The sequence below is a fragment of the Nonomuraea coxensis DSM 45129 genome, from assembly GCF_019397265.1.
In the GTDB taxonomy this organism is placed as follows: domain Bacteria; phylum Actinomycetota; class Actinomycetes; order Streptosporangiales; family Streptosporangiaceae; genus Nonomuraea; species Nonomuraea coxensis.
This window is the reverse complement of sequence record NZ_CP068985.1, coordinates 6327029-6381502: the sequence shown is the minus strand read 5'-3', so window position 1 is coordinate 6381502 and position 54474 is coordinate 6327029. Positions and strand designations below refer to the sequence as shown.

At 73.2% G+C, this 54474-nt stretch carries 56 protein-coding genes and 1 riboswitch (2 of these 57 only partly in view); of the genes, 29 read left to right on the top strand and 27 right to left on the bottom strand.

The features are described 5' to 3' along the window. Positions 1-663, top strand: the 3' portion of a protein-coding gene (locus tag Nocox_RS29910; protein WP_020540757.1) for a maleylpyruvate isomerase family mycothiol-dependent enzyme. The gene continues 228 nt to the left of window position 1, outside the view; the window shows 663 of its 891 coding nt (coding positions 229-891); the start codon falls outside the window, past its left edge; the stop codon is at positions 661-663. A gap of 85 nt (positions 664-748) precedes the next feature. Further along, positions 749-1333, top strand: a complete 585-nt coding sequence (locus Nocox_RS29905) for an HD domain-containing protein (protein ID WP_020540756.1) — start codon at positions 749-751, stop codon at positions 1331-1333. 23 nt (positions 1334-1356) lie between these two features. Here the strand turns inward: Nocox_RS29905 and Nocox_RS29900 are convergent, their stop codons facing one another. Beyond that, positions 1357-2700: an ankyrin repeat domain-containing protein gene (locus tag Nocox_RS29900; protein ID WP_084685237.1), complete on the bottom strand. Its 1344-nt coding sequence runs from the start codon at positions 2698-2700 to the stop codon at positions 1357-1359. 157 nt (positions 2701-2857) lie between these two features. On the opposite strand from Nocox_RS29900, the gene Nocox_RS29895 reads away from it, so the two are divergent. Continuing rightward, on the top strand, positions 2858-3634 hold the full coding sequence (locus Nocox_RS29895; RefSeq protein WP_020540754.1) for a DUF1707 SHOCT-like domain-containing protein: 777 nt from the start codon (positions 2858-2860) through the stop codon (positions 3632-3634). A gap of 69 nt (positions 3635-3703) precedes the next feature. Here the strand turns inward: Nocox_RS29895 and Nocox_RS29890 are convergent, their stop codons facing one another. The 5 genes from Nocox_RS29890 to Nocox_RS44245 all read right to left on the bottom strand — a co-directional run bounded on the left by Nocox_RS29890 (position 3704) and on the right by Nocox_RS44245 (position 7197). After that, a complete protein-coding gene (locus Nocox_RS29890) occupies positions 3704-4402 on the bottom strand; it encodes a sirohydrochlorin chelatase (protein ID WP_020540753.1) in 699 nt (232 codons plus the stop codon). Positions 4403-4461: 59 nt separating this feature from the next. Next, positions 4462-5190: a phosphoadenylyl-sulfate reductase gene (locus tag Nocox_RS29885; RefSeq protein WP_020540752.1), complete on the bottom strand. Its 729-nt coding sequence runs from the start codon at positions 5188-5190 to the stop codon at positions 4462-4464. Beyond that, positions 5187-5330 carry a hypothetical protein gene (locus Nocox_RS29880; RefSeq protein WP_020540751.1) on the bottom strand — a complete coding sequence of 48 codons (144 nt, stop codon included), beginning with the start codon at positions 5328-5330 and terminating at the stop codon, positions 5187-5189. The genes Nocox_RS29885 and Nocox_RS29880 overlap by 4 nt, the downstream gene beginning before the upstream one ends. Further along, positions 5327-7015 (bottom strand): nitrite/sulfite reductase, encoded by a 1689-nt coding sequence (locus Nocox_RS29875; RefSeq protein WP_020540750.1) that lies wholly within the window; start codon positions 7013-7015, stop codon positions 5327-5329. Before Nocox_RS29875 ends, Nocox_RS29880 begins: the two co-directional genes overlap by 4 nt. Positions 7016-7128: 113 nt before the next feature. Then, positions 7129-7197, bottom strand: coding sequence for a putative leader peptide (locus tag Nocox_RS44245; RefSeq protein WP_425517805.1), 69 nt, complete (start codon positions 7195-7197; stop codon positions 7129-7131). A 295-nt stretch (positions 7198-7492) separates the two neighbouring features. Between Nocox_RS44245 and Nocox_RS29870 the strand changes: the two genes are divergently transcribed. The 5 genes from Nocox_RS29870 (at position 7493) to glyA (ending at position 12539) form a co-directional block, all read left to right on the top strand. Beyond that, entirely contained in the window at positions 7493-8257 is a 765-nt protein-coding gene (locus Nocox_RS29870; RefSeq protein WP_026213841.1) for a TIGR03084 family metal-binding protein, read from the top strand. A 73-nt stretch (positions 8258-8330) separates the two neighbouring features. Beyond that, on the top strand, positions 8331-8705 hold the full coding sequence (locus Nocox_RS29865) for a YccF domain-containing protein (RefSeq protein WP_026213840.1): 375 nt from the start codon (positions 8331-8333) through the stop codon (positions 8703-8705). Positions 8706-8761: 56 nt separating this feature from the next. Further along, positions 8762-9694, top strand: coding sequence for a YihY/virulence factor BrkB family protein (locus Nocox_RS29860; RefSeq protein ID WP_084685235.1), 933 nt, complete (start codon positions 8762-8764; stop codon positions 9692-9694). Between the two features lie 26 nt (positions 9695-9720). Beyond that, positions 9721-11115, top strand: coding sequence for a serine/threonine-protein kinase (locus tag Nocox_RS29855; protein WP_084685234.1), 1395 nt, complete (start codon positions 9721-9723; stop codon positions 11113-11115). A 66-nt stretch (positions 11116-11181) separates the two neighbouring features. Continuing rightward, positions 11182-11264: riboswitch (ZMP/ZTP riboswitch) on the top strand. Between the two features lie 24 nt (positions 11265-11288). Continuing rightward, positions 11289-12539, top strand: coding sequence for a serine hydroxymethyltransferase (gene glyA, locus Nocox_RS29850; RefSeq protein WP_020540746.1), 1251 nt, complete (start codon positions 11289-11291; stop codon positions 12537-12539). Between the two features lie 276 nt (positions 12540-12815). Here glyA and Nocox_RS29845 read toward each other — a convergent pair whose 3' ends face one another. Continuing rightward, a complete protein-coding gene (locus Nocox_RS29845) occupies positions 12816-13547 on the bottom strand; it encodes an anti-sigma factor family protein (protein WP_026213839.1) in 732 nt (243 codons plus the stop codon). After that, entirely contained in the window at positions 13544-14155 is a 612-nt protein-coding gene (locus Nocox_RS29840; protein WP_020540744.1) for a sigma-70 family RNA polymerase sigma factor, read from the bottom strand. The genes Nocox_RS29845 and Nocox_RS29840 overlap by 4 nt, the downstream gene beginning before the upstream one ends. A gap of 250 nt (positions 14156-14405) precedes the next feature. On the opposite strand from Nocox_RS29840, the gene rsgA reads away from it, so the two are divergent. Both rsgA and Nocox_RS29830 read left to right on the top strand, forming a co-directional pair. Beyond that, the gene (rsgA, locus tag Nocox_RS29835; protein WP_020540743.1) at positions 14406-15506 is read left to right on the top strand and encodes a ribosome small subunit-dependent GTPase A; all 1101 of its coding nucleotides are present in this window, start codon (positions 14406-14408) and stop codon (positions 15504-15506) included. Positions 15507-15586: 80 nt separating this feature from the next. Then, positions 15587-16213: a phosphoribosyltransferase gene (locus Nocox_RS29830; RefSeq protein ID WP_020540742.1), complete on the top strand. Its 627-nt coding sequence runs from the start codon at positions 15587-15589 to the stop codon at positions 16211-16213. Between the two features lie 25 nt (positions 16214-16238). Here Nocox_RS29830 and Nocox_RS29825 read toward each other — a convergent pair whose 3' ends face one another. Continuing rightward, a complete protein-coding gene (locus Nocox_RS29825) occupies positions 16239-16712 on the bottom strand; it encodes an ATP-binding protein (protein WP_020540741.1) in 474 nt (157 codons plus the stop codon). 129 nt (positions 16713-16841) lie between these two features. Here Nocox_RS29825 and Nocox_RS29820 point away from each other — a divergent pair, with 129 nt between their 5' ends. Continuing rightward, positions 16842-17720 (top strand): helix-turn-helix domain-containing protein, encoded by an 879-nt coding sequence (locus Nocox_RS29820; RefSeq protein WP_026213838.1) that lies wholly within the window; start codon positions 16842-16844, stop codon positions 17718-17720. A 142-nt stretch (positions 17721-17862) separates the two neighbouring features. Next, a complete protein-coding gene (locus Nocox_RS29815) occupies positions 17863-18096 on the top strand; it encodes a DUF397 domain-containing protein (protein ID WP_020540739.1) in 234 nt (77 codons plus the stop codon). Positions 18097-18130: 34 nt separating this feature from the next. Here Nocox_RS29815 and Nocox_RS29810 read toward each other — a convergent pair whose 3' ends face one another. The 5 genes from Nocox_RS29810 to Nocox_RS29790 all read right to left on the bottom strand — a co-directional run bounded on the left by Nocox_RS29810 (position 18131) and on the right by Nocox_RS29790 (position 22476). After that, the gene (locus Nocox_RS29810) at positions 18131-18772 is read right to left on the bottom strand and encodes a maleylpyruvate isomerase N-terminal domain-containing protein (RefSeq protein ID WP_026213837.1); all 642 of its coding nucleotides are present in this window, start codon (positions 18770-18772) and stop codon (positions 18131-18133) included. A gap of 272 nt (positions 18773-19044) precedes the next feature. Beyond that, positions 19045-19356, bottom strand: a complete 312-nt coding sequence (locus Nocox_RS29805; protein ID WP_080036407.1) for a WhiB family transcriptional regulator — start codon at positions 19354-19356, stop codon at positions 19045-19047. Positions 19357-19456: 100 nt separating this feature from the next. Then, positions 19457-20341 carry a sucrase ferredoxin gene (locus tag Nocox_RS29800; RefSeq protein ID WP_246649594.1) on the bottom strand — a complete coding sequence of 295 codons (885 nt, stop codon included), beginning with the start codon at positions 20339-20341 and terminating at the stop codon, positions 19457-19459. A 106-nt stretch (positions 20342-20447) separates the two neighbouring features. Then, the gene (locus tag Nocox_RS29795) at positions 20448-21974 is read right to left on the bottom strand and encodes a glycerol-3-phosphate dehydrogenase/oxidase (RefSeq protein WP_020540735.1); all 1527 of its coding nucleotides are present in this window, start codon (positions 21972-21974) and stop codon (positions 20448-20450) included. Continuing rightward, complete coding sequence (locus tag Nocox_RS29790; RefSeq protein WP_026213836.1) at positions 21937-22476, bottom strand: TetR/AcrR family transcriptional regulator; 540 nt, start codon at positions 22474-22476, stop codon at positions 21937-21939. The genes Nocox_RS29795 and Nocox_RS29790 overlap by 38 nt, the downstream gene beginning before the upstream one ends. A 31-nt stretch (positions 22477-22507) precedes the next feature. Here Nocox_RS29790 and Nocox_RS29785 point away from each other — a divergent pair, with 31 nt between their 5' ends. Beyond that, the gene (locus Nocox_RS29785; protein ID WP_020540733.1) at positions 22508-24076 is read left to right on the top strand and encodes an FAD-binding oxidoreductase; all 1569 of its coding nucleotides are present in this window, start codon (positions 22508-22510) and stop codon (positions 24074-24076) included. Here the strand turns inward: Nocox_RS29785 and Nocox_RS43795 are convergent. Continuing rightward, positions 24073-24486: a hypothetical protein gene (locus Nocox_RS43795; RefSeq protein WP_020540732.1), complete on the bottom strand. Its 414-nt coding sequence runs from the start codon at positions 24484-24486 to the stop codon at positions 24073-24075. The two genes, Nocox_RS29785 and Nocox_RS43795, sit on opposite strands and share 4 nt — an antisense overlap. A 210-nt stretch (positions 24487-24696) precedes the next feature. On the opposite strand from Nocox_RS43795, the gene Nocox_RS29775 reads away from it, so the two are divergent. Further along, complete coding sequence (locus Nocox_RS29775; RefSeq protein ID WP_246649591.1) at positions 24697-26103, top strand: metallophosphoesterase family protein; 1407 nt, start codon at positions 24697-24699, stop codon at positions 26101-26103. 21 nt (positions 26104-26124) lie between these two features. Continuing rightward, positions 26125-27693: a bifunctional 3'-5' exonuclease/DNA polymerase gene (locus tag Nocox_RS29770; protein WP_020540730.1), complete on the top strand. Its 1569-nt coding sequence runs from the start codon at positions 26125-26127 to the stop codon at positions 27691-27693. 10 nt (positions 27694-27703) lie between these two features. On the opposite strand, the gene Nocox_RS29765 is transcribed toward Nocox_RS29770, so the two are convergent. The 8 genes from Nocox_RS29765 to Nocox_RS29730 all read right to left on the bottom strand — a co-directional run bounded on the left by Nocox_RS29765 (position 27704) and on the right by Nocox_RS29730 (position 37574). Next, positions 27704-28891 carry an MFS transporter gene (locus Nocox_RS29765; protein WP_246649911.1) on the bottom strand — a complete coding sequence of 396 codons (1188 nt, stop codon included), beginning with the start codon at positions 28889-28891 and terminating at the stop codon, positions 27704-27706. 161 nt (positions 28892-29052) lie between these two features. After that, entirely contained in the window at positions 29053-29865 is an 813-nt protein-coding gene (locus Nocox_RS29760) for an MOSC domain-containing protein (RefSeq protein ID WP_020540728.1), read from the bottom strand. Then, the gene (locus Nocox_RS29755) at positions 29862-31064 is read right to left on the bottom strand and encodes a Cmx/CmrA family chloramphenicol efflux MFS transporter (protein ID WP_020540727.1); all 1203 of its coding nucleotides are present in this window, start codon (positions 31062-31064) and stop codon (positions 29862-29864) included. The genes Nocox_RS29760 and Nocox_RS29755 overlap by 4 nt, the downstream gene beginning before the upstream one ends. Before the next feature lie 52 nt (positions 31065-31116). Beyond that, on the bottom strand, positions 31117-31692 hold the full coding sequence (locus tag Nocox_RS29750) for a TetR/AcrR family transcriptional regulator (protein ID WP_026213834.1): 576 nt from the start codon (positions 31690-31692) through the stop codon (positions 31117-31119). A gap of 44 nt (positions 31693-31736) precedes the next feature. Then, a complete protein-coding gene (locus Nocox_RS29745) occupies positions 31737-33803 on the bottom strand; it encodes a serine/threonine-protein kinase (RefSeq protein WP_084685232.1) in 2067 nt (688 codons plus the stop codon). Positions 33804-33958: 155 nt separating this feature from the next. Further along, on the bottom strand, positions 33959-35347 hold the full coding sequence (locus Nocox_RS29740) for a YlbE family protein (protein ID WP_020540725.1): 1389 nt from the start codon (positions 35345-35347) through the stop codon (positions 33959-33961). Beyond that, positions 35344-36693: an AllF/FdrA family protein gene (locus Nocox_RS29735; protein ID WP_020540724.1), complete on the bottom strand. Its 1350-nt coding sequence runs from the start codon at positions 36691-36693 to the stop codon at positions 35344-35346. Before Nocox_RS29735 ends, Nocox_RS29740 begins: the two co-directional genes overlap by 4 nt. Further along, positions 36690-37574, bottom strand: coding sequence for an oxamate carbamoyltransferase subunit AllH family protein (locus tag Nocox_RS29730; RefSeq protein ID WP_020540723.1), 885 nt, complete (start codon positions 37572-37574; stop codon positions 36690-36692). The genes Nocox_RS29735 and Nocox_RS29730 overlap by 4 nt, the downstream gene beginning before the upstream one ends. A 131-nt stretch (positions 37575-37705) precedes the next feature. Here Nocox_RS29730 and Nocox_RS29725 point away from each other — a divergent pair, with 131 nt between their 5' ends. The 9 genes from Nocox_RS29725 (at position 37706) to Nocox_RS29685 (ending at position 46769) form a co-directional block, all read left to right on the top strand. Beyond that, positions 37706-39331: a PucR family transcriptional regulator gene (locus tag Nocox_RS29725; protein WP_020540722.1), complete on the top strand. Its 1626-nt coding sequence runs from the start codon at positions 37706-37708 to the stop codon at positions 39329-39331. Between the two features lie 10 nt (positions 39332-39341). Next, positions 39342-39551, top strand: coding sequence for an RNA-binding S4 domain-containing protein (locus Nocox_RS29720; protein WP_020540721.1), 210 nt, complete (start codon positions 39342-39344; stop codon positions 39549-39551). Between the two features lie 139 nt (positions 39552-39690). After that, positions 39691-41118: a uracil-xanthine permease family protein gene (locus Nocox_RS29715; protein WP_051112416.1), complete on the top strand. Its 1428-nt coding sequence runs from the start codon at positions 39691-39693 to the stop codon at positions 41116-41118. Beyond that, positions 41115-41954: an FAD binding domain-containing protein gene (locus Nocox_RS29710; RefSeq protein ID WP_020540719.1), complete on the top strand. Its 840-nt coding sequence runs from the start codon at positions 41115-41117 to the stop codon at positions 41952-41954. Before Nocox_RS29715 ends, Nocox_RS29710 begins: the two co-directional genes overlap by 4 nt. Beyond that, positions 41944-42420: a (2Fe-2S)-binding protein gene (locus tag Nocox_RS29705; protein WP_020540718.1), complete on the top strand. Its 477-nt coding sequence runs from the start codon at positions 41944-41946 to the stop codon at positions 42418-42420. Before Nocox_RS29710 ends, Nocox_RS29705 begins: the two co-directional genes overlap by 11 nt. After that, positions 42417-44768 (top strand): aerobic carbon-monoxide dehydrogenase large subunit, encoded by a 2352-nt coding sequence (gene cutA / locus Nocox_RS29700; RefSeq protein WP_020540717.1) that lies wholly within the window; start codon positions 42417-42419, stop codon positions 44766-44768. The genes Nocox_RS29705 and cutA overlap by 4 nt, the downstream gene beginning before the upstream one ends. Positions 44769-44790: 22 nt before the next feature. Next, positions 44791-45807 carry a leucine-rich repeat domain-containing protein gene (locus Nocox_RS29695; protein WP_020540716.1) on the top strand — a complete coding sequence of 339 codons (1017 nt, stop codon included), beginning with the start codon at positions 44791-44793 and terminating at the stop codon, positions 45805-45807. A gap of 57 nt (positions 45808-45864) precedes the next feature. Next, on the top strand, positions 45865-46293 hold the full coding sequence (locus tag Nocox_RS29690) for a hypothetical protein (RefSeq protein ID WP_020540715.1): 429 nt from the start codon (positions 45865-45867) through the stop codon (positions 46291-46293). Between the two features lie 53 nt (positions 46294-46346). Then, a complete protein-coding gene (locus tag Nocox_RS29685) occupies positions 46347-46769 on the top strand; it encodes a hypothetical protein (protein WP_020540714.1) in 423 nt (140 codons plus the stop codon). 6 nt (positions 46770-46775) lie between these two features. Here the strand turns inward: Nocox_RS29685 and cydB are convergent, their stop codons facing one another. The 3 genes from cydB to Nocox_RS29670 all read right to left on the bottom strand — a co-directional run bounded on the left by cydB (position 46776) and on the right by Nocox_RS29670 (position 50119). Next, the gene (gene cydB / locus Nocox_RS29680; protein WP_020540713.1) at positions 46776-47654 is read right to left on the bottom strand and encodes a cytochrome d ubiquinol oxidase subunit II; all 879 of its coding nucleotides are present in this window, start codon (positions 47652-47654) and stop codon (positions 46776-46778) included. Positions 47655-47671: 17 nt separating this feature from the next. After that, a complete protein-coding gene (locus tag Nocox_RS29675; protein WP_020540712.1) occupies positions 47672-49018 on the bottom strand; it encodes a cytochrome ubiquinol oxidase subunit I in 1347 nt (448 codons plus the stop codon). A 204-nt stretch (positions 49019-49222) separates the two neighbouring features. After that, entirely contained in the window at positions 49223-50119 is an 897-nt protein-coding gene (locus Nocox_RS29670; protein ID WP_246649590.1) for a polysaccharide deacetylase family protein, read from the bottom strand. 109 nt (positions 50120-50228) lie between these two features. Between Nocox_RS29670 and Nocox_RS29665 the strand changes: the two genes are divergently transcribed. From Nocox_RS29665 to Nocox_RS29655, 3 genes are all read left to right on the top strand, one after another. After that, a complete protein-coding gene (locus Nocox_RS29665) occupies positions 50229-50984 on the top strand; it encodes an SRPBCC family protein (RefSeq protein ID WP_026213832.1) in 756 nt (251 codons plus the stop codon). A gap of 67 nt (positions 50985-51051) precedes the next feature. Beyond that, positions 51052-51948: a hypothetical protein gene (locus Nocox_RS29660; RefSeq protein WP_020540709.1), complete on the top strand. Its 897-nt coding sequence runs from the start codon at positions 51052-51054 to the stop codon at positions 51946-51948. A 52-nt stretch (positions 51949-52000) separates the two neighbouring features. Beyond that, a complete protein-coding gene (locus Nocox_RS29655) occupies positions 52001-52672 on the top strand; it encodes a DsbA family oxidoreductase (RefSeq protein ID WP_026213831.1) in 672 nt (223 codons plus the stop codon). Here Nocox_RS29655 and Nocox_RS29650 read toward each other — a convergent pair. Continuing rightward, a complete protein-coding gene (locus Nocox_RS29650) occupies positions 52657-53427 on the bottom strand; it encodes a thymidine kinase (RefSeq protein ID WP_246649589.1) in 771 nt (256 codons plus the stop codon). The two genes, Nocox_RS29655 and Nocox_RS29650, sit on opposite strands and share 16 nt — an antisense overlap. A 75-nt stretch (positions 53428-53502) precedes the next feature. On the opposite strand from Nocox_RS29650, the gene Nocox_RS29645 reads away from it, so the two are divergent. Both Nocox_RS29645 and Nocox_RS29640 read left to right on the top strand, forming a co-directional pair. Further along, the gene (locus Nocox_RS29645) at positions 53503-53874 is read left to right on the top strand and encodes a hypothetical protein (RefSeq protein WP_020540706.1); all 372 of its coding nucleotides are present in this window, start codon (positions 53503-53505) and stop codon (positions 53872-53874) included. Positions 53875-53880: 6 nt separating this feature from the next. Next, a protein-coding gene (locus Nocox_RS29640; RefSeq protein WP_026213830.1) for a hydantoinase/oxoprolinase family protein crosses the window boundary here: on the top strand, positions 53881-54474 show its 5' portion. Its footprint extends 1425 nt past the window's final position; the window shows 594 of its 2019 coding nt (coding positions 1-594); its start codon is at positions 53881-53883; the stop codon falls past the right edge of the window.

Sequence of the window (54474 nt, the reverse complement as noted above, 5' to 3'; positions counted from 1 at the left end):
CTGCAGGAGCTCGTCGCGCACCTGGCCGCGAAGGACGGGCTGCTGGCCGCCTCCGTGGGCGCCCCCGTCCTCGGCCCGCCGCTGCGGGCGCTCGACTCGGCGGGACGCACCGGCGACGTGCAGGCGTACGAGCGGGCGCGCAGCCCCGAGCAGACGCGGCGCGACTGGCGGGCGCAGGCCGACGCCCTCTGCCGGCACCTCGCCGGGCTGTCAGGGACCGCCCCCGCCACCCTGGACGGGCTGGAGGTGCCCGTACGCGACCACGTGCTCGGGCGCGGCCTGGAGACCTGGATCCACGCCGACGACGCCGCCCGCGCGGCCGGCGTCCTGCTGCCCGACCCGATCCCCGAGCACATCCGGCCGACGGCCGACCTGTGCGCCCGGCTGCTGCCCTGGACGATGCTCCTCGCCGGGCTGGACGGCTCGGGCCGTACGCTGCGGCTGACGCTGACCGGGGCCGGCGGGGGCGAGTGGCTGCTGCCCCTGGGCGTCGAGGAGACCGTGCCGGGCGAGCCCGACGCGCACCTGACGGCGGACGTCCGCGCCTTCTGCTTCCTCCTGGGCGGCCGCGGCGACCCCGCCGCCTTCCCCGCGACGGTCACGGGCGACCACGCCCTCGCCGCCGACCTCCTCCGCACCGCTCCCACGCTCTCCGGTCCCTGACAGAGAGGGTGAGCCGCCGCCTTGCTGGGTACATCTGCACCCCGCGCGCGTTCGGGCTCGGGCGCATGACGAGAGGGGGCTCATCGTGGCGAGCGACGTGACAGGGCTGGCGGACCTGATGTACGAGTTCGGTCTGCTCAAGCGCTACAAGCGCACGGGATGGCTGGTCGCGGGGGTGCGCGACCCGGAGAGCGTGGCCGACCACTCCTTCCGCACGGCGGTCATCGCGGCCGTGATCGCCAGGCTGGAGGGCGGCGACCCGCAGCGGGCGGCGTTCATGGCGCTGTTCCACGACTCGCAGGAGACGCGCGTCACCGACATCCCCTACCTCGGCAAGCGCTACCTGAAGGCGGCCTCCAACGAGGAGGTCACCGCCGACCAGACGCGCGACGTCAGCGGCCCGGTGGCCGACATGGTCCGCGACGCGGTCGCCGAGTACGAGGAGAAGACCAGCGTCGAGGCCGTCTGCGCGCGCGACGCCGACAAGCTGGAATGCCTCCTCCAGGCCGTCGAGTACCGCGAGCAGGGCAACCACAACACCCAAGGGTGGATCGACAGCTCGCTGGCCGCGATCACGACCACCACCGGCAAACGGCTGGCGGAGGAGGCGCTGAGCACGGGCACCCTCGACTGGGTGGTGCGCGTGCTCAACGGCGACGGCGTCCCCTGATCGGCCCGGTCCGCGGCGACGAGTCAGGCCGTGGGCCGGGTGACGAGGTCGCGCGCGTACTCGTCGTCGCTCTCGGCCAGCACCCGCGCGGCCCCCTGGGCGGCCCGGTCGTCGCCGCGCGCCGCGAGCCCGCGCGTGGCCTCGGCCACCGTGCGCAGGTCGGAGTCGCCCAGCCGGGCGGCCAGCGCCTCACGGATGCGCGGCGTGTCGGCGTCGAGCCCGGCCAGCCCGGCGGTCGCCCAGTCGCGCACCTCGGCGTCGTCGTCCTCGCTCATCTCGACCAGCAGCGCCAGCCCCTCCTCGTGGTCCGGCGGGAGCACGTCGGCCAGCGCGATCGCGTCGGTCATCGTGCGCTTGTGCCCCGGGCGGCCGATGACGTCGAGCACGGCCGGCAGCGCCCGCGGATCGCCCTGGTGGCCGAGCGCGGCCAGCACCGAACGCAGCACCTGGCCGTTGCCCTCCGTGGTGACCATCTTGAGCAGCAGCGGCAGCGTGCGCTCCAGGTAGGGCTTCTCGCCGTCGGCGAAGCCGAACTGCGCGATCGCGTCCACGCCGAACTCGCGCTCGCGCGCGTCCTCGCTCACGCACAGCCGGGCCAGCGCCTCGTAGGTGTCGTCGTCGGCCCGCTTGGCCAGCGTGTCGGCCACGATCCACCAGGTCTCGGCGTCCTCGTCGACGTCGCGGTGCGCGAGTGCCCGCGCCACCAGCCGCTCGACCGGCGTCTCGACGCCCGTGGCGTCCTCCAGCAGGGTCGCGATCGCGGCGTGGCCGCGCTGCGCCTGGACCTGCTCGCCGCGTTCGCCGTCAGGGGAGCGGCCGGCCACGGTGACCAGCTCGGTGCCGTCCTTGGCGTACTGGCGGGCCACGACGTACTCCCAGCCGTCCTGCTCGACCTGGTCGAGCAGCGCGCTCTCCAGGTGCACGCCCACCCAGTCGGCGGCGATCTCCAGCGGCGTGTCGCCGTCGCCGTCGTACTTCGCCGGGTCCGCGCCCGCCTCAAGCAGCACCTGCGTCACGCCGAGCGCGCCGCGCCTGGCGGCCAGGGTGAGCGGGGTGTCGCCGTCGTCGTTCTGCGCGTCGACGTCGGCCCCCGCCCCGACGAGCAGCCGGGCCACGTCGGCCTGGCCGTTGGCGGCCGCCCAGAGCAGCGCCGTCCAGCCGCCGGACTCCCGCCCGTTCACCTCGGCCCCGGCCGCGAGCAGCGTCTCGGCGACCTCCTCGCGGTCCCACGCGGCCGCCGCGCAGAGCGGGAGACCCTCCTCCTCGCCCTCGCTGGGCTTGTTGGGGTCGGCGCCGGCGGCGAGCAGCTTGGCCACCGTGTCGGTCTCGCCGTTCAACGCCGCGCGGTAGAGCTGTTCCTCATGCATGACACGGACCCTAGCCTGGTCCGGCCGCGCGCCGGGCCAAGCGAGGGGAACGCCGCGACGGGTCGAGCGCCGGCGCAGGGCGTGCGCCCTTCGGCGGGGCGGCAATTCCTCCTGAGGGAGGAGGCCAGGGGCCCGCGAAACGCGATATGTTGCGAGTATGACCGATCCCGGTGAGGTCCGCGCGTCCGACGCCGAGCGCGAGGCCGTCGTCGAACAGCTCCGCGTCGCGTCGGTGGAGGGCAGGCTCACGCTGGCCGAGCTGACCGACCGCACGGAGGCCGCCTACTCCGCCACCACGCACGCCGAGCTCGCGCTGCTCACCCAGGACCTCCCCGTCGGCAGCGCCGTTCCCGCGCCGTCGCCCGCGTCCGGGCGGCCGGAGCGCAAGAGACGGTGGTTCGTCGGGGTGATGGGCGACTCCAAGCGGCGCGGCTCGTGGCGCATCGACCAGGAGCTCGGCGCGGTCGCCGTGATGGGCGACGTGCTGCTCGACCTGCGCGAGGCCGAGGTGCGCACGGACATGGTCGAGATCATGGCGGTCTCCGTCATGGGCGACGTGAAGATCATCGTGCCCGACGGCGTCAACGTCGACCTCGCCGGGATGGCGATCATGGGCGACAAGAAGGTCGACGTGCTGGAGGCCGCGCCCGGCATGAACGTCCCCGTGGTGCGCGTGCACGCCTACGCCGTGATGGGCGACGTCAAGGTGATCGGCGACTCGCGGGCCAAGCCGCTGCGGCGCGGGTTCGCCGCCTGGCGCGAGCACTGGCGGCAGATGCACGGCGACGACTGGCGCGAGCTCGGCCGCCAGCTCCGCAACGAGGGCCGCGAGCTGCGCCGCCAGCTCAGCGACGACCGCGACGGCTACGGGCGCGACGGCTACGGGCGCGACGGCTACGGGCGCGACGGCTACGGGCGCGAGCGCGGCTACTGACCGGCGGCACCCGCCGGCCGTCACGCCGCCGCCGAGGGGCCAGGCTCAGCCGACCGCTCAGCCGACCGCTCAGCCGACCAGGGACACCGGGTCGCGCTGCGCGCCCTCGTACCGCTCCATGAGCACGTCCACCAGCTCGGGCGCGGGCCCGAGCACGTCGGCCACCACGGCGGCGCCCGCCTCCAGCGCCTCCCGCCGCACCTTGTCGGCGAAGTGTCCAGGCGCCAGCAGATACGGCGCCACCACCACGCGCGGCGCGCCCGCCCGCACCAGCTCCGCCACCGCCTGCGCCGGGGTGGGCCCGGCGGCCGAGGCGTACGCGGCCCTGACCGTCCACCACCCGCCGCGCCGCCACTCCCGCGCCATGCGCGAGACGACCGCGTTCGCGCGCGCGTCGCTGGACCCGGCCGACACCAGCACCACGGCGGTGCCGGGATCGCCGGGAAGCACGCCCGCCTCGGCCAGCCGCCGCTCCAGCGCGGCCCGCAGCAGCGGGTGCGGCCCGAGCGTCGTCCCGTAGTGGACGCGCAGCCGCGGCTGGTGCGCCCGCGCCTCGTTGAGCGCCGCAGGCAGGTCCACCCGGCTGTGGTACGCCTCGGTGAGCAGCAGCGGCAGCACCACGGCCTCCTCCAGGCCGTGCAGGGCCTGCGCGAGCGTCGGCGCGCAGTGGTCCAGGTACGCCACCCGCACGTCCAGCGGCACCTGGTCGAGCAGCGCGGCCACGGTGGCGGCGGCCCGCGGGTCACGCGACCCGTGCGCCACCGCCACCAGTGGCACGCGACCGGGGGCCGTCCCGCCTGCCAACGGGACGAGACCCCTACCGGGGATCACAGGTGAATGCCGCATTCGACCTTCCCCAGGCCCGCCCAGCGCCCGCTGCGCGGATCCTCCCCCTCGGCGACCTGCCGCGTGCAGGGCGCGCACCCGATCGAGGGGTAGTTGTCGTAGTGCAACGGGTTGATGAGCACCCCGTTGTCGGCGATGTAGTTGTCGACGTCCTCCTGCGTCCAGGCGGCGATCGGGTTGACCTTCACCATCTGGCGCTTGGCGTCCCACTCGACGACCCGCGCGTCCTTGCGGGCCGGCGACTCGTCGCGGCGGATGCCGGAGATCCACGCGAGGTACGGCTCCAGCGCCCGGTTCAGCGGCTCCACCTTGCGCAGGTAGCAGCACAGGTCGGGATTGCGCCCGAACAGCCGCGGCCCGAGGTCGCGGTCCTGCTCGGCCACCGTGCGCGACGGCTTCACGTCGATCACGTTGACGTCGTAGACCTGGCGCACCGCGTCGCGCGTGCCGACGGTCTCGGCGAAGTGGTAGCCGGTGTCGATGAAGAGCACGTCCACGCCCGGCTTCACCCTGCTCACCAGGTCGATCAGCAGCGCGTCGCTCATCGAGGAGGTCAGGCAGAGCCGGTCGCCGAACGTGGCCGCCGCCCAGCGGATGATCTCCCTGGCGGTGGCGCCCTCCAGGAACGTGGCGGCGGACTCGACGATGTCCTGCAGGTCGAGCGTGCCGCGCTGATCTCTTAATCCGACCTCGATGTCCACCAGCGTCATATCTTCACTCCGATCCCCAGGAACTTCAGCTTGAAAGCGCGGGCGCAGGACCGGCAGTACCAGCCGCCGTCGCCCTCGTACGGCTCCAGGTCCTCGTCGCCGCAGTAGGGGCAGTGGAAGGGAACCGCGCGCTCGCTCATCGCAGGTCCGCCTCGTCGGCCCGCTGCACCCAGTCGGCGAACGACTCGCCCTCCTTGCGCTGGGCGTCGAAGTTCTTCACCACCCGTTCGACGTAGTCGGGCAGGGCCTTGGCGGTGGTCTTCAGCCCGCGCACCTTGCGGCCGAAGCCGGCGTTGAGGCCGAGCGAGCCGCCCAGGTGGATCTGGTAGCCCTCGACCTGGTCGCCGTTCTCGTCCACGACGAGCTGGCCCTTGAGGCCGATGTCGGCGACCTGGATGCGGGCGCAGGAGTTGGGGCAGCCGTTGACGTTGATGGTCAGCGGCTCGGCGAACTCGGGAAGCCGGCGCTCCAGCTCGTCGATGAGCTGGGCCGCGGTGGCCTTGGTCTCGACGATGGCCAGCTTGCAGTACTCGATGCCGGTGCACGCCATCGTCTGGCGGCGGAAGGTGGAGGGGCGCACCTGGAGGTCGCTGGCCTCCAGCTCGGCCACGATCGAGTCGACCTGGTCCGGCGCGACGTCGAGGATGACCATCTTCTGCTCGACGGTCGTGCGCACCCGGCCGGAGCCGTGCCGCTCGGCGATGTCGGCGATCCTGTGCAGCGCGTCGCCGTCCAGCCGGCCCACCTTGGGGGCGAAGCCGACGTAGAAGTTGCCGTCCTTCTGCGGGAAGACGCCCACGTGGTCGCGGCGGCTGCCGCGCGGCTGCTCGGGGGCGGGCCCGTCGGGCAGCGGGGCCTTCAGGTATTCGGTCTCCAGGATCTCGCGGAACTTCTCCACGCCCCAGTCGTTGACCAGGAACTTGATCCGGGCCCGGTGCCGCAGCCTGCGGTAGCCGTAGTCGCGGAAGATGCCGACCACGCCCTCGTGCACCTCGGCCGCCTGCTCGGGCCGGACGAACACGCCGAGGCGCTTGCCGAGCATCGGGTTGGTGGACAGGCCGCCGCCCACCCACAGGTCGTAGCCGGCCTCGCCGTGCTCGTTGACGACGCCGACGAAGGCCACGTCGTTGATCTCGTGCACCGTGCAGTGCGCCGGGCAGCCGCTCAGCGCGGACTTGAACTTGCGCGGCAGGTTCGAGTAGGCCGGGTTGCCGACGACCCGCTCCTGGATCTCGCGGATCTGCTCGCTCGCGTCCAGCACTTCATCGACGTCGATGCCGGCCAGCGGGCAGCCCAGGATCACGCGCGGCGTGTCGCCGCACGCCTCCGTCGTCGACAGGCCGACGGCCTCCAGACGCTCCCAGATGTCCGGCACCGACTCGATCTCCACCCAGTGGAGCTGGATGTTCTGGCGGTCGGTCAGGTCGGCGGTGCCGCGGCCGTACTCGTTGGAGATGTCGGCGATCGTGCGGAGCTGGGCCAGGTCGAGCTGGCCGCCGTCGATGCGCACGCGCAGCATGAAGTAGCGGTCGTCGAGCTCCTCCGGCTCCAGCACCGCGGTCTTGCCACCGTCGATGCCGGGCTTGCGCTGGGTGTAGAGGCCGTACCAGCGCATGCGTCCGCGCAGGTCGGCCGGGTCGATCGAGTCGAACCCGCGCTTGGCGTAGACGTCGATGATGCGCTGGCGGACGTTGAGCCCGTCGTCGTTCTTCTTGTTCTCCTCGTTCTTGTTCAGCGGCTCCCGGTACCCGAGAGCCCACTGGCCCTCGCCGCGCGGGCGCTTGTGATGCCGGCTGGCGGGTGTGCGGCTGGCAGGGGTGCTCATTGCGCGTCCTTCGATTCATGGGCGCGCGCAAAGGCCCTACCTGGCCTCGTCAGCGAGGGGCAGGTGGTTCCAGGAGGGGTCGCGACGCGCTCAGCGGCAGAGAAAAAGCGGAGTTAGCGGGCGTCGCAACAGATGGCACTGCGGACACGCTGGAGGTCGACATGGCGTCGACCGACGAGCATGGGGTCCGCTGGCATGTCCTCGACGATACCTTGGGCGTCCGGGATGTCCAAGGCCGGGTCCAGAGTGTGGGACTGTCCGACTTCCGGGCCGACTTTTGGGCCGGCTTCCGGGGCTATCCCTGGCGGGGCCAGTCGAGCTCGGACTCCACCGGCCGGTCAGGGCTCTGGTGCTGGCAGTCGCACCAGGAGCCGCCGCGGCAGTCCTCGTGGCGATGGTCCTTGCAGCTCTCGCAGATCACACCTCCGATTATTCTCCCAGAACGATGTTCGGGTTAGGCTGGCGCGCGTGGACCTCATGGCCGAGCTGCTCGACGACCTGCGTGCCGAGACCGCGTCACTGGAACGGCTGCTGGAGCCGCTGGGTGACGCGGACTGGGAGCTGCCCACGCCCGCCGAGGGCTGGGCCGTCCGCGACCAGGTGAGCCACCTGGCCTGGTTCGACGAGGCCGCCACCCGGGCCGTCACCGACCCCGAGGGCTTCACGGCCGGCCTGCCCGGCGTCAACTCCGTGGACGACCTCGCCCGCCAGGCGCGCGGCATGTCGCCGGCCGAGCTGCTCGGCTGGTTCCGCGCCGCGCGCGGGCGCAGCATGGAGGTCTTCGCCGGGCTGGACGCCCGCGACCGGGTGCCCTGGTTCGGGCCGCCCATGTCGGCCGCCTCCTTCGTCACCGCGCGCCTGATGGAGACCTGGGCGCACGGCCAGGACGTGGCCGACGCGCTCGGCGTCGTCAGGAAGCCCACGGACCGGCTCCGGCATGTGGCCACGATCGGTTACCGGGCGCGCCCGTACGGCTTCGCGGTGCGCGGCCTGCCGCAGCCGGACGAGCCGGTGCGGGTGGAGCTCGCCATGCCCGGCGGCGGCGTCTGGACGGCCGGCCCCGCGGACGCCGCGAGCGTCGTACGCGGCCCGATGCTCGACTTCTGCCTCGCCGTCACCCAGCGCGTCCACCTGTCGGACACGGCGCTGGACCTCGTCGGCGAGCCCGCCCGGGCCTGGATGGAGATCGCCCAGGCGTTCGCGGGCCCGCCGGGCGCGGGACGGCCGCCGCGGTCCTCGTGACGGGGTGGTCCTCAGGGCAGGATCAGGGCGGTTCCTGATGACGCCCGGCGCCCCTCGGTGACATGCTGTGATCATGCGCACTCTACTGAACGTCATCTGGCTGGTGTTCGCGGGGATCTGGCTGGCGCTCGGTTACGCGCTGGCGGGGATCGTCTGCTGCATCCTGATCGTCACCATCCCGTTCGGCATCGCCTCCTTCCGGATCGCGGCGTACGCGCTCTGGCCCTTCGGCCGCACCGTCGTGCGCGACCCGGACTCCGGTGTGCTCTCGCTGATCGGCAACATCATCTGGTTCGTGGTCGCCGGGATCTGGCTCGCCATCGGGCACGTCGTCACCTCGATCCCGCTGTTCCTCTCCGTCATCGGCATCCCGATGGGCGTCGCGAACCTCAAGCTGATCCCCGTCTCCCTCCTTCCGCTGGGCGCCCGCATCGTGGACATCGACTAGGGCAGGTGTCAGGGACGTAAGCTGTCCCGGAGAACCACTGCGAACGTTTGGGTGCCATGACGTCCACCGATGCGCCTCCACGGCCGAAGAAGGGGTTGGTCAGGCATGCCCGGGCCCGGTTGAGCTGGGTGCTCGACACCAAGTCGTGGGCGATCGTCCGGGCCTCGACCAACGCCGGCGTCGAATACCGGGTGACCGGACTGGCGGGCGAGGCGGCGTTCTTCGCGCTGCTGTCGCTGCCGCCGTTCGTGCTGGGGCTGATCGGGGTGCTCGGCAAGATCGGCACCTGGGTGGGCGGCCGCGTCGTCTTTCAGGTCAAGACCTGGGTGATCGAGCAGGCCGGCCTGCTGTTCACCCAGGAGGCCATCAACAAGGTCGTCAACCCGCTGATCGCCGACGTGCTCAGCGACGACGCCGGCAAGGTGTCGATCATCTCGCTCGGCTTCCTGCTGTCACTGTGGTCGGGCTCGCGGGCGCTGTACGTCTACGTGGACCTCATCTCCGTCGCCTACGGCCTCGGGGAGGAGCGCGGCATCATCCGCACCAGGCTCATGTCCTTCGGCCTCTACGTCGTGGGCCTGGTCATCGCGATCATCATCATGCCGATCATGGTCGTCGGCCCGACGATGCTCAAGGGCGCGCTCCCCTCGCAGTACGGCATCATGATCGACATCCTCTACTGGCCCGTCGTCACCATCGGGTCGGTGCTCTTCCTGACCGTCCTCTACCACGTCAGCGTGCCGGTGCGCACCCGGTGGTTCCGCGAGCTGCCCGGCGCGATCCTCGCGCTGTTCCTCTGGATCGTCTGCGCCGCCGTGCTGCGCGCCGTGCTGGCCGCCTGGGTCTCGCCCGACTCCGTGTACGGCTCCCTGGCCGCCCCCATCGCGGTGCTGCTGTGGCTCTACATCACGGCGCTCGCCGTGCTCATCGGGGCGATTCTCAACGCCGAGGTCGATCGGCTGTGGCCGGGAGAAGGCCGTACCAAATAGCGCGGATCTTCGCGATAATCCCCCCGATGGATGTCATGCGGCAGCAGGTCGGCCCCTTCCGCGTGCTCAGGAAACTGGGCGAGGGCGGCATGGGCGTCGTGCACCTGGCGGAGGACGCGTCGGGGCGGCGCGTCGCGCTGAAGACCATGCGGCCCGAGCTGGCCGCCCGCGAGGAGTTCCGGCGCAGGTTCGGCAAGGAGGCCGAGGCGGCGAGGAGGGTCGCCAGGTTCTGCACCGCGCCCGTGCTGGACGCCGGGTTCGACGGCGGCGTCGCCTACCTCGCCACCGAGTACGTCGAGGGCCCCGACCTCGCCGCCGTGGTCCGCCAGGCGCCGCTGACCGGCGCGAACCTGGAGGCGCTCGCCATCGGCGTGGCCACCGCGCTGACCGCCATCCACCAGGCGGGCGTCGTACACCGCGATCTCAAGCCGTCGAACGTGCTGCTCAGCCCGGTCGGGCCCCGGGTCATCGACTTCGGCATCGCCCAGCTCGCCGAGACCTCCGGGCACGCGCCCGCGACCCTGGCCCAGGGGATGGGGACGCCCGCGTACATGTCGCCGGAGCAGGCGAGAGGTGAGCCGGCCACCCCCGCGAGCGACGTCTTCTCCTGGGGCTCGCTGGTGGCGTACGCCGGCACCGGCCGGCCGCCGTTCGGCACCGGCGGGGTGGCGGAGGTCGTCTACCGGGTCATCCACCACGCCCCCGCGCTGGACGGGCTGGACGAGCGCGTCCGGCCGCTCGTGGAGCGGGCGCTGGACAAGGACCCGGCCAGGCGGCCGAGCGCCCAGCAGCTCATGGACCTGCTCATGGGGCGCTCCGCGGTGCCGGTGGACGCAGCCACCAGGGCGGTCTCCGAGACCTGGACGCCCGTCGTCGCCCCGTCCACCAGGCAGGCCCCTCCACCCCCTCCGGCCCGGCGGGGCCTGCTGCCGACCGTCCTGGTCGGCGTCGCCGCGGCCGTGCTCGGCGTGGCCGCCACGCTCGCGGTGCTCCGCCCCTGGGAGGAGCGGGGAGGCGGGTCCGGCGAGCCCGCCGTGACGGCCACCCGCGACGCCGCGGGCAGCAGGCTCGGCGTGCGGATCGACGCGCTGACCCGGCAGGGCGGCACGGTCCGCCTGCAGTGGACGGTCACGAACGTCGGCAACGGCAACGCGCCCCTGTACAACCAGTTCGGCAACGGCACGCTCGACTTCTCCGCCTCGGCGGTCAACCTCATCCCGCCCGGCGTCGCGGAGCCGATCGGCCCCGCCGTCAAGAACGGCTCCTGCCAGTGCACGCGCATGGCGGCCGCGCCGTTCGGCGGCGGGGATCAGATGCGCATGTACGCGATCTTCGAGAACGTCCCGGAAGACCTGGAGAAGGTCGACGTCGACCTCAGGCTGCTCGGAGTCCTGCACGACGTCCCGATCACCCCCGCCTGACCGCGCGGGCGGGAGCGGATGCGCTGATCGGAGGGGGGAAGCCCTCCGCCGCATCCGCTATCGTCTACAGCGAGACGCGACTGGCGCATTGGGTGGGATCGACCACCAGGGAGCGAAAGGAGCGGAGGCCGGGCGCCTGGGTCTTCGCAGTCGTCAACGATGACAGGAGAGTCATGGGTTCTCTCGCTAGCGTCGACCCGCAGATCGCCGACCTCATCAAGGCCGAGGAGCGTCGCCAGGCCGACACGGTGAAGCTGATCGCCTCGGAGAACTACGTCTCCAAGGCCGTGCTGGAGGCCACGGGCACCGTCCTGACCAACAAATACTCCGAGGGCTACGCGGGCAAGCGCTACTACGAGGGCCAGCAGGTCATCGACCAGATCGAGACGCTGGCCATCGACCGCGCCAAGTCGCTGTTCGGGGTCAACCACGCCAACGTCCAGCCCTACTCGGGCTCGCCCGCCAACCTCGCCATCTACCTGGCGTTCCTGCAGCCGGGCGACACCGTGATGGGCATGGGCCTGCCGTTCGGCGGCCACCTCACCCACGGCTGGTCGGTCTCGGCCACCGGCAAGTGGTTCAACTCCGTCCGCTACGGCGTGCGCAAGGACACCGGCCGCATCGACCTCGACGAGGTCCGCGAGCTCGCCCTGGAGCACCGGCCCAAGCTCATCTTCTGCGGCGGCACCGCCATCCCGCGCACCATCGACTTCGAGGGCTTCGCCGCCATCGCCCGCGAGGTGGGCGCCGTGCTCGCGGCCGACATCGCGCACATCGCCGGCCTCGTCGCGGGCGGCGCGCACCCGTCCCCGGTGGGCCACGCCGACGTCATCTCCACCACGACGCACAAGACGTTGCGCGGCCCGCGCGGCGCCATGCTCATGGCCACCAGCGACGAGCACGCCACGGCGCTCAACAAGGCCGTCTTCCCCGGCCTCCAGGGCGGCCCGCACAACCACACCACCGCCGCCATCGCCGTCGCGCTGCACGAGGCGGCCCAGCCGTCCTTCCGCGACTACGCCCACCAGATCGTCGCCAACGCCAAGACCCTGGCCGACGAGCTGGCGAGCCGCGGGTTCGACCTGGTCTCCGGCGGCACCGACAACCACCTCATCCTGCTCGACCTCACGCCCAAGGGCATCGGCGGCAAGCCGGCCGCCCAGGCGCTCGACCGGGCCGGGCTGGAGACCAACTACAACACGGTGCCGTTCGACCCGCGCAAGCCGTTCGACCCGTCGGGCATCCGCATCGGCACGCCGTCGGTCACCTCGCGCGGCATGGGCGAGGCCGAGATGCGGCAGATCGGCGCCTGGATGGACGAGGTCGTCACCGCCGTCGCCAAGGGCGACGCCGAGGACGTCATCGCCCGCGTGCACCGCGAGGTCAGCGAGCTCACCTCGCAGTTCCCGGCCCCCGGCCTGTAGGAGCGCCGGACGCGCGGGAGCCCCGCCGCACGGGCTCCGTGTGCGGCGGGGCTCCCGGCGCGAGCGGAGCAGGCCGGATCGCCCCGCTCGCGGTGGCCGGCGGCGCTCCGGGCTTCCGGGGCGTCACGCGGCCGGGACGGCCGGCGGGGGACGGGACCGAGTCGCCCCCCGCCGGGCCTCAGCTCAGGAAGACGGAGAAGGCGGCGGCGGCCGGCACCCCGCGGAAGACGGCTGATCTTCGTATGGACATGGGAACCCCCGTCGACGATCCGGAGCTCAGACCTGGACGGTCAGCAGCCGCTTGCCCGTCGCGGTCACTACTTCGAAGTGGTCGATCTCCTTCAGCGGCGTCGCGCTGCCGCCGTGCATGTAGAGCGGATCGGGCGAACCCGGCACTCCGTACCCGGCGGGAGGGACGGCCCAGCCGGTCATCACCCGCCGCTCGCCCGACCGGCCGACCGAGACCAGCTCGCACTGGAGCGGCCCTTTGACGCCGGCCAGCTTGAGCGCGGCGTGCGTGCCCCAGCCCTTGGACTCCACCACCAGGCCGCCGATGACGCCGTCCACGCCCTTGCCCTCGATGGGCCGCCCGTCGGCGTAGAACTGCTCGGCAGGGCCCATGTGGCCGGCGTGGCCGGAATGCTCCTGGGCGAGCTGGGCGGTGCTGCCGCCGCTGAGCTGCGTGCCGACGGTCAGCCCGCCGGCGACCAGCGTGACCGCGGCGGCCATCCCGATGACGAACGTCCCCCTGCGGGTCCGCCGGTCGGCGGCCCGCTTGCGGCGCACCAGGTCGATCGCGGGAGCGATCGGGGGGCCGCTGTCCGGGGGGAAACCCTCGTGCACGGGGCCGAGGCCGTCCAGCGCGCTGGCGACCCCCGCCAGGTCGGAGAGCTCGGCTCGGCAGCCGCCGCAGTGCAGGAGATGGGCCTCGAACGCCGCTCTGTCCTCCTCCTCGAGCAGGCCGAGCGCGTAGGCGCCCACGTCCGTGTGCTCGACTCTCGCTGTCACGCCGTCACCCCCCTCTCCTCCAGCGCGATCCGCAGCGCGCGCACGGCGTAGTACACGCGGGACTTCACGGTGCCCACCGGGATGTCGAGCGCCGCGGCGGCGTCGTTCACCGACCGGTCCCGCAGGATCGTCTCGTTGAGGATCTCGCGGTGGGCCGGTGACAGCGCCTTCAGCGCCTCCGACACGACCACCTGGTGCAGCAGCCCCTCCATCTCGTCGGGCACGGGCACGCTCTCCAGCGGCCCGTCGCCCGACTCCTTCGGGCGGGCGTCCTTGCGGCGCCGGTCGTCGATGACGATCCGCCTGGCGACCGTGGCGAGCCAGGGCATCAGCGAGACCGCGTCGGGATCGAGCCGCTCGGCGCTGCGCCAGGCCCGGATCATGGTCTCCTGCACCACGTCCTCCGCCCATTGCCGATCGCCCGCCGTCAGCCGGATCACGAAGCCCAGCAGGGGGCCGTGATACTCCCGGTAGAGCGCGGACACGGCCACCTCGTCGTCGGGCACCTCGTGCTCCGGTCGCACGCGCCTGATCCAGTGGCGTGCGCGCGGCTTGCCCTTCGCGGTGGCTCCGTCGGCCGAGGGCGGGGGGTACGTGCTCGTTCGCATGTGCTCCCCTTTCTCGTGTCCGTCGCGAGGAGGTACGGGGAGCCGGCCTGGCACGGTTCAACGAAACGCCAGACCAAAAAGGTTTGCGCGCGAGGGAGCGTGATGCGTAGAGTCGTGACCGGTCAAAACGATCGAGGAGGTGAGGACCATGCGGGTCGTTCTGTTCAGCGTTCCGTCAGTCCACCTCCGGGCGCTCGGCTGACGCCGCCCCGGCTCTTCTCTTCCTTCTCGATCAAAGGTTCTCACTCCAGTGTCTTTCTCTGACCTTTCCCTGCTCGGCTGGACCGGCTCGCGCGCCGCCGAGCTGCCCGACGACACCGTCCCGGCCCGTGTGGCCAGGGTCGACCGCGGCGCCGCCGAGGTGATCGCGGCCGACGGCCAGCACCACGTCCGCTACTCCGCGCCCGTGCGCCGGGCCTCGGCGGCCGACCCGGTCGCGCTGCCCTGCGTCGGCGACTGGGTGGCGCTCCGGCTGCTGCCCGAGGGCCGCTACGAGCTCGACGCGGTGCTGCCGCGCAGCACCGCCTTCGTCCGCGGCGGCGTGAGCCGCGACTCGGTCGGCGGCCTGTCCGGCGACGGCCAGGGCCAGGTGCTCGCCGCCAACGTGGACGTGGTCTTCGTGGCCGAGCCGTCCATGCACTCCACCGACTTCGCCGATCTCGGCCGCATCGAGCGGCTGGTCGCGCTCGCCTGGGAGTCCGGCGGCACGCCGGTCGTGCTCGTCACGAAGTCCGACCTGTTCGACGACGGCCTGGACGACCTGCTCGCCGACGTCCGCACGGCCGCGCCAGGCGTGGACGTGCACGCCGTCTCGTCGCTGCGCGGCGAGGGGGTGGAGCTGGTCGGCTCCTACCTCGGCGGCTCCCGTACGGCGGTGATCCTCGGCCCGTCCGGGGCCGGCAAGTCCACCCTGGTCAACGCGCTGGCTGGCGCGGACGTGATGGAGACCCAGCAGGTGCGCGCCGCCGACGGGCGCGGCAGGCACACCACCGTGCACCGGGAGCTGATCCCGCTGCGCGGCGGCGGCATCGTCATCGACACGCCGGGCATCCGCCGCATCGGCCTGTACGACATGAACCAGGGCGTCGACCTCGTCTTCTCCGACATCGAGGAGCTGGCCGAGCGGTGCAGGTTCGGCGACTGCGGGCACGACGGCGAGCCGGGCTGCGCGGTGCGGGCCGCCGTGGAGAGCGGCGAGCTGCCGGAGCGACGCCTGGAGAGCTGGCGCAAGCTGCAGCGGGAGGCGGCCTGGATGGCGTCGAGGACCGACGCGCGGCTGCGCAAGGAGCAGCAGAACAAGTGGAAGATCATCACGAAGGAGATGCGCCGCTCGGGCCGTAACCGGCCCTGACCCGGGGCTCCCGCCGCCCTTCCGGCCCGCGACCAGGGCCGGGAGGGCGAGGGACGGGCGCGGGTGGGTAGGCAGAAGGCATGGAGCTCTTCGCGGACCGGGCCGAGGCCGGCAGGCGCCTGGCCGAGCGGCTGCTGGATGCCCACGATCCCGTGCTGCTCGCGCTGCCGCGCGGCGGCGTGGCGGTGGCGGTGCCCGTCGCGCGCCGGCTCGGCGTGCCCCTGGACGTGCTCGTGACGAGGAAGATCGGCTATCCGCCGCAGCCCGAGCTGGGCGTCGGCGCCATCGCCGAGGGCGGTGAGCCGGTGTTCGACCGGACCTTGCTGCGCCGGCTCGGCATGACGGCCGACTCGGTCGCCGACGTGGTGGAGCGGGAGCGGCGCGAGCTGGCCCGCCGGGTGCGGGTCTACCGCGGCGACCGGCCGCTGCCCTCGCTCGCGGGCCGCGAGGTGATCGTCGTGGACGACGGCCTCGCCACCGGCGGCACGGCGCGGGCGGCGCTGCGGGCGGTGGCCGCGGCCGGGCCCGCGAAGGTGACGCTGGCGGTGCCGGTGGGGGCGCTCGGCACGGTGGAGTCGTTGCGGCGCGAGGCCGACGAGGTGGTGGCGCTGCTCACGCCGGTGGACTTCCGCGCGGTGGGCCAGTGGTACGAGCACTTCGAGCAGCTCACCGACGCCGACGTGCTGGACCTGCTGGGACAGCCGTGAGCCCGGCCGGGACCGGCCGCCCGCGTCAGTTGGCGAGCACGGCCCAGACGAGCTTGCGGCTGGTGCTGGTCGTGAGCCAGCCCCAGCCGGTGCAGAGGGCGTCGACCAGCCGCAGCCCCCGCCCGAACTCGGAGAACACGTCGGGCGACGCGGCCACGGGCACGGTGCGGCTGTGGTCGGTCACGACGCAGGCGAGCTCGGGGCCGTGGGTCAGCAGCCGGAGCTGGGCGGCGCCGCCGCCGTGCCGGATCGCGTTGGTCACCAGCTCGGAGACCACGAGCTGGCACTCGAAGGCGAGATCGCCGACGCCCCACGAGCCCAGCGTCCGGTCGACGAAGCGGCGGGCGGTGGAGACGCAGGCGGGCTCCAGTGCTGTCCGCTCGTGAAAGGGGAAGACGGCGTCGCACTCACCGGCGAGGCCGTCCACCAAGATGGAGAACAGCCAGCCAGGAGGCCGGGAACCGATGGCGGCTTGCGGCCGAGCGTCGAAAGTCGTCATTCTGGCCCCCGAAGCGCGGTCTGGTGATCCAATGCCCATCTTTACGGGGAGCGCTTACCAATGCAAGACTTTTCGTAGTTTACGGATGCGAATCGCATCTGCACGTGCAGATGATCTAGGAGCGGTACGGTGAGCGCAGAGAGCGCGGAGGGGAAGCTTCTCAGCTATGCGCCGGGGAGCCCGACGGTGCTGCGGATCCTGCTCGGAACCCAGCTCCGCAGGCTTCGTACGGACAAGGGTATCTCGCGGGAGGACGCCGGATACTCGATTCGCGCGTCTCACGCGAAGATCAGCCGGCTGGAGCTCGGCCAGGTGAGCTTCAAGCAACGCGACGTGGCCGACCTGCTGACCCTGTACGGGGTCACCGACCCCGGCGAGCGCCAGCAGCTCCTCGACCTCGCCAAGCAGGCCAACGCCCCGGGCTGGTGGCACAAGTACGGCGACGTGCTGCCCGCCTGGTTCGAGGTCTACATCGGCCTGGAAGGGGCCGCGTCGAGCATCCGCACCTACGAGAACCAGTTCGTCCCCGGCCTGCTGCAGACCGCCGGCTACGCGCGGGCGGTCATCGAGCTGGCCCACGAGAAGGCGACGAGGGCCGAGCTGGACCGCCGGGTCGCCCTGCGCACCACCCGTCAGCGGCGGCTGGAGAGCGGCCTGACCCTGTGGGCGGTCATCGACGAGGCGGTGGTGCGGCGCACGCTCGGCGGTCCCGACACCATGCGCGCCCAGATCGCCCACCTGCTGGACGTCACGGCCGAGCGCAACATCACCGTCCAGGTCATGCCGTTCGACCGGGGCGGGCACGCCGCGGCGGGCGGGCCGTTCAGCATCCTGCGCTTCCCGGAGCGCGAGCTGCCCGACGTGGTCTACATGGAGCAGCTCACCAGCGCCCTCTACCTGGACAAGCCGGCAGACTCCGACCACTACATGGAGGTCATGGACCGGCTCAGCGTCCAGGCGGAGACGCCGAAGGAGACCCGCCGGTTCCTGGAGCGCCTTATTGCGTGAAGGTGACCTGCTGATATCCCTGTGATCCACTCCATATCGGGATTTTTGGTCGTCCTGTATATGGAGTTCATCGTGCTGCCGTATTGTCTCCTCGCAACACGCGGATGCACGTGCATCCGTAAGATCGCGAGGAGCTGCCCCCATGCACGAGTTCCGGAACGGAACCCCCGCCGGCCGCCTTCCCGTCGTCTGGCGCAAGAGCAGGCGGAGCAATCCCAACGGCAACTGCGTCGAGGTGGCGACCCTGCCCAACGGGGAGATCGCCATGCGCAACTCACGCTTTCCCGAGGGGCCGGCGCTGGTCTACACCCCCGCCGAGATCGCCGCGTTCGTCCTCGGGGCCAAGGACGGGGAGTTCGACGACCTCATCGTGTGAGGTCGCGGCCGGCCTCCGATCCTGAGGCGCCGTTTCAGTCCCGGGGCGCGCTGTACCAGCGCCACTCCGTGAGGCGCGGGCGCCCCGGGAGCTCGGCGCGTCCCGTCGCCCACAGCAGCGCCGGCCACGGCTCGACGTCCCCGGGGGCGTCGGGGAAGAGCCGGTCCAGCACCCGCGCGCACACGTCCGCGGGTGGTTCCCACGTCAGGCCCAGGCCCTCGGCCAGGTCGTACGTGTGCACGAGCGTCTCCACGAGCCCCATCGCGGCGAAGCCCTCGGGGTCGGCGTCGCCGAACCCGTGATGGGCGAGCACGTCCGGCGGCGCGGTGCGCACCATCGCGGCCAGCAGCGCGCCGCACGCCTCCACCACCTGCAGCAGCCCTTCCGGCCCCGCCTCCGGCCGGGTGCGGATGGTCTCCACGGGAGCGCCCTCCCTGCGGACGCTCACCGCGAAGGGGACATAGTCCGTCAAGGGCGGGCGGCGCGGGCCGAGCTGCGCCGCGTAGGCGAACAGGTCGTCGGCCAGATGGTCGGCGGTCTCGCGGCACGTCCACTCCAGCGAACCCGCCCTGCCCTCCCACGCGCCCGCGGGCGCGCCGGCGAGCAGATCGACGGCGAGATGCACGACCCGCAGCAGGTCGTCGGCCGTCACAGGAACCCGCGCAGAACGTGTCATGCCGGGAACTGTAACGCGCGCGGCCGGTGACCCCCGATCAGGGGTCACCGGCCGCATGTTCCCGCGTCCGAAGACGACGGAACCCGAGCGCGCGACGGCCCCTCGTGCGGGCCTGCGGGCGTCGGGTTCCTCGTGGTTCGTGTGCGCCTGATCAGGCAGTTGCCCCGACCGGGTTCGCCAGAGCCTGGTCGTGGGGCGCCAGGCTCCGGTTCATCGGGACAACTGCGTGATCACGCGATGATGGCGTTGCTGCGTTGCTGCGGGGTGTGGGTTCAGGCCGCGGAGATGCCGGCGCTGGCCGCGCGGCGCATGCGACGGCGACGCTCGCTGGCGCGCTCGTCCTCGTTGAGACCGCCCCACGTGCCGTACTTCTCCGGCCGGGACAGCGCGTAGTCAAGGCACTCGTTGCGGACGGGGCACTGGGCGCAGATCGCCTTGGCCTTCCGCTCACGTACGTCACGCTCGGGCTGCCGCTCCCCGTCGGGGCCGAAGAAGAGCACGAGGTCCTCACCCCGGCACGCGGCATCATCCTGCCAACCCCAGCTGGGGCGCGGGCGGGCGAGCTGCCGACGTACCTGAGACATGAGAAAACCACCTTCGTGAGAGGTATTTCGGTAATTGAGCCGCATTGGACGCTTTTGGCGTCACTGTTCCAACGCAAGGAGGAGCCGTGATGTTCCCTGTTCAGGCGAGGGCGGGCGTGGCGTACCGCACAGGCGTGAGCCTGTCCAGCGAAACCAGCCGGTAGGTCGAGATCGTCTCGGCGCAAGCCGTACCACACGGCGTGGTGAACGCCGATGGCTCGATCACGACCTGGAACCGGACGTCGCCGCGCCGCTTCGTGCGCACCCGCACGATGGCTTCGGTGACGTCGCCGTCCGTCCTGGAGGATTCCACGGCCACCGCGCCGACGGAGCACTCTCCCGTATGGGCTCGGGCGAAGTGCTCCACGGCTTGCAATGGCTCAGGGATGCCTGCGCGTCCCCGGTAGCGGTCGAGGATGACCTCGCCCGACCGGTACGCGTTAGCCGCTGCCAGTGCAGCAGCCTGAGACATGCTGCCGTAGAAAATTCCGTGTGGCAAGCACACGAGGTTGGCGGCGTAGCGATCGCCGCCAACGTGTGACGTTTCCCATACTCTGTCCGGCAACTTTTCGGCCAGGGACCGAGCGAGGGGTAGTCCAATGCGGGCGCAGCACACATTGCGCTTGGCGTGCGTGCAGACCAGAAATACCGGCTCGTCTTCCAGTATGCAGGACTCGGGGACCACTCCGGCCACCAGCGCGTCCAGGTCAAGATCTTCGGGACCTGCGACGACGCCGCCGGCGAGCCAGGGACGCTCCCCTGCCGCGTACGCGAGTAGCACACGGATGCCCTGCTCCCGCGGGCGGGTCCGGCGTCCTGGACGGCGGATCAGCTGGGGCCTGATACCGCGTGCGAGCGCCCGGCGGACCAGTTCTGAGATTTCTTCAGGAAGTTCGAAGCTTTCCAGGTGGGAGGGCCAGGGGCCGGGATACTCGACGAGCAGCCACAGCCGGGCGCCCACGGTGGCGCTGGCAAGAGTGGGCACCTCCCCGCGGTGGCACCCGAGCGGATGGTGACAGCCCTTCGCCAACGCCGGTCCTCCCTCATTCGCCTTTGAATTAGGTAAGACTAACCTAACGGATAGGCGGGGATCAGAGGTGGGTGATTCGCGCCAGCACGTCACGTGTCGCGGGCAGAGCGCGCTCCCTGTCCTCTTTGACCAGGCCGATCCTGGTCCGCCGGTCCAGCAGGTCGCTCTCGTCGAGCGCGCCCTCGTGCCGGACGGACCACAGGAGCTCGCCCACGGTGATGCCGAGGCCGACCTCCTCCGGATGCGCCCGCACGAGGTCGTGGACGGCGGCCGCCTCGCCGCCGTAGCGCTCGGTCAGCCGGGCGGGGACGCCGTCCGCCGCGCGGGGCTCCGCCCCCACGAGCGGGATACGCCGGGTGTTGCTCGGTCCTGCCCGCAAGTTTCCGCACGAAACCGCACGATCAACCGCGTCCTCCGCCATGCGGCGGTATGTGGTGAGTTTTCCGCCGACGATGGTGACCAGGCCGCCTTCCGACAGCACCGCGTGCCGCCGGGACAGGTCGGCCGTGCGCCCGCCGTCCTCGCTCCCGTCGGCCGCCAGGAGCGGCCTCAGGCCCGCGTACGCGCCCGCGACCGCCTCTCTGGTCACCCGGGTCCCGAGAACCTCGTTCAGCACCTCCAGGAGCGCTGTGACGTCCTCCTCGGGGGCCTCGGGGACGTCGGGCACCGGACCGTCCACCGGCTCGTCGGTGAGGCCGACGTACACGCGGCCGCCGGGCTGGGGGAGAACCAGGGCGAACCGGCTGGTCTCGCCGGGAAGAGGCAGGTGCACGCCGGCGATCAGGCCGGGCAGCGTCCCCGGCCGCAGCACGAGGTGCGTGCCACGGGACGGGCGCAGCCGCACGCCGGGATCCAGGGTCCCGGCCCAGACGCCCGTGGCGTTGATCACCGTACGGGCGCGGATCTCGAACTCCTCGCCGGTCAGCTCGTCGCGCACGGCGGCGGTCGTCCAGCCGCCCGAGGAGGTGAGGCGCAGGGCGCGGCAGCGGGTCAGGACGCGGGCCCCGCGCGCGGCGGCGGTCCTGGCGATCGCCACCACCAGGCGGGCGTCGTCGACCAGCCGGCCGTCCCAGGACAGCAGCGCGCCCCGAAGGCTGCCCGCGGGGGCGACCGGGAGGAGCGTGCGCGCCCGCGCGGCGTCCAGCCGGGACGGGCCGGGCAGCAGGCGGCGCGGGGTGCGGGCGGCGGCACGGAGCGCGTCGCCGAGCCGGTAGCCGGTCATCACCAGCGCGGCCTGCCGCCGGGAGACGGCGGGGGTCAGCGGCAGCGCGTACGGGTGCGCCCTGACCAGGTGAGGAGCCGTCCTGCGCAGCAGGACGCCGCGCTCGACGGCGCTCTCGTGCGCCACGCCCACCTGGCCCTTCGCCAGGTAGCGCAGCCCGCCGTGGATCAGCTTGGAGCTCCACCGCGAGGTGCCGAACGCCAGGTCGTGCGCGTCGATCGCGGCCACGCGCAGGCCGCGCGCGGCGGCGTCCAGCGCGGCCCCGGCGCCGGTCGCGCCGAGCCCGACCACCAGCACGTCGAGCCGTTCCCCGGCGACCTCGCGCAGCTCACGGGCGCGGCGGGCGGCGTTGAGCGAACTGTCCAAGATAGACCTCCAGCAGGGCGGCGAGCTCGGCGTCGAGCTCGTCCAGGGTGACGGGGCCGAGCATGGTGGGCGCGGACAGCAGGAACGACTGCGCCACCAGCAGCACGGCCCTGGCCCTCGCCGGGTCGCCGACGGCGGGCTCCAGCAGCTCCAGCACGGCCTCGTGGGTGGCGCCGCGCCGGTCGAGCAGGTAGGGGAGGAGCAGGTCGGGGTCCGCCTCGACGATCTTGCGCCAGAGCGGGTGGGCGCGCAGGGTCCGTACGCCCTCGACGACCGCCGGGACCGGGTCGCCGAGGTCGAGCCCGGACAGCACCCGCACCCACTCCCGCGTCATGAGGTCGGCGACCAGGGTGCGCACGTCGGGCCAGCGGCGGTAGAGCGTCATCCGGGACACGCCCGCCCGCCGCGCGACGTCCGTGAGCGTCGTCCTGCGGACGCCGTAGGCCAGCACGCAGTCGCGGGCCGCGTCCAGAACGACGTCATTGTGACGAATAGCCGTCATATGTCACAGTGTACGCATGACCCGAGAACCGATGCTGTGGTGCGGCTGGGGCGATCCCGCCAAGGCCCGGGAGCTGCCCGAACAGGTACGCGGGCTGCTGCGCGACCTCCTGGGCGTGCGGGCCCCCGACGCGCCCGCCGCCGCCCTGGAGTCGGTCCGGCTGCCGCCGGTCGCCCTCACCCCGGCCCGTCTGGAGGCGCTGGCCGGGGTCGTGGGGGCGGAGCACGTACGGACCGGGCACGAGGAGCGGGTCCGCCACACGCGCGGCAAGTCCACGCCCGACCTGCTGCGCATCCGCGCCGGCGACGGCTCCGACGCGCCCGACGCCGTCGTGCTGCCCGGCTCGCACGAGGAGGTCGCCGCCCTGCTCGCCCTCTGCGCGCGCGAGCGCGTCGCGGTCGTGCCCTTCGGCGGCGGCACCTCGGTGGTGGGCGGGCTCGCCGCGAGCGCCCGCGACGGCTTCGCCGGCGTGATCGCGCTCGACCTGGCGAGGCTCGACCGGCTGCGCTCGGTGGACGCCGAGTCGATGACCGCCGTGTTCGAGCCCGGCGTGCGCGCCCCCGACGCCGAGCGGCTGCTCGCCGCGCACGGGCTGACCCTCGGGCACTTCCCCCAGTCCTTCGAGTACGCCACGCTCGGCGGCTTCGCCGCGGCCCGCTCCAGCGGCCAGGCGTCGGCCGGCTACGGCCGCTTCGACGACATGGTGGTCGGGCTCACCCTGGCCACGCCCTCCGGGACCCTCGAACTCGGCCGCGCGCCGAAGTCGGCGGCCGGCCCCGACCTGCGCCAGCTCGTGCTCGGCTCGGAAGGCGCCTTCGGCGTCATCACCGCGCTGCGGCTGCGTGTGCGCAGGGCCCCGGCCGAGCGGGTCTACGAGGGATGGCGCTTCCCGTCGTGGACGGCCGGGTCGGCGGCCGTGCGCGCGCTCGCCCAGGACGGCCCGACGCCCACGGTGCTGCGGCTGTCGGACGAGACCGAGACGATGATCGGGCTGGCGAAGCCGGACGCGATCGGCTCCGGCGGCTCCGGCGGCTGCCTGCTGGTGGCGGGCTACGAGGGGGCGTCGGTGTCGGCGCGGCGCGAGGCGGCCGCGGCCGTGCTGGCGCGGCTCGGCGGCGAGCCGCTGGGGGAGGAGCCGGGGCGGGCGTGGGAGCACGGGCGCTTCTCGGCGCCGTACCTGCGGGACTCGCTGCTCGCGGCCGGGGCCACGGTCGAGACGCTGGAGACCGCCGGGTTCTGGGCGGACCTGCCCCGGCTCTACGACGCGGTCCGGCTCGCCCTGCTCGGCGCGCTCGGCTCCCCGCTGGTGATGTGCCACATCTCGCACGTGTACGAGACCGGCGCCTCCCTCTACTTCACCGTCGTCACTCCCCAGGACGGCGACCCGGTGGCGCAGTGGGAGCGGGCCAAGACCGAGGTGAACGCGGCCATCGTGGCGGCCGGCGGCACGATCTCCCACCACCACGGGGTCGGCCGCGACCACCGCGACGCCTACGCCGCCGAGATCGGGCCGCTGGGCGTCGCCGTGCTCCAGGCGGTCAAGTCCCGCCTCGACCCCGCGGGGATACTCAACCCCGGCGCGCTGGTCGCCGGGCCCTAGTCCGGCGGCCGGTTGGCCCGGTCGGCCTCCTCCAGGGTGGCGGCGGCCTCGCTGAAGCGGCCGAGCGCCTCCTGGACGCTCGCCAGGTGGCGCAGCGCCTGGACCAGCGGGGCGCCGCCGCGTTCGCGGGTGAGCGCCACCGCCTCCTGGGCGAGAGGGAGGGCCTCGACGGTCTGGCGCCGGTCGAGCAGCATCAGGGCCGTCGTCCAGAGGCAGCGGGCGAGCAGGGTGTCGTGCTCGCCGGGGGACCTGCGGCGGAGGACCCTGCACTTGGCGATCGCCTCGCTCATGACGTTCAGGGCCGCTCTGCCCCACTTGGGGCGGGTGGCGGCGAGGGCGATCAGGCCCTCGATCTCGGCCGTCTCCGCGGTCCCCTTCCGGGTCGCGTCATCCGGGCCGTTACGCGTCATGGGAGCCTCCCTCGGCGGTCCCAACCGCTTGCTTGGGCCGTGAGGGTACACCATCGGGAACCTTCTGTGTTCTTCACGGCACGGAGCGTCCATGATGCGTGAAAGGTAGATGGAGGTAAAGATGTGGCCATGGAGGAAGCGGCGGCCGAGCGTGGGAAAAGGCTCTCTTCTCGGGAGTCGGAGGAAGGAGCGGGATGGGCCTGCTCACACATGGGGACATTCGCGGCACTGAGGCCGGATGAGCGGGGCTTCACCTGGCTCAACGCGAGCACGTTGTGGCGTTCGCGCAACGAGATCCTGGCGGGGCTGTTCGGGGATCCGTCCGGCGAGGTGCGGGCGCGGTGGGTGGCCGGCCAGGAATCCCGGGGGGTCGATCCGGAATTCCGCATCAAGCCGCCCGTAAAGGGAAATTTCAGTTTCCTGTTATTGGGGGACACCGGCGAGGGCGACGCCTCCCAGTACGCCGTCGTCCCCCCGATGCTGAAAGCAGGCGCGGGCACCGCTTTCGCGGTCATCGCCAGCGACGTCATTTATCCGACCGGATCCGGCGACGAGTACGGCCCCAAATTCTTCCGCCCGTACAAGGACTACGACGCCCCCATCTACGCGATCCCCGGCAACCACGACTGGTACGACGGCCTCGGCGGCTTCATGCGCGTCTTCTGCGACGCGCCGCCGCTCAAGCCCAAGCCGGACCGCGGCCTGCGCGGGCTGCTCTGGCGCCGGCCTGAGACCATCGACGAGGCCCTGCTCAAGGAGGCCCGCGCGCTGCGCGGCAGGCCGTCGCAGCAGGGGACGCAGCCGGGGCCGTACTGGGTGGTCGAGACCGACAGCCTGCTCGTCGTCGGCGTGGACACCGGCATCAGGAACGTCATCGACGAGGGCCAGGCCGCCTGGCTGCGCCGGGTCTCGCTCGACCCGCGGCCCAAGATCCTGGTGACCGGCAAGCCGATCTACGTGAACAACACGTACAAGCCGTCCGCGCTGGCGGGCGGCGGCACGATCGACGACATCGTGCGCGACCCGGCGCACCGCTACGTCGCGGCCATCGGCGGCGACGTGCACAACTACCAGCGCTACCCGGTCCGGGTGGGCGACCGGGTCATCCAGTACGTCGTCTCCGGCGGGGGCGGCGCGTTCATGCACGCCACGCACACGATCGACCGGGTCGACGTGGCCGGCGTGGCCGAAGACGACTTCAAGTGCTATCCGTTGCGCGGCGACTCGCTGTCGTACTACAGCCACCTCTACGCCCGCAGGCTCCGCATGAGGTGGCTCTACCTGCGGCCGAGGGAGGCCGTGTGCATCATGTCGCAGCGCATCAGGAACGAGCCGGTGCGCACGCCCGAGGGGCCGGTCGAGATCACCGCCAGGATGCGGTGGGCGGCCCGGCTGCTCGGCTCCTGGCCGTGGCCGGTGCGGCTGCCCGTGGGCAAGGCCAACCACCGCTTCCTGTCGGAGCTGTCCGACTGGGACGAGCCGCCGTTCTTCAAGCACTTCCTGCACGCCTCGGTGACGCCGGAGGAGCTGACGCTGCGGTGCTTCGCCGTCACCGGCTGCCTGGCCCAGGAGCGGGAGCCGCCCGTCGAGGACGAGGTGCGCATCAGTCTGTCGTAGCCGTTTGGCACCCTTGGTCACGTGTACGTGGTGGTCGCCGGAGAGACGGTGCTCCCGGTCGGGGGCGAGGTGAGCCGTCCCGCCGACCTGGCCGCGGCCGTGCGGGAGATCGAGGCGGCCGAGCGGCCCCGGTGGGTCTGGGCCGACGCCCGCGAGACCTACCCGGCGCTGCTGGAGGCCGGCGCGCGGGTCGGCCGCTGCCACGACCTCGCGCTCACCGAGGGCCTGCTGCTCGCCCATGAGGGCCGCCACGGCGAGAGCCGCACGGCCAGGGCCGCCCACGCGCGGCTGCGCGGGCTGCCCGTGCCGGAGGAGACGGCGAGCGCGCCGGGCACGCTGTTCGCGCCCGAGCCGATGCCGGGGGAGGCCGTGGCCGAGGTGCTGGCCGACCAGCTCCGGCGCGTCGCGGCGCTGCCCGAGCCCGGCAGGTTCCGGCTGCTGGTGGCCGCCGAGTCCGCGGGGGCGCTGGTCGCCGCCGAGATGACGCACGAGGGCATGCCCTGGCGCAGGGACCTGCACGACGAGCTGCTGACCGGCCTGCTCGGGCCGCGGCCCGTGCACGGCATGCGCCCGGCCAGGCTGCAGGCGCTGGCCGACGAGGTGGCCGCGGCGTTCGGCCGCCCGGTCAACCCCGACTCGGTGCGCCAGCTCGTCAAGGCGTTCAAGGACGCGGGGGTCGAGCTCAAGAGCACCCGGTCGTGGGAGCTCAAGCGGGTCGAGCATCCGGCCGTGGCGCCGCTGCTGGCCTACAAGGAGCTGGCCCGGCTGTTCAGCGCGCACGGCTGGGCGTGGGCCGACCAGTGGGTGCGGGGCGGGCGGTTCCGCCCCGAGTACGTGGTGGGAGGCGTGGTGTCCGGGCGCTGGGCCACCAGCGGCGGCGGCGCGCTGCAGATCCCCAAGGTCATGCGCCGCGCGGTGATGGCCGACGAGGGATGGACGCTGGTCGTGGCCGACGCCGCCCAGCTCGAACCACGGGTGCTCGCCGCCATGGCCGGTGACGTCGGGCTGGCGAGGGCCGCGGGCGAGATCGACCTCTACTCGGCGCTCGCCAGGTCCTTCGGCGGGCAGCGTGAGCACGCGAAGATCGCCATGCTGTCGGCCATGTACGGCGGCACCAGCGGCGACGCCTCCAAGCTGCTGGCCGTGATGCGGCAGCGCTTCCCCGAGGCGTACCGGTTCGTGGAGGACGCCGCCAAGGCGGGCGAGGAGGGGCGGCTGGTGCGCTCGTGGCTGGGCCGCACCAGCCCGCCGCCGTCGGCGCGCTGGCGCGAGCTCGTGTCGGGGCCCGAGGGCGGGCGCGCGGCCCGCGACCGGGGCCGCTTCACCCGCAACTTCGTGGTGCAGGGCACGGCGGCGGAGTGGGCGCTCGCGCTGCTGGCGGTGCTGCGCGGGCTGCTGCCCGAGCCGGCCAGGCTGGTGTTCTTCCAGCACGACGAGGTGATGGTGCACTGCCCGCACGAGCAGGCAGGAGAGGTGGTCGCGGCGGTGCAGAAGGCCGCCGCCGAGGCCACCCGCCTGCTGTTCGGCGACACCCCGGTCCGTTTCCCGATGGAGGCGGTGGCCGTCACCTGTTACGGCGAGGCCAAGTGAGCCGGTCGCGTCACGGGCGGGAGCGCACCACGAGGAGCCAGAGCCCGGCGAGGGCGACCATGATGCCGACGACCAGGCCCAGGACGCCGTAGGACAGCACGCCGACGATCGCGCCGGCGACGATCGTGCCGGTGGCGCCGCAGACGTTCATGATCAGGTCGGAGAGTCCCTGGACGGAGGGCCGGCGCTCGATCGGCACCGACTCGGTGACCAGCGCCGAGCCGGCGACGAGCCCGCACGACCAGCCGAGGCCGAGCAGGAACAACGCCACCGTCACCTGGGTCACCCCGTGCCCGGCGGTGCCGGCGAGCGTGGCGGCGATCAGCAGCAGCGCCGTGCCGAGCAGCAGCACGGGCATCTTGCCCGCCTTGTCCGCGAGCCAGCCGACGAGCGGCGAGAGCATGTACATCCCGGCGATGTGCAGGCTGACCACGAGGCCGATCACCTCCAGGGTGGAGCCGTCGTGGTGGAGCTTGACCGGCGTCATCGACATGACCGACACCATGGCCGTGTGGCTCACCGCGATCATGACCAGGGCGCGGCGGGCCGCCGGGGTGGTGCGCAGGGTGTCCCAGGCGGTGCGGATCGTCCGCTTCCCCGCCTGTCCGTCCTCGGCCGTGCCGTCGAGGCGGCGGGCCAGCCGGAGCGGGTCGGGGCGGAGCAGGGCCAGGATGATGACCATCGCCACGGCGAAGGCGAGCGCCGCGAACGCGAACGGGCCCGCCTTGTCCACCAGCCCCAGCCGGATGCCGATCCGGTCGGTGGGCTCGGCCAGGTTGGGCCCGGCGACGGAGCCGATGGTCGAGGCCCAGACGACCAGCGACAGGTGCCGGGCCGAGCGGCCCTTCGGCGACAGGTCGGTGGCCGAGTAGCGCGCGGCCAGGCCGCCCGCGCTGCCGCCGCCGACCAGCACCAGCCCGACGAGGAGCAGCGGCCAGGTGCGCAGGCTGATGGCGGTCACCGAGATCGCGCAGCCGGTGAGGGCGGCCACGTACGCGAGGGTGAGCCCCGCGCGGCGCCCGCCCCTGCCGGAGGCCTTGGCCGTGGGCAGGGCCAGCAGCGCCGCGCCGAGCGTGGTCGCGGTCCCCGCGAAGCCGCTGATGACCGTGGACCCCGACAGCTCGTCCACCACGACCGAGCTGAGCGCCAGCCCGACCGCGACCCCCACGCCGCCCATGATCTGGGCCGCCGACAACACGCCCAAGGTGCGCCGTTGGATGCTCCGGACCCGGTCAGGCGGGGATTCGGCGGGTCTGGTGGGGGCGCTGGTCACCTGTGAAGTCTCGCATGTACCCCAACAACACCCCAAAGGGGGACAGCAACCCTTTTCCGGCTGGGAAGAACTTTTCTTGCAATATTTCAGAGAACGGTGATCGAATCGCCCACCGTGATCGTTCCGGTCGTGTCCGGGATCAGGTTGATGCCGAACCAGACCTTGCCGTCCCACTTGCGGTGCCGGGACAGCGTACGGATCGGCTCCTTGCCCTTCGCGTACGTCTCCGGGTCGATCGTGGTGAGCACGCAGCGGTCGCAGCCCTTGGTGACCCGGAAGGCCACGCCGCCGATCGTGAGCCGCTTCCACTCGTCCTCGGCGAAGGCCGTCGCGCCGTCCACGACCACGCTCGGCCGGAACCGGCGCATGGACAGAGGCGCGGGCGGCTCCTCGCCGCGCTCCCGCGCGCCCTCCGCGACCCACTCGTCGAGCCTGGCCAGCGAGGCGGTCGTGGTGAGCAGCAGCGGGGCGCCGTCGGCCAGGCTCACGCTGTCTCCCGGCCTCCCGTGGGGAGGGTCGATGCGGCGGCGGGTGGGGTCGTCGAGCCACTTCAGCCGGACCGGCCGCCCGGCCAGCTCCGACAGCCAGCGCGCGGCCTCCTCGCCGCAGTCGGTCAGGTCCACCGGCGTGCCCCACACGTCCACCGTGGACAGCGGGCCGTCGGGGACCACGGGGAGCGGGCCGGCGTGCGGCCCTGTCAGGGTGAGCCGGTCGCCGTCGAGCCGGGGCACGCAGGACAGCAGCCGGGGTTCGTCGCGCGCGGTGAGGATGGCGCCGCGCTCGTCGGTGATCAGGTGGCGGCGGTCGCCCGCCAGGCCCCAGGGCTGCACCTCGGCCTCGGTGAGGTCGTGCCCGGCGGTCGACTTGATGGGGTATCGGTGGATGCTGGCCAGCCTCATAGCGCTGACCGTACAGCACGGGCCCCGGCCGGGTCCTGGGCCGCGGGAGCCTCACCGTGGCGCAGGCGCGCCGACAGCGCGACCGCGGCGAGGGCCGCGAGGCCGAGCGCCGCGCCGAGCCACGAGACCGACGGGTAGCCGAGGCCCGCGTCGATGACCAGACCGCCCAGCCAGGGGCCCACGGTGATGCCGGCGTTGAAGGCGGCGACGTTGCCCGCGGCGGCGAGCGTCGGCGCGCCTTCCGCCAGCGCGAAGGCGCGGGTGTTGAGCGCCGGGTTGGTGGCGAAGCCGAACGCGCCGAGCAGGACCACCAGCACGACGGCGAGCACCGGGACCGGGGCGGCGAGGGCCAGCGCCGCCGAGATGACGACCACGCCCGCGACGCCGAGGAACAGGGTCGGGAACGGCCGGGCGTCGGCGGTCCTGCCGCCGGCCGTGATGCCGGCCAGCGCCCCGATGCCGTAGCCGGCCAGCACGGCGGGCACCCAGGCCGGGGCCAGGCCGGTGGTGACGGTGAGCAGGGCGCTCAGGTAGCTGAAGGTGGCCAGCAGCGCGGCGGTGGCGAGCGCGGTGGTGCCGTAGGCGAGCCAGAGGCGGGGGTTGACCAGCGCGCGCAGCTCCGCCCCGACCCGCGGCGCCGAGCCCCCGCGAGCGCCGCCGCCGGGGATGGTCGCGAGCACGCCCGCGCCGGCGAGCAGGGTCATCGCGGCCACCGCCCAGAACGCCGCCCGCCAGCCGAGGTGCTGCCCGAGCACGGTGCCGAGGGACAGCCCGAGCACGGTCGCGACGGTCAGCCCGCCCGCGAGGACGCTCATCGCCCGGCCGCGGGCGCCGGCGGGCACGAGCCCGATGACGGTGCCGGCCGCGACGGCCCAGAACCCGGCGTACACGAACGCGCCGGCGACCCTGGTGACGAAGAGCGTGGTGTAGTCGCTGGTCAGCGCGCCGACCACGTGGGACAGCGCGAAGATCACCAGGAACGTCAGCAACGCCGTGCGCCGGGGCCATCGCAGCGTCACCACGGCCAGTACCGGAGCGCCCACCAGCATCCCCATCGCGAACGCCGAGATCAGCAGCCCCGCCCGCGGCACGGACACCCCGAGGTCGGCGGCCAGCTCGGGCAGCAGCCCGGCCAGCATCAGCTCCGAGGTGCCCTGCGCGAAGATCGACAGGCCCAGTACGTAAACCGCCAGGGGCACGGCGGCCTCCCTTGTTTTGGATCGGTCAGTTCAAAATCGGGGCACGAGAAGATCAGAGGACGTCCAGCGCGGTTCGCGCGACGGACTCGAGCGTCGCCCGGTCGGCCCCGCCGCGCGCCAGCACCCGCAGCCCGGAGACGGCGGCGGTCACGAACCGGGCGAGCGCGAGCGGCTCCTTGTCCGGCGCGAGCTCGCCCCGCGCCCTGGCGTCCTCGAACGCCGCGCGCATGATCCGCACCCGCAGCTCGTTGTCCCGCCGCAGCATCCCGGCGACCTCCGGGTCGCGCGGGGCCAGCTCGATCATCGTGTTGACCACCAGGCAGCCGTCCGGGTCGTCGGGATCGGGCGGGGCGACCGCCCAGCCCAGCACGGTGGCGACCTTCTCCCTGATCGGCCGCTCGCCGTCCATCAGCTCGGCCAGCGCGGCGTCGCGCTGGTCCATGTAGCGGCGCAGCGCCCTGCGGAACAGGTCGTGCTTGCCGGCGAAGGTGTTGTAGACGCTGCTGCGCCCGAGCCCGGTGGCCGCGCAGAGGTCCTGCGTCGAGGTGGCCTCGTAACCTGCCCGCCAGAACGCGCGCATCGCCGCCTCGACCGCGGAATCCTCGTCGAACGTCCTCGGTCGCGCCATGACGGCCACGCTAGCACGTTCTGGAACGATCAGTGCAAAACGGGTCAGGTGGTCTTCCTGAACGTGTCCAGGAACACCTTGCGCATGTCGGCCTGCTCGTCCCACTTCAGCTCGGGCACGTCGAAGGTGATCGTGAACGCGGTGGCGTCGTCGAGGGTGACGTACCGGGTCAGCGCGTGCATCGGGACGCCGGCGGCGGTCGTGTACGTGTACTCCCAGTCGGCCGCCTTCCAGCCCCGGTAGTTCACGGCCTGGAGCTGCACCTGGATGTAGCTCTCCCGCCCGCCCTCGGACTCACGGTGGCTCAGCTCCGCCAGGCCGCCGTCGTCCTCCGGGGTGGCGTCCTCGACCACCGCGCGCAGCCCGGAGTCCTTCGGCCCGGCGAACGTGGCCAGGCCGCCCGCCGCCGTCAGCTTCCAGTTCTCGGGCACCGCGACGGTGAACCCGGCCGAGGTCTGCTCCCGGTAGCCGTCGGGCGCCGCCGACGGCTCGCTCTGCAGGGTGCGGGCGGTGGCCGTGGCGGCCGGCGGTCCGGCCGCCGGCGTGGGGGAGCCGCCGCTCGACAGGCCGAGGACGGCCGCGACGATGGCGCCGCCGACCAGCACCAGGGACCCGGCGATGGTGAGCGGGGTCGGCCGGCCGTCGCGCATCCACAGGCCGTCGTCGTCCTCGGCCCTGCGCCGGCTCCTGCCCGTGCGCGGCGCGGCCGCGGGCAGCCGGGTCAGGCGGCCGGGGCGGAGGTCGTCGGTCAGGCCGCGGGAGTGCTCGCGCAGGTCGTCGGGGGAGGCCAGCGGCCACGGGGTGTCCGCGGGGCCGGCGGAGCGGCTGTCCGTGGTCAGCGGCAGGATCGGGCGCGGATGCGGGCCTGGCCCGTCGATCAGGTCGTCGTCCGGGTCCGCGTCCAGGCCGGGCCCGAGGTCGCGGGCCGGGACGCGGGGACCGGTGCCCCCGGCGAACGGCCGGCCGGGCCCGCCGGGATCGCCGAAGCCCTGCGGGCGCGGGAGCTGGTCGGTGCGGTGGCTGCCGGACGGCGTGGACAGCCCGTCGTACGGCATCGCGTGCCCGCCCGACGGGCTGGTGAGCGGGTCGTACGGGACCCGGACCGGCCCCGAGGGCGTCTCCACGATCCGCGAGGGCATCGGCCCCGACGGCGTGTCCAGCGGCGGCAGCAGGTCGGCGGGCACCGGCTCCGCCGGGCTCGGCAGCGGCTCGGGCGCCCGCGGCCGGACCGAGCCGTGCGCCCGCAGCACCGCCTCCAGCATCTCGACGACCTGCGGGGCGGTCAGCCGCTCCGCGGGGTTCTTGCGCAGCAGGCCCTCGATCACCGGCAGGAGCGAGCCGGCGCGCTGCGGCGTGATCGGGGCCTGCGTGAGCACCTGGCCGAGCACCGCGACCGGGTCGGGCCCCTCGTACGGCGGCCGCCCCTCGACGGCGGCGTACAACGTCGCGCCGAACGACCACAGGTCGGCCGCCTGCGTGATCGCCCGCCCCGACAGCCGCTCCGGCGGGATGTACGCGGGCGACCCCATGAGCAGCCCGGTCTGGGTGATCGTCACGTCGCCCTCGATCGCCGCGATGCCGAAGTCGGTCAGCACGACGCGGTCGGAGGTCAGCAGCACGTTGCCGGGCTTGATGTCGCGGTGCATGATGCCGGCGGCGTGCGCGTGCATGAGCGCGTCGAGCACCCGGATGGCGATCTCGGCCGCCTGGAGCACCGGCAGCGGCCCGCTCTGGCGCACCGCCTGCTCCAGCGACCACGCCCGGACCAGCTCCATGACGATCCAGGGACGCCCGTCCTCCTCGACGACGTCGTGGACGGTCACGATGCCGGGATGCTGCAGCCGGGCGGCGGACCTCGCCTCGCGCAGCATCCGCCGGTGCGCGAGCTGCTTGCCCGCGTGGTCGAGCCCGTAGGGCAGGATGAGCTCCTTGACCGCCACGTCCCGGTCGAGCAGCACGTCGTGGGCGTGCCACACCATGCCCATGCCGCCCCTGCCGACCGGGGACATCAGCCGGTAGCGCCGGCCGACCAGGCGGCCCTGGCTGGGGGCGGCGCCGGCCGCGGCGTCCCCTTCCGGGCCGGATCCGCTGAGCAAGCGGTCCGCTGCCATGATCCCGCCCCCATCTCCCTCATCCGTCACGTGCGTTCATCACGCTACTTGCAGATTATGAGGTTCGTTACGATAACGGCCGGGGAATGCGCAAGGGAAGCCGATGCGCCTTTACATCCCATCTGACGTGCAGATATGCATTCTTTCAAATTGGATCATTTAGTCGCCGCGGCCAATGCCTGCAAAGCGGTCACGAACGCCTCCGCGGGCGGTTCGACCAGACCCGCTCCCACTTGACCGGTTCCCGGGACGCGGCCCGCGATGCCGGTGTTGACCACCGGCAGCACGCCCGTCCTGGCGACCAGCGCGACGTCGACGCCGACCGGCGTGCCGCGGAAGCCGAGCCCCGGGATCTGGTACGCCGGATGCTCGGCGAGCGTGATCTCGTACATCGAGCGGGTGGCGCGCACCGCGTCGGCCACCTCGCCGCCCACGAAACGCACGATCGCCGGCGCGGCCGCCATCGCGAAGCCGCCGAGGCCCGAGGTCTCGGTGATCGTGGAGTCGCCGATGTCGGGGTTGGCGTCCTGAGGGCCGTACGCGCCGAGATAGAGCCCGTCGGGCACCCCCGCCGGGCCGGTGAACCAGCGCCCGCCGAGCCCCGACACCTGCACGCCGAAGTCGGTGCCGTTGCGCGCCATCGCCACCACCATGGACGAGCCGGGCACGTCGCGGGCCGCGTCCGTGGCGGCCTTGGCCGCGGCCATGCCCGCGTTGAGGAAGAAGTGGTCGTTGCCGCCCATGAAGCGCAGCACCTGCGCCGCCCGCCCCGGAGCGGCCTCGACCACGGCCGGGGCCAGCTCGCGCAGCAGCAGCGAGGTGGCCGCGCGGTTGCGGTTGTGCAACTCGTCGCCCATCTGCAGCGCCTGCGCGACGAGCGCGCGCAGGTCGAGCGGCCCGGTCGCGGCCAGTGCCGCGGCGAGCACCGGGCCGAGCACCTCGTCCATCCAGCGCAGCCGCTCCAGCACCTCGGGGCCGTACGCGCCGTAGCGCAGGACCTTGCCCAGGCCCTCGTTCAGCGAGCAGTACGCGAGGCCGCCGTGCTCCTCGTCGCGCACCTCGAACATCCACATCGACGGGCTCACCACGCCCGCCATCGGCCCCACCGCGCCGTGCTCGTGGCAGGGCCGCAGCGCCGCCTCGCCGGCCGCCAGCCTGCGCTCCGCGTCGGCCTCGTCGCCCGCCCGGCCCTCCAGCAGCATCGCGCCGATCAGCGCGCCGCGCAGCGGCCCGGACGCCCGCTCCCACGTGATCGGCGGACCCGCGTGCAGGAACGCGCCGCCCGCGAGCGCCTCGCTCAGCACCTCCGAGGCCCGCCGTACGCCCACCAGGTGCGGCCTCGCGGCGGTCAGGCGGCGGGCGGCCAGCTCGTTCGCGGCCTGCCTGCGCGGGTCGGTCAGCACCACGGCCAGCGCCTCGGCGGTGCCGGGCAGCGGCGGGCGCCAGTCCACCGGGGTGGTGGCCACGGCCTGCGCGGCCAGGGACTCGTCGAGCAGGCCGGCCCCGGCGGTCACGACGCGGGACGGGGCGGACAGGAAGGTCATACGAGGCTCCTGGCGTGCCGGGCGGCCTGGGCGTTGGAGAGGTACACGGCCGCGCCCGCCTCCCGGAGGGCCGCCGCCTGGCGGTGCAGGTCCTGCGGATCGCCCAGGGTGCCGACCAGCGCCACGACCACGGTGGCGGGCGTGCGGGCGATCGCGGGAGCGAGCGTCACGGCGGGATCCGGGTCGGCCGCGTGGCCGAGGACGACGTCCATGAGCACCACGTCCGTCTCGGCCGCCCGCGCCAGCGCCTCCACGCGCAGCGCCGGGTCGATCATCGGGTGCGCGCGGCCCCGCGTGTAGACGTCGTCGCCGTAGTCCACGAAGTCGCCCCGCCCGGCGACCAGCGCGGCCTCCGCGCACAGCGTCCCGCCGGAGTAGACGCCCCTGAGCGTCTTGCGCGCGCCGCCGCGCACCGGGCCCGGCCAGGACGGCCACTCGGGCACCGGCCGCCCGAGCGCCCGCAGCGCCGCCTCGGCGGCGCCGGTGAGGTCGGCGGCGTCCCGCCCCAGCAGCGCGCTGACCACCGGCGTACGCAGCCCCGCCACGGCCTCCGCCACCGCCCCCGCGACCTCCGGGGCGGGCGGCTTGGAGATCAGCACGATCAGCTCGGTGGCCGGATCGTCGTCGAGCAGGCGCAGCGCGCGCAACGTGGACAGGCCGCCGACCTCGGCCGACAGGTCCCTGCCTCCCACGCCCAGGATGTGGCTGACCCCCGTCCCCGCCCAGTCGAGCAGCGAGGTGACCTGCTGCGCGCCGGTGCCTGAGGCCGCCACCACGCCCACGGGACCCGGCGTGAGCACGTTCGCGAAGCCGAGCCCCACCCCGCCGATCGAGGCGGTGCCGCAGTCGGGGCCCATGACGAGGACGTCCCGCTCCTCCGCCAGCTCCTTCAGCCGCCGTTCCAGCGCGACCGGCACGCCGTCACTGAAGATCATGACCGGCAGCCCGGCCGTCACCGCGTCGTACGCCTCGCAGAAGGCGTGCTCGCCCGGCACCGAGACCAGCGCCAGCGCGGCGGGCTCGCGGCGGATCGCCGACCCCGTCGTGAGGGGCCGCTGCCCGTCCGCCCCCGCCTCGCCGGGCCGCTCCAGCTCGGCGAGCCGCCGGTCCGCCTCCGCCACGGCCGCGCCGGGATCGTCGGCCCGTACGGCGATCAGCAGGTCGCCCGGACCCGCGGGCGGCACGGTGAAGCCGAGGTCGCCGAGCACCGCCACGTTCAGCTCCGTCGCCATGGCGACCATGGCCGCCTCGACGCCGGGCGTCGCCAGAAGCGCCCTGCTCACCCGCATGAGCTGCACCGAGTCGTGGTAGGCGCCCTTGCGGACGAGGACGACCTCCCCGCTCACGGACGCCCGCCCGCGGACCGGGCGAGGGAGAGCACCGCGTCCACGCCGATGGCCACGCCCTGCGCCAGGTCGGCGCCCGAGGTGTGGCCGACGCGGCGCAGCCGCCGCAGCGCCGGTTCGAGCTGCTGCGCGCCGGCGACGCCGCGCAGCACCGCCGTCACCTCCGGGCTCGCCTCGCCCCGGGCCGCGCAGTGCAGGAGCGTCGCCGACAGGGGCGTGGTACGGGTGCGCGCGTCGAAGGTCACGGTCGCCGCCAGCCAGCCGGCCAGCCACACCGCCCGTTCCGTCCCCGTCGCCGTCCCGAGATGCCGGAGCGTCACCAGCAGCCCGGCCAGCACGTCGTCACCGCTCGGCGTGAGCCCCGGCCCGAGCCCGACCAGCTGTTCGGCCGCCGTCGCCATGCCCAGCAGCCAGCCGCGCCCGCAGGCCGCCGCGAGCGCGTCCACCGCGCCGTTGCCCGGCAGCCCGGGAGCGGGCTCCGCCGGCCGCGCGAGGACCGCGGCGGCCGCCTCCAGGCCCGCCAGGTCCACCGGTCCCAGCGGCGGGGCGGGATCCCACCAGCGCCGTACGCGCAGGCTCAGCGGCCCGAGGTCCACGCCCCGGTCGCCCACCCACGCCTCCTCGCCCACCTCGGCCCTGGGCAGCCCGCCCGCCAGCAGCACGGAGTTGGGCAGCCGGACCGCATCGCCGGTGATGACCGCGATCACCGTCGGCTCCAGCTCCGTCCGCACCTCCAGGTAGACCCCGGCGGGGAAGGCCGCGAGCACCCGGGCGGGCCGCCGCGTCGCCTCCAGGAGCGGCCGGACCGCGGTGCTCGCCGCTCCCGAGACGTGGACGCGCTCGCGCCGCGCGGACGTGCTGACATGGACACCGACGGGCACCGGACCTCCCTGACCGACCTTGGACCTGACCGTAGAACGGCCCGCGAACCCTCCGTACGGAGAAATTTGCCAACAGTGCGCGGGAAGGTTGGCTCTTCCTGACAGACCGTTCCCGGGGTCACAATCTCCCCATGGAGCCCCCAGTCCGTCTCGCCAGCACCGGCACCATCATTCACGGTGTCTCCGTCGGGGAGGTGCTGGGCGTGTCGACCCTCGCGGAGGCCAGGCTCATCGCGGGGGAGAGCGGGCTCGGCCGCATCGTGCAGCGGCTCAACGTCATGGAGGTCCCCGACATCCTGGCCTGGGTCAAGCCGCACGAGCTGCTGCTCACCACCGGCTACCCGCTGCGCAACACCCCGCAGTCGCTCGGCCGGCTGGTCGCCGACCTCGACGAGCGCGGCCTCGCCGCCCTGGCGATCAAGCTCGGCCGGTACGTCGACGAGCTGCCCGGCGACATGGTGGAGCAGGCCGACCGGCTCGGCTTCCCGCTCATCCTGCTGCCCAACGACGTGGGCTTCGACGACATCCTCAACCAGGTGCTCACCGACATACTCAACCGCCAGGCCGCCGTGCTGGCCCGCGCCGAGGAGGCGCACCGCGCGCTGGTGCAGGTCGTGCTGGCGGGCGGCGGGCTCCGCGAGGTGGCCGCCGAGGTGGCGCAGCTCCTCGACGTGTCGGTGGCGGTCGTGGACGGCGCCGGCGCCGTGCTGGCCACCGCCGGGCCGGCCGAGCAGGTGGCCGCGCTGCGCGAGTCGATCTCCCGCGAGGGGCCGCCCACCACGGCTGCCCGCGCGCCCGCCAGGGCCGGGGCCGGGGGGCGCGGCAGGGAGTACGCCTCCGTGCCCGTGCTGGCCGGCGGGCACCACCACGGCCGCATCGTCGCCTACAGCGCCTCGACCGCGATCAGGGACAGCGACGTCGGCATCCTGGAGCGGGCCGCCACCGTGGCCGCGCTCGTCGTCACCCGGCAGGAGGCGGTCAACGCCGTCGAGAGCAAATACCGCGCCGACTTCCTGCGCGACGTGCTCACCGGCCGGGCCGGCGCGGCCGAACGGGTCACCGCCCGCGCCCGGGCGTTCGGGTGGGACCTGTCGCGGCCCGTGACCGTGCTCGTGGCCGAGCTCGACCCCGACGGCGACGAGCGCAGCGCCCAGGACCGGCTCGTCGCCTGCTGGACGGCGGCCGTCCGGCGGCACGACCAGCGCGGCGCGGTGGCCGGGTTCTCGCACGAGGTGGTCGCGGTGATCGACGCCGCGCTCGACGCGGCGCGGGTGGCCAAGGACGCCGCCTCGGCCTTCGCCGACCTGCCGCCCGCCACGTTCTCCACCGGCACCTCCCGGCCGAGCCCAGGGGCGGACGCGCTGCCCGAGGCGTACGCGCAGGCGCTCAAGGCGGCCCGCGTGGGCCGCCAGCTCCACGGGCCCGGCGCGGTCGCCCACTTCGACCAGCTCGGCGTCTACCGGCTGCTGTCGCTGGTCAACGACACCGACGAGCTGCACGCGTTCGTCCGCGAGACGCTCGGCCCGCTCGCCGCCGACGACGACGCCGAGAACGCCGACCTGCGCCGCACCCTCCAGGTGCTGCTGGAGACCAACCTCAACGTGGCCGAGACCGCGCGCCGGCTGCACTTCCACTACAACACGCTGCGCTACCGCATCGGCAAGCTGGAGCGGATGCTCGGCAACTTCACCGACGACCCGCATCTGCGCCTCAACCTGACGCTGGCCCTGCACGTGCTGCGCATGAGAGGTATCTAGGCTGTCCTCTGTGGACCTCGACTTCGAACTGCGCTCCGACTTCATCCCGCTCTGCGACCTGCTCAAGTACTGCGGCGTCACCGAGACCGGCGGCATGGCCAAACACCTCATCGCCGAGGGCCTGGTCCTCGTGGACGGGGAGGTGGAGCTGCGCAAGACCGCCAAGATCCGGGCCGGCCAGGTCGTGAGCGGCGACGGTTTCTCGATTCACGTCGCCTAGATCGACATGTGCGCGAGGTTTCCACTGGTGGGCCGCGCAGATTTGGCAGATCATGCCCGTGTAGGACTACCGGGGCGGGCCTAATGTGCCCGCAACGGTAAACGGGTCGCCGGCAAGGCCCAGCGCAAAAGGGGCGCTCATGGTTTTGGGATGGACCAGACACGGTGACGGCAAGCACCTGGCGCCCGGAGAGGTGGTCAGGCCCGACGAGCGCCTGAGCTGGCCCAGGATGGTCGGGTTCGGCGCGCAGCACGTGATCGCGATGTTCGGCGCGACGTTCGTCTTCCCCCTCGTCATGGGGCTGGACCCCAACGTCGCGGTGATGATGTCGGGCGTGGCGACGATCCTGTTCCTGCTGATCGTCAAGGGCAAGGTGCCCAGCTACCTCGGCACCAGCGCCTCGTTCGTGGGCGGCGTGCTCGCGATCCGGGCGGCCTTCGGCGGCGACACTGCGGGCGCGGACGCCATCGTGACGGGCGCGATCCTGGTCGCCGGCTTCGTGCTGGCGCTCATCGGGGTCGCCATCCACTTCCTCGGCGTGCAGATCATCCACAAGGTGTTCCCTCCCGTCGTCACGGGCGCGGTGGTCATGCTCATCGGGTTCGGGCTCGCGTACGTGGTCGCCGACGTCTACTGGCCCCAGGACCACTGGGTCGCGCTGCTCACGATGCTCATCACGTTCGTGGTGATCGTGGCGTTCAAGGGCTTCATCGGGCGGATCGGGGTGCTGGTCGGGCTGGTCGCCGGGTTCGTGCTGTCGTGGGTGCTCGACCGCCTGGCGGGGCCGGTCACCTCCGTGCTGCCGGGCGCCAACCTGCGTGACGCGGCCGGCAACGCCTGCGCGCCCGAGGGCCCGTACTGCCTGGCCACGGCCTTCTCCCACGACCGGGTGAGCTTCGACAACGTCGCCAAGGCCGACTGGTTCGGGCTGCCGAGCTTCCACGGGCCCGACTTCCGCTTCTCGGCGGTGCTGCTGGTGCTGCCCGCCGTCATCGCGCTCGTCGCCGAGAACGTCGGGCACGTCAAGGCCGTCGGCGAGATGACCAAGGTGGACGTCGACCCCTACGTCGGCCGCGCGGTCGCCGCCGACGGCGTCGCCACCGTGGTCGCCACCGCGGTCGGCGGCTCGCCCACCACCACCTACGCCGAGAACATCGGCGTCATGGCGGCCACCAAGGTCTACTCGACCGCCGCCTACTACATCGCGGCCGTCATCGCGATCCTGTTCGGGCTGTGCCCCAAGTTCGGGCAGCTCGTCGCGGCCACGCCGGGCGGCGTGCTCGGCGGCGTCACCGTCATCCTCTACGGCATGATCGGCCTGCTCGGCGCGAAGATCTGGATCGAGAACCGGGTCGACTTCGCCGACCCCGTCAACATGGTGCCGACCGGCGCCGGCATCATCCTCGCCATCGGGCCGGTCAGCCACTTCGTCGGCGGCGACCTCACCCTGGAGGGCATCGCGCTCGGCACCATCGTCGTGCTCGGCGGCTACCACCTGCTGCGGGCCATCGCCGGGCGGCCGCTCGAACCGGCACCGGCAACGGCGGCGGGGAGCGAGGCCGGGTGAAGCCGCCGCCGTTCACCTACCACGCCCCCCGCGACCTCGGCGCGGCGCTCCGCACCCTGGAAGAGATCGGGGCGGGGGGCAAGGTGCTGGCCGGCGGGCAGAGCCTCATCCCCATGCTCAACATGCGCCTGGTCGCGCCCGCCCACCTCGTGGACATCAACCGGGTGGCCGGGCTCGGCGGCGTCGAGCGCGAGCCCGGCGGCGTGCGGGTCGGGGCGCTGGCCAGGCACGCGGAGGCCGAGCGCTCCGGCGCGCACCCGCTGCTCACGCGGGCGCTCAAGCTGGTCGCCCACCCGGTGATCCGCAACCGCGGCACCGTGGTGGGCAGCCTCGTGCACGCCGACCCGGCCGCCGAGCTGCCCGCCGTGCTGGCGGTGCTCGGCGGGTCCGTACGGGTGGCCCGCTGGCGCGACGGCGCCCCGGTGGAGCGTGACATCCCGGCCGCCGCCTTCTTCACCGGCCCCATGGAGTCGGCGGTGCTGCCCGGCGAGCTGGCCGTGTCGGCCTGGTTCCCGGACCTCGCGCCGGGCGCGGGATGCGCCTTCGCCGAGGTGTCCCGCCGCCACGGCGACTACGCGCTCGCCGGGGTGTGCGCCGTCGCCGGCCCGGCCGGCGCGGCGCGGGTGGCCTGCGTCGGCGTCGGCCCCGTCCCCGTCGTCGTGGACGTGAGCGGGCACGCCCCCGACTGGGCGGCGGCGGCCCGCGCGGTGCGGGAGGAGACCGACCCCGACGACGACATCCACGCCACGGCCGCCTACCGCCGCTATCTCGTCGGGGTGCTGGCCGAACGGGCCCTGCGCGAGGCCGCACAGGAGGCGGAGACCCTTGGAACATGAGATCACGCTCGTGGTGAACGGCGCCGCCCGGCGGGTGCGCGTCCCCGCCAGGCGGCTGCTGTCCGACTGCCTGCGCCACGACCTCGGGCTGACCGGCACCCACGTCGGCTGCGAGCACGGCGTCTGCGGCTGCTGCACGGTGCTGCTCGACGGCGAGCCGGTGCGCTCGTGCCTGACGTTCGCCGTCACCGTGGACGGCCGCGACATCACCACGGTCGAGGGGCTGGCCGGGCCCGGCGGGCTGTCGCCGGTGCAGCGGGCCTTCGCCGAGTGCCACGGCCTGCAGTGCGGCTTCTGCACCCCGGGCTTCCTGTGCACGGTGACCGCGTTCCTGGAGGCGAACCCCGCCCCCACGGACGAGGAGGTGCTGGAGGGCATCTCCGGCAACCTGTGCCGCTGCACCGGCTACCAGAACATCGTCAAGGCCGTCCACCGGGCCGCCGAGCTGCTGGCGGAGGAAGCATGACGACGAGGCTGTTCGGCGAGCCGGTCCAGCGGCGCGAGGACCCGCGGCTGCTCACCGGAGGCGGCCGCTACCTCGACGACCTCGGCGCCGACGCGCTCGCCGCGGCGTTCGTCCGCTCCCCGCACGCGCACGCCCGTATCCGTGACATCGACGTCGGCCCGGCGCTCGACGTCGAGGGCCTGGTCGCGATCTACACGTGGGAGGACCTGCCCGAACGGGTCGGCCGGCCGCTGCCGCTGCTCATCCCGCACCCGGCGCTCACCCACGGCCGGACCGCGTACCCGCTGGCCAGGGACGTCGTCCGGCACGTGGGAGAGCCGGTCGTCATGGTGGTGGCCGCCGACCGCTACGCCGCCGAGGACGCCTGCGCGCTCATCGAGGTCGACTACGAGGTGCTGAAGCCCGTCGTCGGCCTGGAGGAGGCCGTGCAGGGGGCGGCGCTCGTCCACGAGGACGTGCCGGGCAACGTCGGCGCGCACCTCGTCCAGGAGGTCGCCGGCGCGGACGGGCGCGGCGCCCGCGAGGCCGTCGAGACCGCGCCGCACACGCTCGCCTTCCGGCTCGACATCGAGCGCAGCGCCAGCATGCCGCTGGAGGGCCGCGGCGTCCACGCCCGCTGGGACGGCCGCGACCTGCGCGTCCACTCCAGCACCCAGACCTCCACCAGCGTGCGCATGGCGGTCGCCGCCGCGCTCGGCCTGCCGCTGCCGCGGGTCGAGGTCGTCGCGCCGGACGTCGGCGGCGGCTTCGGCGTCAAGATCGTGCACCCGTGGCCGGAGGAGATCCTCGTGCCGTGGGCGGCGATGACGCTCGGCCGCGAGATCAAGTGGACGGAGGACCGCAGGGAGCACTTCGTCTCCTCCGCCCACGAACGCGGCCAGGTGCAGTACGTCCGCGTCGGCTTCGACGACGACGGGCGCGTCCTCGGGCTGGACGTGACGATCCTGCACGACCACGGCGCGTACACCCCCTACGGGATCATCGTGCCGATCGTCACCTCGACGCAGCTCCTCGGTCCTTACAAGATCGGGGCGTACCGGGTCGAGTTCAGCGCCGTCTACACCAACACCGTGCAGGTCACGCCCTACCGGGGGGCGGGCCGCCCGCAGGGCGTGTTCTGCATGGAGCGCACCATGGACAAGATCGCCCGCTACCTCGGCCGCGACCGGACCGAGGTGCGCGCGGCCAACTTCATCGGGCCGGGCGAGTTCCCGTACGACCAGGGGATGACCTTCCAGGACGGCCGGCCGCTCATCTACGACAGCGGCGACTACCCCGAGATGCTGCGCCTGCTGAAGGAGCTGATCGGCTGGGACTCCTTCGAGCGCGTCCCGGGGCGCGGCATCGGCATCGGCTGCTACGTCGAGGGCACGGGCGTGGGGCCGTACGAGGGCGGGCACGTGCAGATCACCTCCGACGGGCGGGTGCACGTCTCGACCGGGCTCACCTCGCAGGGGCAGGGCCACGAGACGGCCTTCGCCCAGATCGCCGCGACCGAGCTGGGCGTGCCCATCGAGCGGATCAGCGTGGTCACCGGCGACACCCGCAGGTTCGGCTACGCGGTCGGCACCTTCGCCTCCCGCGCCGCCGTCGTCAGCGGCAACGCCATCGCGCTCGCCTGCCGCAAGGTGCGCGAGAAGGCGCTGCGCATCGCCGCCGAGGCGCTGGAGGCCGACCCGTCCGACCTGGAGATCACCGAGGGGATCGTGCACGTGGCCGGGGCGCCGAACGCGGCCGTCCCCCTGTCCACGGTCGCCGTGCTCGCCAACCCGCTGCGCTACGCCTTCGACGAGGAGGCCGCCAAGGCCACCCAGTTCGCCGGGTCCGCCGCGCCCGACCGGCCGCCGGTCGCCGAGGGGGAGGAGCCGGGGCTGGAGGGGCGCGACTACTACTCGCCGATCCGGTCCACGTTCGCGGCTGGGATGCACGCCGCCGTCGTCGAGACCGACCCGGACACCGCCGAGATCCGCGTGCTGCGCTACGCCGTGGTGCACGACTGCGGGCGGCTCATCAACCCCATGATCGTGGAGGGGCAGATCCACGGGGGCGTGGCGCAGGGCATCGGGGGCGCGCTCTACGAGCGGATGGCGTACGACCCGCACGGGCAGCTCGTCAACGCCTCCTTCATGGACTTCCTCATGCCGTACGCGACCGAGGTGCCGCACGTCGAGACCGCCCACCTGGAGACGCCGTCGCCGCTCAACCCGCTCGGCATCAAGGGGGCGGGCGAGGCGGGCGTGATCCCGGTCTCGGCCGTCATCGCCTCGGCCATCGAGGACGCCGAGGGCTTCCCCATCGACCGGATGCCCATCTCTCCCTCCGACCTGTTCCATCTGCGCACCACGTAAGGGTCGTGGGAGGATCGGCCGCATGCGCGCGCCTGCCTCCGGGCTCACCGTGTTCCCCGAGGTGCCGGACGACGTCCGGGTGGTGGACCTGGCGTGGAACGACATCGCCGAGGTGCCCGCCCGGGTGGGCGGGCTCGCGGCGCTGGAGGAGCTGCGGCTCGACGGCAACGCCCTCACCGCCCTGCCCGACCTGTCCGGCCTCGGCGCGCTGCGGGCGCTGCACGTGGACGGCAACCGGCTCACGGCCGTCCCCTCCTGCCCGCCCGGCCTGGAGACGCTCTCCCTGTACGGCAACCGCGTCCGCGAGCTCCCTGCCCGCCTGCCGCCCGCCCTCCGCCACCTGGCCGCCGGCGCGAACGGCCTGACCGCCGTCCCCGCCGCCCTGTGGAAGCTGACCGGGCTGCGGTCGCTCAACCTGGCCGAGAACGCCCTCACGGACGTCCCCGCGGCCGTCGGCGGCCTCACCCGGCTGCGGATGCTGGACCTCGGCCACAACCGCCTCACCACGATCCCGCCGGAGCTGGGCGACCTGCCGCTCACCGACTACCTCTACCTCAGCGACAACGCCTTCACGGAGGTGCCGGCGGCCCTGGGGCGGCTGGACCGGCTCGCCTACCTCAACCTGACCGACAACCGCCTGACCCGCCTCCCCGACGCGCTCGGGAACCTGGCCGCCCTGGTGGAGCTGCGTCTCTACCGCAACAGGCTGGAGGCGCTGCCGGAGTCGTTCGGCCGGCTCTCCCGGCTGCGTGAGCTGCACCTGCAGGGCAACCGGCTGCGTGAGCTGCCCGCGGCCCTCGCCGACTGCGCGGAGCTGCGGGTGCTGGACCTGCGCGGCAACCGCCTCCGCGCGCTGCCGGACGCCCTGCCGCCCCGCCTCACCCATCTCGACCTGCGCGACAACCGGCTGCGTGAGCTGCCCGCCGGTCTCGCCGGGCTGACCGCGCTGGAGAAGCTGGACCTGCGCTGGAACAAGCTCGACGGCGATCCCGGGGTCCTGCGCGTGCTCGCCGGGCGTGGCTGCGTCGTCCTCCGCTGACGGGGACGTCCCGGTGTCCCGCTGAACCGGACCGCGGGTCCCTGCGTACCTCCGCACATGACGACATTTCCACGTCTGGCCGCTTTCGCGCTGCTGGCCGGACTGGTCGCCGGATGCTCCTCCTCAGGGGGCTGGGGCGGCTACGTCGCAGCGGGCAAGGACCAGCAACAGGCCGACGCCGTCCCTCTCTCCGTCGAGCAGCTCTCCGCCAAGGTGGGCTGCACGCCGAAGATGCAGGTCGACAGCGCGGAGATCCGCACCGGCCACTGCAAGACCGAGGTGGGCGAGTTCTTCGTCAACACCTTCAAGTCCGAGAAGCTGAAGGACCAGTGGATGGACCAGGCGCCGGAGTACAACCCGCACCTGGTCGGCCCGCGGTGGACCGTCCTCGGCCCGCTGGAGGTGCTGGAGCAGCTCAAGTCCCCGCTCAGCGGCGACCTGCACCTCATGGACCACCGGGTCTCGCAGACGCCCACCCCGAAGTAGCCCGAACCGGTATGAGGCCGAACCCGGGCGGGGAGGGCTGCGTACCTCCGCACATGACGACATTTCCACGTCTGGCCGCCCTCGTCCTGCTGGCCGGACTGGCCGCCGCCTGCTCCCAGGGCAGCGGGAGCGGCGGCGGCCCCGCCGTCGCGGGCGGCCGGGCCGGCGCCGCCCCACCCTCCGTCGAGCAGCTCGCCGCCAAGGTCGGCTGCAAGCCGCGCATCCAGGTCAACGCCGCCGAGCTGCGCACGGGCTACTGCAGGACCCCCGACGGCGAGTTCTTCGTGACCACCTTCGCGTCCCAGGCGGGCAAGGACGCCTGGATGGACGCCGCCCCCGAGTACAACCCGCACCTGGTCGGCGACCTGTGGACGGTGCTGTCCGGCCGCCAGGTGCTCGACCTGCTGCGCGAACGCCTCGGTGGCGACCTGCACCTGACCGACCACCGGACCAAGCGGATGAGGGTGGCCGGCTGAGCGCCGTCAGGCGGCCACGCGGACCCGCTTCCTGAACACGTAGTACGTCCAGCCCTGGTAGAGCAGGACGAACGGGAGCGCGAGCAGCCCGATCCAGCTCAGCATCGTCAGCGTGTACGCCCCGGAGGCCGCCTCCGCCAGCGTCAGCCCCGGCAGCGGCCGGACCCGCAGCTCCATGAAGACCGCGAGCGTGGACAGCACGATCGCGGCGGCCGTGGCCGTGAACGCCCAGCCCTCCCTGCGCCGCCAGATCAGCGCCGTCGCCGCGGCCAGCGCCGCCATGGCGGCGAGGGCGGGGAACGTCCCCAGCTTGGACAGCGCGAGCACGGCGACCGGGATGACCGCGGCGCCGGCCGCCAGGGCGGCGACGCGGGCGCGGCGGCGGATCGCGCCGGTGGTCCTGAGCGCCAGGAACACCGCGCCGTGCAGGACGCACACGGTCAGCGTGAACGCGCCGCCCAGCACCGCCGCGACCGCGCTGCCGAACAGCAGGTCGGCGAAGACCGCGCCCCACAGGAACGCCGGCAGCCCGCTGCCCACCATGACCGCCATGTCGCACCAGGCCGGGTTGCGGACCTTGCCGCGCCACTCCAGGCCGACGCCGCGCAGGATCAGCCCGACCAGGATCAGCGTGACCTGGAGGTAGAAGGCGCTGAACACCCCCGAGTACCAGGCGGGGAAGGCGGCGAACATCGCGCCCACCGCGGTGATCAGCCACACCTCGTTGCCGTCCCAGACGGGGCCGATGGTGTGCAGGCTCTGCCGCTGCTCGGCGTCGTTCCTGCTGAGGAGGGGCGCCAGCAGGCCGACGCCGAAGTCGAAGCCCTCCAGCACGAAGTAGCCCGTCCAGAGGAAGGCGATGATGACGAACCAGAGATCGATCATTGTCGGTGTGCCTCCGCTCAGTACATGAGCGACGGCTCGCGCCGCTGCTCGGCCAGGGGGGCGGGCTCGGGCTCGGGGACTCCCTCGCGGACGTGCCGGGTCAGCAGCACGGCCTCGGCCACGGCGAGCGCGCCGTAGAGGAGGGTGAAGACGCCCAGCGAGACCGCCACCTCGGCGAGGGACACGCCGGGGGAGACGCTGGCGGCGGTCAGCAGTTCGCCGGCCACCGTCCACGGCTGGCGGCCGATCTCGCTCAGCAGCCAGCCGGCGATCACCGCGAGCAGCGGCAGCGGCAGGGCCGCGACCAGCGCCCGCGACAGCCGGCGGGGGAACTCGCGGCGGCGGCGGGTCAGCCAGAGCCCGAGCACCGACAGGCCCACGGTGGCCATCCCGAAGCCGATCATCAGGCGGAACGACCAGAAGACCACGGCGGGGTCCGGGCGGTAGTCGCCGGGGCCGAACTGCTGCTCGAAGCGGCGCTGCAGGTCCTCGGTGCCCTGGACGGTGGCGTTGAGGTCGTTGGTGGCGAGGAAGCTCAGGACCTTGGGGATCTCGACGCCGGGGACGACGCTGAACCCGGCGCCCGCGGTGTCGTGCTGGAGACCTTCGGCGGCGGCCAGCTTCATGGGCTGCTGCTCGTACAGCAGCTTGCCCGACAGGTCGCCCGTGCCGGCGACGACGGCCCCCGCGACCGCCGTCATGACCAGCGCGGCCCGCGCCGCGCTGCGCCACATGGGCGCGTTGCGCCGCAGCATCCAGTAGCCGCACACGGCCAGCACGAACCCGCCGGCCACGATGAACGCCGCCCCGACCACGTGCGGCACCTGGGCGAGCGCGGTGGAGTTGGTGAGCACCGCCCACAGGTCGGTCATGCGGGCCTTGCCGTCCACGACCTCGTACCCGACGGGGTGCTTCATCCAGGCGTTGGCGGCCAGGATGAAGTAGGCCGACAGGTTGGAGCCGATGGCCGCGGCCCAGATGCAGGCCAGGTGGACCTTCTTCGGCAGCCGGTCCCAGCCGAAGATCCACAGGCCAAGGAACGTGGACTCCATGAAGAAGGCCAGCAGCGCCTCCATCGCGAGCGGCGCCCCGAAGACGTCGCCGACGAAGGTGGAGTACTCGCTCCAGTTCATCCCGAACTGGAACTCCTGCACGATGCCGGTGACCACGCCCATGGCGAAGTTGATCAGGAACAGCTTGCCGAAGAACTTCGTGAGCTTCAGGTAGTGCTCTTTGCCGGTGCGGTGCCAGGCGGTCTGCAGCCCGGCCACGAAGATCCCCAGACCTATGGTCAGGGGAACGAACAGAAAGTGGTACACGGTGGTGACCCCGAACTGCCACCGTGCCAGGTCAAGTGCGTCCATCTTCCCCGTCGACTCCTGAGCTCTACAAGCTGTAGTACATCTACCTTCAGTAGTACTACACGCTGTAGAGCATCGCGGTGCGACCTTGGTCACACCGATCCCGTACGTGCTGGTTGCCGGGTATCGAGAATGCCGCCGAAGGGCGCTCCGGGGCGTCACCCGCCGGGCTGATTCCGGGGTACCCCGCTCGGCGGACCCGGCGCGTCAGCGGGCCAGGGCGGCGTCCAGGTACGCCTGGAGGTTGCCCAGCTCGTAGCCGCGGCGCTTGATCTTGGCGACCAGGACGCGGAAGTCGCGCGCCAGGTTGGGACGGAAGTGCAGGAGGAGGATGTCGCCGGGACGCAGCCGCTTGTCCGGCACCTGGTAGGCGATCTTGCCGCCGGGCTGGACGGTGGCGGTCCAGAGCAGCACGGCGGACACGCCGCAGCTCTTCGCGGCCCGCAGGGTGTCGGTGCCGTAGGAGCCGTACGGCGGGCGGAACAGGGCCGGGCGAACCCCCAGCTCCTTCCCGATCAGGCGGGAGGCGCCGCAGATCTCGCGGCGCTGTGCCTCGTACGGGAGGGTGCGGAGGTCGGGATGGGTGAGGGTGTGGTTCTCGACGGGGGCGCCGGCGTCGCGCAGCTCACGGAAGTAGTCCCACTTGCCGGCGCCGACGTAGCGGGCCGTGCCGCCCGCCTGGTCGGGGGTGCCCTTCGCCTCCACGGCGTCGCGCATCGCGAAGACGGTGAGGGGGATGCGCTGGTCGCGTACCTGGCGGACGAGGCCGGGGTCCTGCTCCCAGCCGTCGTCGATGGTGAGGAAGACGACCCTGCGCCTGGTGGGGATCGAGCTGATCACCGGGGGGAGCGCGGAGGCGGGGACGGGGCGTACCTCGCCCGCGCGGGGGACCGCGCCCGGCGGGCCCTGAGGGCTCGGGGAGGCGGACGACCGCGGCACGGACCCGTCGGGTCCGGTGGATCCGGTGGGCGCGGCGGTGTCGCCGGACCGGCCGGACCCGGCGCCGCCACCCGGCGCGCAGGCGGCGGCCACCAGCGCGAGCGCCACACAGGCGGGCGCGACGCGGGCGGGCCGGGGCGCTTCGAGCGCGGATCTTGGACGCACGGGGGACCATCCTGCCATCTCCCGCGGACGACCCTTGTCGGCGCGACACCGCCGCCGTCTGGCAGGTGTTGCCCTTATCCGGCGGCCTTCCGCTGCCTAGAGTGGCGGCATGCGAGTGGCGGGCAGCGCCGTGATCGGCGTGCAGAAGGATCAGCTGTGGGCGGCGCTCCAGGACCCGGCGGTGCTGGTACGCACCATCCCGGGCTGCGAGCGGCTGGAGGAGACCGGGCCGGGGGCGTACCGGATGACGGTCAACGCCGGCGTGGCCTCCATCAAGGGCGTCTACCAGGGGGAGGTCGTGCTGACCGAGCCGGTGCCGTGCGAGGGCTTCACGCTCAAGGCCCGGGGGCAGGGCGCGCCCGGCACCGTGGAGGCGACCGTGCAGCTCCGCCTCAGCGAGGCGGACGGCGCGGGGGGCGCGGGCGGCACCCGCGTGGACTACGACGCCGAGGCGGTGATCGGCGGGATGATCGGCGGCGTCGGGCAGCGCATGCTCGGCTCGGTGGCCAAGCGGACGGCGGGCGAGTTCTTCTCCGCCGTCGAGCAACACCTCTGCGCCGACTCGGCCTCCGCCGAACCTCCCGTCCTCGCCGAGGCCGTCGCGACAGGGACGGCGGCCGGGCCGGTCCAGGGGGCGGGGGCGGTGCAGGGCGCCTGGCCGATCCAGGGGGCCGGGCCGGTCCAAGAGGGCTTGGCGGCCCAGGGCGCCGGGGCCGTCTACGAGCGGCCGCCCAAGCCTGACACCCGCACCTCCACCCGTCCATGGGTGATGCTCGCCTCCTTCGGAGCCGGTGCGGGCGTGGCGCTCGCGGGCGTCGCCGTGGGCTGGCTGCTCGCCAGGACCGGCCGCCGCCCCCGCGCCTGAGAGACCGCTCTCCCGGAGGCCCACACGGCCTCTCGCGGAAAAGGATCTCCCGGCGTAACGTGGCGACATGCGGCAGGAACACGCTGAAGACGCACGGACCGAAGCCCGCCGGATCGTCCGCGACCTGCTGGGCGAGGAGCGGCCGTCCGCCCGGACCCTGATCGCCGACGTGCGTCCGGTGCTGGGGGACGAACGCACCCGCCGCGCGCTCGACCTCGCGCTGGGCGCCGCGCTGACCCGGCGCTCGGCCGAGCTGGCCGCCCTCGCCGCGCTGCTGGTCGGCACCCGCGAGCTGGGCGCCGAGTGGTGGACCCGCGCCCGTGGCGGCAAGCTGCCGCCGCCCGACGAGGTGATACGCACGGCCGTGGCGATCGAGCCGTGGACCGACCTGACCGCGCTGGAGATGCTCGCCGCCTGGATCTCCGACGACGCCGCCGACCAGGTCTGGGGCAGACCGGTCGCGCAGGTGGACCTCAACTCCTGGCAGGCGGAGGACCGTTTCCCGCTGCCGCCTGACGCGAGGCCGGGGCAGCGGCTCGTCGTGCACTTCGACGCCGGCGGCCGGCTGGACGCGGTCGTCACCCGGCGGGCCGACGAGGAGCTGGGCTCCAACCTGGACTTCCAGTCCCTGCGCTACTCCCGTCCGGCCGAGGCCCAGTGGAGCTGGGGCGTGGCGGCCGGGCTCGGGCCGCACCGGCTGCCCGGCGAGCACCCCGACCCGTACGCCCGCGAGGTCCCCGCGCGGGCCTCCGGCGTCCTGCGCGACTGGGCGCTGCGCCACGGGGCCACCCGCGACCAGCTCGGCGAGACCTGGGAGACGGTCGGGGACGTGGTGGCGGCCATCGAGCGGGTCGACTGGATGTGGCGCAGCGGCGAGTGGTTCGGATGGTGGCGCGGGGTGTCGGCGCTGGTGGACGACTCGGCGTACCTGCCGCACCGGCTGGAGGAGCTGGCAGCCGGCTGACTCCCGGCGGCGGGCAGGAATCGCCCGCGCTTCCCCGGGGTTGTCGCCTGGTGTGAAAGTGGAAATATTCTCCGATGTCGCGTGTCCCTGGTGTTACATCGGGCATGCCAGGTTCCTCGCGTCGGCCGAGCGGTTCCGGGCCAAGGGCGGCACGATCGAGGTGACGATGCGCCCGTTCCAGCTCAATCCGGACGCCTCGCCGGAGGGCGAGCGGATGATCCCGATGCTGGAGCGCAAGTTCGGGCCGAACGCCACTCAGATGGTGCGCCGGGTGATCGACGTGGCCGCCGCCGACGGCCTGACCCTTGACTACGACAAGGGCGTGAGCGCGAACACGTTCGAGGCGCACCGCCTCATCGAGCTGGCCACCCGGCAGGGGCGCGGCGGCGAGATGGCCGAGCGGTTGTTCCGCGCGCACTTCGCCGAGGGACGCAACGTCGCCGATCCCGCGGTGCTCGCCGAGCTGGCCGCCGAGACCGGCGTCGAGGACACCGGGGAGGGCGCCGAGGAGGTACGCGAGCAGATCGCGCGGGCGCGGGCGCTCGGCATCACCGGCGTGCCGCTGTTCCTGTTCGAGGGCAAGTTCGCGGTGTCGGGCGCGCAGCCGGCGGAGGCGTTCGACGCCGCCATCGACGAGGTGGCCGAGCGCACCGGGCAGCAGCCGATCACCCCGCTGGCCGCCCCGGCGGACGGCTGCGACGACGACGGCTACTGCGCCGTCTGAACGACCGGCGCGAGCACGTCACCGTCGCCGCGCTGACCGGCCCGGTCGGCGGGGGAGCCCTCGTCGCGGCGGCCGGCCCGGTCGGTGGGGGAGCCCTCGCCGAGGCGGCCGGCCCGGTCGGTGGGGGAGCCCTCGCCGAGGCGGCCGGACCGGTGGTGGCGGCGGCAGAGCACCTGGTAGCGGACCGGTGAGTCGTCGGTGTCGCCGATGACCACCTGCTCCCCGGTCCTCGCCATCGTGCCGCCCACCACCCGCGCGTTGAGCTGGCCGGGCCGCCCGCACCAGCACAGCACCTCGACCTGCAGCCGGCACACCTCGTCGGCCAGCTCGAAGAGCCGCTGCGCGGCCGGGAACATCACCGAACGGAAGTCGGAGGCGAGGCCGAAGGCGTAGACGTCCACGCCGTGCTCGTCCACCAGGCCGGCGAGCTGCTCGATCTGCTCGACGCTGTAGAAGCACGCCTCGTCGCAGATGAGGTAGTCGACGCGGTCGTACGAGGTGACCAGCCGGACGAGGTCGAGGCCGTCCTCGACCTCGACGGCCTCCTGCCCGAGCCCGATGCGGCTGGTCACCCGCGGCCCGCCCGAGCGGTCGTGCTTGGTGAGCACCAGGCCCCGCCGGCCCTGTCTCGCGTGGTTGTAGTTCATCTGAAGCGCGAGCGTGGACTTCCCGCAGTCCATGGGTCCGAAGTAGAACTTCAGCACGGCATCCCGCGCCCCGGACGGCACCGGCGACAAGGCAGACGATTGGGTCACGGGCCGCCAGCTTAGTGGCTTGGCTTGTTCCATGACCTCGTGGGACATTTTCCCCCTGAGGTTTCAGGAGGAACTGTGGTCACCGACAAACCGTCGTCGCTCGACGCGATGTTGCAGCAGGACGACCTTACCGCCGCGCAGGCCGACGCCACCCGATGGCGTTACGGCTTCTACGTGGTCGTGGCGGGAATCGTGGCGGTCCTGGTCGCCTTCGCCGCGGCGGTGTTCGCCACGCGCGAGTTCGCCGCGCTTTTCGCCGGGGTGGCGGGGGTGATCGGCACGATCGTCGGCGCGTACTTCGGCGTGCAGGCCGGCCAGTCGGGCAAGGCCAGGGTGGAGGCCGAGCTGGCGAGGACGCAGGAGCTCGCGATCCGCCTGGCCGCGCACGTCGGCACGGCCAACGCGCCGAGGGTCGTCGACGAAGTGCTCGGCCGGCGCCGAAGCTGAGGGGCCATGCGAAGCGTACGAATCGGAGTGGACACCGGAGGGACGTTCACCGACGTGGTCGCGGTGGACGAGCAGACCGGTGAGATCCTCACCACGAAGACCCCTTCGACGCCCGCGAACCCGGCCGACGGGTTCCTCGCGGGCATCGCCAAGCTGAGCGAGCTCGACGGCGGCGGCGGCTTCGACGTGGGCGGCATCGTGCACGGCACGACCGTCGCCACGAACCAGCTGCTGGAGGACCGCATCTCGGGGCTCGGCTTCATCACCACCGAGGGGTTCGAGTTCATCCTGGAGATCGCCAGGCAGAGCGTCCCCGACGGCTACGGCAACTCCTACTTCTGGGTCAAGCCGCCCCGGATCGTCCCGGTGCACCACGTGCGCGCCGTCGGCGGGCGGCTCGACCACCTGGGCGAGGAGGTGCGGCCGTTCTCGGAGGAGCAGGCCGTCGAGGCGGCCCGCTGGTTCAGGAGCAGGGGCATCAACGCGATCGGCGTGTGCTTCCTGCACTCCTACGCCAACCCGGAGCACGAGCGGCGCATGCGCGAGGTGCTGTGGCGCGAGCACCCGGAGGCGGTGATCTCGCTCTCCAGCGACGTGCTG

What these genes read in the sequence shown, in the direction of transcription:
- Nocox_RS29900 (WP_084685237.1), bottom strand. Translation starts at nt 2,700, where the DNA reads ATGCATGAGGAACAGCTCTACCGCGCGGCGTTGAACGGCGAGACCGAC.
- Nocox_RS29895 (WP_020540754.1), top strand. Translation starts at nt 2,858, where the DNA reads ATGACCGATCCCGGTGAGGTCCGCGCGTCCGACGCCGAGCGCGAGGCC.
- Nocox_RS29885 (WP_020540752.1), bottom strand. Translation starts at nt 5,190, where the DNA reads ATGACGCTGGTGGACATCGAGGTCGGATTAAGAGATCAGCGCGGCACG.
- Nocox_RS29880 (WP_020540751.1), bottom strand. Translation starts at nt 5,330, where the DNA reads ATGAGCGAGCGCGCGGTTCCCTTCCACTGCCCCTACTGCGGCGACGAG.
- Nocox_RS29875 (WP_020540750.1), bottom strand. Translation starts at nt 7,015, where the DNA reads ATGAGCACCCCTGCCAGCCGCACACCCGCCAGCCGGCATCACAAGCGC.
- Nocox_RS29870 (WP_026213841.1), top strand. Translation starts at nt 7,493, where the DNA reads ATGGCCGAGCTGCTCGACGACCTGCGTGCCGAGACCGCGTCACTGGAA.
- Nocox_RS29865 (WP_026213840.1), top strand. Translation starts at nt 8,331, where the DNA reads ATGCGCACTCTACTGAACGTCATCTGGCTGGTGTTCGCGGGGATCTGG.
- Nocox_RS29860 (WP_084685235.1), top strand. Translation starts at nt 8,762, where the DNA reads ATGACGTCCACCGATGCGCCTCCACGGCCGAAGAAGGGGTTGGTCAGG.
- Nocox_RS29855 (WP_084685234.1), top strand. Translation starts at nt 9,721, where the DNA reads ATGGATGTCATGCGGCAGCAGGTCGGCCCCTTCCGCGTGCTCAGGAAA.
- glyA (WP_020540746.1), top strand. Translation starts at nt 11,289, where the DNA reads ATGGGTTCTCTCGCTAGCGTCGACCCGCAGATCGCCGACCTCATCAAG.
- Nocox_RS29840 (WP_020540744.1), bottom strand. Translation starts at nt 14,155, where the DNA reads ATGCGAACGAGCACGTACCCCCCGCCCTCGGCCGACGGAGCCACCGCG.
- Nocox_RS29830 (WP_020540742.1), top strand. Translation starts at nt 15,587, where the DNA reads ATGGAGCTCTTCGCGGACCGGGCCGAGGCCGGCAGGCGCCTGGCCGAG.
- Nocox_RS29825 (WP_020540741.1), bottom strand. Translation starts at nt 16,712, where the DNA reads ATGACGACTTTCGACGCTCGGCCGCAAGCCGCCATCGGTTCCCGGCCT.
- Nocox_RS29815 (WP_020540739.1), top strand. Translation starts at nt 17,863, where the DNA reads ATGCACGAGTTCCGGAACGGAACCCCCGCCGGCCGCCTTCCCGTCGTC.
- Nocox_RS29810 (WP_026213837.1), bottom strand. Translation starts at nt 18,772, where the DNA reads ATGACACGTTCTGCGCGGGTTCCTGTGACGGCCGACGACCTGCTGCGG.
- Nocox_RS29805 (WP_080036407.1), bottom strand. Translation starts at nt 19,356, where the DNA reads ATGTCTCAGGTACGTCGGCAGCTCGCCCGCCCGCGCCCCAGCTGGGGT.
- Nocox_RS29790 (WP_026213836.1), bottom strand. Translation starts at nt 22,476, where the DNA reads ATGACGGCTATTCGTCACAATGACGTCGTTCTGGACGCGGCCCGCGAC.
- Nocox_RS29785 (WP_020540733.1), top strand. Translation starts at nt 22,508, where the DNA reads ATGCTGTGGTGCGGCTGGGGCGATCCCGCCAAGGCCCGGGAGCTGCCC.
- Nocox_RS43795 (WP_020540732.1), bottom strand. Translation starts at nt 24,486, where the DNA reads ATGACGCGTAACGGCCCGGATGACGCGACCCGGAAGGGGACCGCGGAG.
- Nocox_RS29775 (WP_246649591.1), top strand. Translation starts at nt 24,697, where the DNA reads ATGGGGACATTCGCGGCACTGAGGCCGGATGAGCGGGGCTTCACCTGG.
- Nocox_RS29760 (WP_020540728.1), bottom strand. Translation starts at nt 29,865, where the DNA reads ATGAGGCTGGCCAGCATCCACCGATACCCCATCAAGTCGACCGCCGGG.
- Nocox_RS29750 (WP_026213834.1), bottom strand. Translation starts at nt 31,692, where the DNA reads ATGGCGCGACCGAGGACGTTCGACGAGGATTCCGCGGTCGAGGCGGCG.
- Nocox_RS29745 (WP_084685232.1), bottom strand. Translation starts at nt 33,803, where the DNA reads ATGGCAGCGGACCGCTTGCTCAGCGGATCCGGCCCGGAAGGGGACGCC.
- Nocox_RS29740 (WP_020540725.1), bottom strand. Translation starts at nt 35,347, where the DNA reads ATGACCTTCCTGTCCGCCCCGTCCCGCGTCGTGACCGCCGGGGCCGGC.
- Nocox_RS29725 (WP_020540722.1), top strand. Translation starts at nt 37,706, where the DNA reads ATGGAGCCCCCAGTCCGTCTCGCCAGCACCGGCACCATCATTCACGGT.
- Nocox_RS29715 (WP_051112416.1), top strand. Translation starts at nt 39,691, where the DNA reads ATGGTTTTGGGATGGACCAGACACGGTGACGGCAAGCACCTGGCGCCC.
- cutA (WP_020540717.1), top strand. Translation starts at nt 42,417, where the DNA reads ATGACGACGAGGCTGTTCGGCGAGCCGGTCCAGCGGCGCGAGGACCCG.
- Nocox_RS29695 (WP_020540716.1), top strand. Translation starts at nt 44,791, where the DNA reads ATGCGCGCGCCTGCCTCCGGGCTCACCGTGTTCCCCGAGGTGCCGGAC.
- Nocox_RS29690 (WP_020540715.1), top strand. Translation starts at nt 45,865, where the DNA reads ATGACGACATTTCCACGTCTGGCCGCTTTCGCGCTGCTGGCCGGACTG.
- Nocox_RS29685 (WP_020540714.1), top strand. Translation starts at nt 46,347, where the DNA reads ATGACGACATTTCCACGTCTGGCCGCCCTCGTCCTGCTGGCCGGACTG.
- cydB (WP_020540713.1), bottom strand. Translation starts at nt 47,654, where the DNA reads ATGATCGATCTCTGGTTCGTCATCATCGCCTTCCTCTGGACGGGCTAC.
- Nocox_RS29675 (WP_020540712.1), bottom strand. Translation starts at nt 49,018, where the DNA reads ATGGACGCACTTGACCTGGCACGGTGGCAGTTCGGGGTCACCACCGTG.
- Nocox_RS29665 (WP_026213832.1), top strand. Translation starts at nt 50,229, where the DNA reads ATGCGAGTGGCGGGCAGCGCCGTGATCGGCGTGCAGAAGGATCAGCTG.
- Nocox_RS29660 (WP_020540709.1), top strand. Translation starts at nt 51,052, where the DNA reads ATGCGGCAGGAACACGCTGAAGACGCACGGACCGAAGCCCGCCGGATC.